Source organism: Streptomyces sp. SID486 (genome assembly GCF_009865385.1).
Lineage (GTDB): Bacteria > Actinomycetota > Actinomycetes > Streptomycetales > Streptomycetaceae > Streptomyces.
Map to the genome: position 1 here is coordinate 1 of NZ_WWJT01000214.1, position 43,458 is coordinate 43,458.

The window sequence follows — 43,458 nt, forward strand, 5'->3', positions numbered from 1 at the left end:
GCGGGCCGGGCGACGGCAGGGGCGCCGGACAGCACGACGGCGGGGCGGCGGGCCGGGCGACGGCCGGGGCGGAGGGCCGGGGAGCGGGGCCGGGAAGCAGGCCGGAAGGGGAGCCCGGAAGGGCCGGAGAAGGGGCGGGAAGAGGGCCGGGGAGGACGTTCCGGGATGGCCGGGGAGGACGTTCCGGGAGGGCCGGGGAGGACGTTCCGGGAGGGCCGGCCGGGTGGAAATCCGTTGGCGCGCGTCCCGTCGGCTCACTAGAATCCTCGCTCTTGCCCGCCTCCCCCTCGGAGCGCCGCCGCCCGGCCGGAACCGGACGGCACCGTCGTCGTCGCCACACAGCAGGCCCACCCGGAGGCACCCCCTTGTCCGCGCCCGCCCACGAACCGTCCGTAGCCCGGCCGGCCGACCCCCTCTCCCGAGAGCGTTCCCACCTCGCCGCGTCCCGTGCCGCCCTGCGTGCCATGCGCGCGGACGTGGAGGCCCTCGACATCAGCGACGTCACCGCGAACTGGGTCAACGCCGAGGTGCTCGCCCGGCAGATCGACGACCGCATCAAGGCGCTGGCCGACCTCAGCGGCACCCCGCTGTTCTTCGGCCGGCTCGACTACCTGCACGCGCCGGGGGCGGAGCGGGCCGGCGGCGCGGAGCAGCCGGAGGGGCGGGAGACGCCTTCCGCGCAGGAGCGGCGGTGGGAGGCCGACGGGCGGTTCTACATCGGACGTCGGCATGTGCACGACGCCGGCGGCGACCCCATGGTCATCGACTGGCGCGCCCCGGTCTCCCAGCCGTTCTACCGGGCCTCCAGGAAGAACCCCATGGACGTCGGGCTGCGCCGGCGGTTCGGCTACACCGGCGGCGACCTGACCGCGTACGAGGACGAGCACCTCTCCGAACCGGCCGATCCCACGGCGGCGGCCACCACCAGCAAGCTGCTCCAGCAGGAGATCGAACGGCCGCGCGTCGGCCCGATGCGGGACATCGTGGCCACCATCCAGCCGGAGCAGGACGAGATCGTGCGCTCCGGCCTGTCCGGCACGGTGTGCGTGCAGGGCGGCCCCGGCACCGGGAAGACCGCCGTCGGGCTGCACCGGGTCGCGTATCTGCTCTACGCCCACCGGGAGCGGCTCGCCCGCACCGGCACCCTGGTCATCGGGCCGAACCGGTCCTTCCTGCACTACATCGAGCAGGTGCTGCCCGCGCTCGGCGAGCTGACCGTCCGGCAGGCGACGGTGGACGACCTCGTCGCCCATGTCGAGGTGCGGGCCACGGACGACGCCGCCGCCGCGCTCGTGAAGGGCGACGCCCGGATGGCCGAGGTCCTCAGGCGCGCCCTGTACGCGCACGTGACCATGCCCGCCGAACCGGTCGTGGTCGTGCGCGGCTCACGGCGCTGGCGGGTGCCGGCGTACGAACTGGAGGAGATCGTCCGCGAGTTGCTGGCCCGGGACATCCGCTACGGCGCGGCCCGCGAGGCCCTTCCGCAGCGCATCGCGCACGCCGTGCTGGTGCAGATGGAGCGGGCCGGGGAGGCACCGGACGACCGGGTGCAGGACGCGGTCGCCCGCAACAGCGCGGTGAAGGCGGCCGTGAAGGCCGTCTGGCCGGCCGTGGACCCGGCGAAGCTGGTGCTGCGGCTGCTGTCGGACGCCGACTTCCTCGCCGAGCACGCCAAGGGCCTCCTGGACGAGGAGGAGCGGAAAACGATCCTGTGGCCCAGGCCGGTGCGCGGCGTGAAGTCGGCGAGGTGGTCGGCGGCGGACGCGGTGCTGATCGACGAGGCGGCCGACCTGGTCCAGCGCACCCACTCGCTCGGCCATGTCGTCCTGGACGAGGCGCAGGACCTGTCCCCGATGCAGTACCGGGCCGTCGGCCGCCGCTGCACCACCGGCAGCGCGACCGTCCTGGGCGACCTCGCCCAGGGCACGACCCCGTGGGCGACCCGCAGCTGGGCCGAGGCGCTGGGGCATCTGGGCAAGCCCGAGGGGGCGGTGGAGGAGCTGACGGCCGGTTTCCGCGTGCCGACGGACGTCATCGCGTACGCCTCCCGGCTGCTGCCGCACATCGCGCCCGGACTCGCCCCGGTCGCCTCCGTCCGGGAGAACCCGGGCCTCTTCGAGGTGCGTACGGCCTCCGGGACGGCCGAAGTCGTCGCCGCGTGCGAGGAGTTGCTGCGCAACGAGGGCTCGACCGGTCTGATCGCAGCCGACGCCCGGATCCCGGACCTCGCCGAGGCCCTGACGGCGGCCGGCATCCCCTATCTCGCGCCCGGTGAGGAGACCACGAGCGAGACCCGGCTCACCCTCGTCGCCGCCTCGCTCGCCAAGGGCCTGGAGTACGACTACGTGGTCCTGGACGAGCCGCGGGCGGTGGTGGACGGCGAGCCGGACGAGCGCACCGGGCTGCGGCGCCTGTACGTGGCGCTGACCCGCGCGGTGTCGGGCTTGGTCGTGACGCACTCGGCGCCGCTGCCCGCGCAGCTCGCCGGGTAGGGCGCCGTGCCGTCCCGGCGGGTCTAGGGCGCGTCCCCGTCCAGCGCCGTACGCCACTGCGCGACCGCGTCCGCCGAGACGGGTCCCCGCCAGCCGTCGGGGCGGGCCGCGCCGCCGATGTGGAACGCCTTGATCCGGGCGTCCCGGAGCCGCGGCACGTGGTCGAGCCGCAGTCCGCCGCCGACCAGGATCTGCTGCTCGTACCCTGGCTCGCCGTCGTGCGCCGCCTCGGCGAGCAGGGTGGGCAGGCCGTCGTCCACGCCGGCCGCCGAGCCGGCGGTGAGGTAGGTGTCCAGGCCGGGCAGGTCGGCGAGCTGCTTGCGCAGGGCGTCCCGGTCGGCGGCCCGGTCGATGGCCCGGTGGAAGGTCCAGCGGCAGCCGCCGAGCGCCTCGACGACCCGTTCCACGGCGCTCAGGTCGACGTCGCCGTCGGCGGCGAGGAAGCCGAGCACGAACTGGTCGGCGCCCGCCTGCCGCAGCTCGCCGGCCACGCCGACCAGCCGGTCCACGTCTCCGGCCGCGAAGCCGTCCGCGAGGCGGAGCATCACGCGCAGGTCGATGTCGACGGCGGCACGGATCGCGGCGACGGTGGCGGGCGAGGGGGTGAGCCCGTCGGCCGCCATCTCGGTGACCAGCTCCAGCCGGTCCGCGCCTCCGGCCTGGGCGGCGACCGCGTCCTCGACGTCGAGGGCGATCACCTCCAGGACTGCACGCTTGCTCATGGCACCCCATTCATCGGCATTCATCGGACGACTACAGGTCTAGTCCAATTTAAGAGTACGCGGGTGCCGGAGCGCCACGGTGCCGCCACTCACCCGAAGACGTTCAACTCCGCCTCACGCACCCCGGCCAGCTCATACGTCCCAGGCGTCACAGGGCGTCCCGCGCAGAGGCGTATCAGCGTGGCGGCGTCGCCGAGGTACCGGGCGGGCGGACCGCTCGCGGCCACCGCGCCGAGGTGCAGCGGCTCGTCCACGTCGTCGAGGTCGGCGTGCAGCGGCACGTGCTCCTTCTGCCGGGTGAACCGCGCCAGCAGGGCCAGCGCGTCCGGCAGCCCGGCCCCCGCGTAGGCGCCCGGCGCGCCCCACGCCTCCCGCACGTCACCGGCGTGCACCCACTCCCCGAGCGCGAGGACGTCCAGCCTCCCGTCCCCGCGGGCGAGCACCGGGCCGGCCTCGGTCATCCCGCGCTCCAGCTCGTCCACGACGCGCGCGTTCGTCCACCCGGCCCGCTCGGCGATGTCCCGGTCGTTCGACTCGGGCGAGAAGACGCCCTTCTCGAACCGGCCCTCCACCACGCGCATCAGCGCGGCGGAGCAGTGCGCCAGCACGTCCCGCACCGTCCACCCGGGGCACGCGGCCGCCGGCAGCGCGAAGTCCGTGTCCGGGCGGGACCGCAACAGCGGTACGAAGGCGTCCCGTTCCAGGGTCAGCAGCCGGCCGGGGAGTTCGGGATCGCGCACTTCCTGCATGTCCGTCATGGACAGCACGCTAGGCCCTGGGGCACCCACGGGCGGCCGTCAGGCGGGAAAACGACGGGCGGCCCACGGACACGCCACCGGCGGGCGACCCACAGGCGGGCAGCCCGGGGTGAGCCCCGCATCCGGCGGGCGACCCACGGGCGGGCAGCCCGGGGGTGAGCCCCGCACCGGAGGGTGACCCACGGGCGGGCAGCCGGGTGAGCCCCGCACCGGCCTACGCGGAACAATGGGGCCATGGCCGACCTCGACGCCCTGCGCCTGCGCTTCGCCCGCTCCCTGGAGGCGGTCCGCGCCCCCGCCGGCGGCCCCGACCCCGCCCCCTACGCCGACGCCCTGCTCGCCCGCTGGCAGGAGCCGCAGCGGCACTATCACACGGTGGCCCACCTCACCGCCGTACTCGACCACGTCGACGTGCTGCGGACCTACGCGGCCGATCCGGACGTCGTCCGCCTGGCCGCCTGGTTCCACGACGCCGTCTACCTGCCCGAGCGTTCCGAGAACGAGGAGCGGTCCGCACGGCTGGCCGAGCGCGCCCTGCCGGAGGCCGGCGTGCCGGACGGCACCACGGCCGAGGTGGCCCGGCTGGTCCGGCTCACCGTCACCCACGACCCGGCCGACGACGACCGTGACGGCCAGGTGCTGTGCGACGCGGACCTGGCCGTCCTGGCCGCGCCCCCGGCCGCGTACGCCGCCTACACCGCTGCGGTCCGCGAGGAGTACCACTTCGTGCCGAACGACGCCTTCCGCGCCGGGCGGGCCGCGGTCCTGCGCCAACTCCTCGCTCTCCCCCGGCTGTTCCGCACCCCCCACGGCCGGCGGGAGTGGGAGGCGACGGCCCGCTACAACCTCACCGGAGAGCTGGAAATGCTGTCGACCTGAGCGGCCCCGCCACCTACTGTGCGCACCATGCGTGCCATGGGCGGGGATCAGGTGGAAGAAGCGGTCGCGGGCTGCGTCGCGGTGCTGCGGCAGGCGGTGGACCGGGACTGGGCAGCGGTGAAGGCCGCCGGGCTGGAGTGGAGCTGCCACGAAACGGCGGTCCACGTCGCCGACGATCTCGTGGCGTACGCGGCCAACCTCGCGGGGCGCGCCCAGAACGCCTACGTCCCCTTCGAACTGAACCTGGACACCGGAACCGACAACGCCGGCCTGCTGCACGTCGTCGAGACGACCGGCGCCCTGCTCGCCGCGGCCGTGCGTACCGCCCCGCCCGGCGCGCGCGCCTTCCACCCCTATCCCTTCCGCAGCGCCGACCGGGTCGGCTTCGCCGCCATGGGGGTCGCCGAAGTCCTGCTGCACACCCATGACATGGCACGGGCGCTCGACCTCGCCTACGAGCCGCCCGCCGAGCTGGCCGAGTCGGTCCTGGCCTGGCTCTTCCCGCACGTCCAGCCCGGCCCCGCGCCCTGGCCGACGCTGCTGTGGGCGACCGGCCGCGGCGAGCTGCCGGGACGGGCCCCCGTCACCGAGTGGCGCTGGCGCAACAACCCGGTCATCACCGCCGAGCGCGTCACCCTGACCGGCATCCGCCCGGCCGCCGCCGACGATCTGCGGCTGGGCGGCACCGGCGGCTTCGACTGGATCGAGGGCGGCCCGTACGAGGGCACACGGGCAGCCTGCTCCCACATGATGAAGGCGTACGAAGCCGGCGTGCACCGGCCGGAGTTCGGGGTCTTCGCCCTCGTACGGCCCGAGGACGGCCGCGCGGTCGGCGGCGCCGGTTTCCACGGTGTCCCGGACGAGGAGGGGCGGGTGGAGATCGGTTACGACCTCGTCCCGGGCGCCCGCGGCAACGGCTACGCGACGGAGGCGGTACGCGCGCTGACCGGGTGGGCGCTGGCCCGGGAGGACGTCGACGTGGTCCTGCTGGCCATCGAGCACGACAACGCGCCCTCCCAGGCGGTGGCGACCCGCGCCGGCTTCACCCGGGCGACCGTGGAGGAGGAACGGACCGCCCGGGACGATCACGACATGGACGCCGGCCTCCGGCTGTACGTCCACCGCGGCTGACCGCCCACCGTCGTCACCGGGCGGCGGCGGGCCGCCGGCACGCGACGCCGGGCGACAGCGGGACCGCGGCCGGCGGTGCTGAGCGGTCGCCCCGTCCGGCCGCGGATCACGGCCCCGAAGATCCGGTCGGCCCCCTGAGGATCTCGAACGCCTGCTCCTCCGTGCACCGCGCGTTCAGACAGTGGTCGGCCCACTCCGCCGCCTGCTCGAAGGAGGAGGCGGCGGCGATGCGGGCCGTGGCGGAGGGAACGTCCAGGAGGGTGCGGCGCAGCCGGACGTCGGGGCCGAGCAGGGCCCAGTGGGCCCCGGGCCGTCCGTACGGCATGCCGACGCTGCCGGGGTTCACGACGAGGCGGCCGGCCGCGAGGCGGGTGAAGGGCATGTGGGTGTGACCGCAGACGACGGTGGTGACCTCGGGGCCGACGTCGGCGAACGCCCGCGCCCAGTGCCCGAGGGGGCTGTCGACCAGGAGGACCTCCTCGTCGTCGCGGGGTGTGGCATGGCAGAAGAGCACCGTGCCGAGCCCCTCGACGGGGAGGGTGAGCGATGTCGGCAGTCCCGCCAGGAGGTCGACCTGGTCCTCGCGCAGGTCACGGGCGGCCGAGGGGCCGATGGGGTCGGGGATGGAGTCCCTCAGCCCGCGCCGGTACTCGACCAGTTCCCGGTCGGCGTTGCCCCGGATCCAGGCGACCCGGTCGCCCAGACCGGTCAGCAGGTCCAGAACCGCGCTGGGCTGCGGTCCGCACGCGATGTCACCCGTGAGGACGATCAGGTCGGCGCGGACGACATCGGGTTCCGCGAGGACCGCCTCCAGCGCGGGCAGCACACCGTGGATGTCGGAGAGAACCGCCACACGCTTCGCCATGGGTCCAAGTATCCCCGCCGCAGGGCGGCTTGCCGACTTAGCATGGACGGGTCAGGTCAGCGGGGGCGCGGTCGAGGAGGGGTATGCCGGAGCTTGTCATCGAGGTCCTCTCGGACGCCGACGACGCCGTGGTCGGGGCGTTTCGGCGGCTGCTTCCGCAGCTCGGCAAACCGCTGCCGGAGTTGACCGCGGAACACGTCCGGAGCGTCGTCACGCATCCGGCGAACCTGGTGCTCGTGGCGCGCACCGGACAGGGCGTGGTCGGGCTGCTCACCCTGCTCGTTCTCGCGCTGCCGACCGGGACGACCGCCCGCTTCGAGGACGTGGTCGTCGACGAGTCGGCGCGCGGAGCGGGCGTCGGTCTCGCACTCGTACGGCGGGGGCTGGAGCTGGCTCGGTCACACGGGGCCCACCACGTCGACCTGACGTCCCGGCCGAGCCGTGCGGCCGCCCACCGCCTGTACGAGAGGGCGGGCTTCGAGACCCGGCGGACACAGGTGTTCCGCCATCACCTGGAGCGGACCACGGTCCCCTCCCGGTCCGCCGGGACGGTTCAGTCCGCCGCGGGAGTCAGCTCGAACAGGTAGCCGTGGGGCGGAACGGTGGTCGGCAGGACGGTCCGGCACTCCCAGCCGGACTCCCGGAACGCCTCCTGCCACTGGTCGAGGGTGGGGAGGTAGTCGCCCATCAGCGCGTGTACGGCCTCGAAGCCGAGGGTGAAGACGGTGGTGTCCGGGCCGGGCAGTTCGCTGGTCCGGACGACATCGCAGATGAACAGGCGGCGGGACGCCGGGAACGCCGTGCGCAGCCTGCGCAGGGTCCGCACGCAGCTGTCGTACGGCCAGAAGTCGTGCCCCATGAAGACGCAGGTGACCGTGTCGACGTCGGCGAACTCCGGGCGCGGTTCGAGCTCGAGGACGTCCCCCTGGAGCAGGGTGATGCGATCGGTGAGGCCGGCGGACTCGACGGACTCTCCGGCCAGCTGCACCGCCGCGGCGGAGATGTCGACGCCGACGCCGGTCGCGCCGGGGTGGTTGCCGAGGATCCGGATGAGCCGCTGCCCGGAACCGCAGCCGAGGTCGGCGACCTTCCCGACGGGCGGATCAGCCAGGATACGGTCGAAGAGCGGCTCGACCTCCTCGTCCCCGATCAGCCTGGAGCCGACGGCCACGGCCCGCATGTCGCGGTGGTAGAAGTCGCCGGTCCGGCGCTCCGTGAGAGCCACGTCCGGGGCGATGCTGAAGAGTTCGCCGCACCCCTTGACCAGCCAGTAGAAGTAGCCGCGAGCCGCGTACGCCTCGGCGAAGAGCGCGCCGGGGATCACCACCTCGTTGTCCTTGACCTCGACGACCCGGGCCCAGTGCAGGGTGCGGTGCACGGCGCGGACCACCGTGTCGGAGACGCTCTCGTCACCGCCGTTGCCGAAGGGCGCCTGGCCGTCCTCGGCGAGCCGGTCGAGGATGCCGAGCTGGTGTGCGGCGGACAGGGCCGCGGTGGCGACGTAGGACGAGAAGAGATCGGCGACCGGTCCGCGAACCCAGTCCGCGGGCGCCGGCGAGCTTTCCCTCGGTGCAGACATGCTGTTTCCCCCTCTTGTTCCGGGCAGTACTTCTTGTTCCGGGCAGTCCTTCTTGTGCTGGGCAGTCCTTCTTGTGCTGGGCAGTCCTTCGTTTCCGGTGTTTCCGGTGTTTCCGGCTCGTGCGCCGGGCGTGCTCAGTCGGCGGCGCTCAGCACGGGGACCATGTGCCGGCCCACTTGGTCGAGGCGCCGGATCACCTCGTCCTCGGAGTCGCCGCGTACGGACACGATCGCCACGGCGTCGTTGCAGTTCTCGGGTCGCTCCAGACGGTCACCGGGACGGGCGAGCACCTGGCACTCCAGCACCCAGGGCTCGTCCGGGGGCGTCAGGGGCCGCTGGAGCACGCCGGCGCCCGCGTAGATGACGGTGAACCCGGTGAGGTGGCCGGCGGGGGCGGCGGGCAGGGGTACGGTTCCCTCCACCTGCGCCTGGATGACGGCCTCGTCCAGGTTGACGCCGGTCCGGGAGAGGAAGCCGGCGATGACGCCGCCGCCGCCCGCCCGGGCGCCGATCTCGCAGAAGACGATGTCGCCGTCGCGTACGAACATCTCGTGGTGGGTGACGCCGGTGAAGCCCGGATGGGCCGCCAGGACGCGTTCGTTGAACTCCAGCAGAGCGTCGAGCTGCGGGCCCGGGCCCAGAGCCACGTCACGGCACGGGCGCAGTCGGGTGTAGGACGTGGTCTCGTCGATGTACCGGGCGGCGACGGCGGCGACCACCTTGGAGTCCTGGACGACGCTGTCGACGTGGAAGAGTTCGCCGTCGATGAACTCCTCGACCTCGAACTCGTCGAGACGAGAGGCGTGTCCGGCCGCGAAGGAGGCGATGTCGGCCGGCTCCCGCAGGACGAAGATGTCCCGCGCACCGCTGCCCAGCCGGGGCTTGGCGACCACGGCGCCGGTCCGGGACAGCAGTTCCAGGGCGGCTGCCTCGCTGAACGGGGCGAACTCCGGGACGCGGATGCCGTGCGCGCTCAGGTGCTCCTTCATGCGGACCTTGTCGCGGAAGAGCAGCGCCTCCCGCACGGTCTGGCCCGGCAGACCGAGTTCCTCGCGCAGTTCGGCGGCGCGCAGCAGGAGCCGTTCGGTGATGGCCACCAGGCGGTCCGCTCTGTGCCCCTTGAAGCCGGCCTGGTGGTGGACCGCCTCGGCAAGCGCACGGTTGTCGTAGACATCGACCGCCACCACGGATTCCAGTTCCTTTCCGGTGGCTTCGTCGACCTTGTCGAGGGAAGTGACCAGACGTACCGAACAGCGGTCTTCCGGCAGGAATCTACGTCCGTCTCTGTCCTGATAGAAGGAATAGCCGATCCGGTCGAGCAGAAGGACGGTGGTCTTGCGCCGCACATCGGTCATGTCTGTCACTGCCCCCGGTTTGAATGCGCATGCGGTCCAGTACGCCTGGCATGCCCTAAGCAGGAGATTTCGGCTGCCTCGCGAAGTCCGCTTCTGCACGGCGGGACCGTTGCCCGAAGTAGCGGATGGATAAGTGGAGAGGCATGACATCGAAACCGCGACCCACCGTAGGCAGGCCCCTCTTCCAGTGTCCAGCCCTGATTATTGAAGACTAAAAGTCGGTGGTTGATTCCTGGAACAGTGCGCTGTTTGTCCGCTTTCAGGTGCTGATACATGGCGGTTGACGATAGGAAAGCGCGCACTTTCAGTCAGATCACCGGCCAAGATCGTCAAACCTTGACGGCCGCTTACCTCCATGTTTTGATCGGTGAATCTCTGCTGGATACAAGGAAAACTGCCGGTTCGCCGGCGGCGCACGGTGCCTTGACCTGGCCCTTCCAGGCATGGCAGAGAAAGGGGGAAAAAGTGGTTCACGGGGGACATCTCTGGTCTGCCCTGGAGCAACCGCAGGCGAATGGTCCGGCAAGGTTTCCCGGCTGGTTTCCCGACGCGTACGAGACCTTCGCGAAAAAACTGCTCGACCAGGAACGCGCGCACCCCTGCTACTTCGGAGTCCAGGGGCAGCAGCGCGGAAACAACTGGTTCACATTATTCGACTCCTCTTTTCCGGAGGAGCACGGGGTGCACGCCCTGGCCGACAGCCTGGTGGCATTCCGTGAGCAGGCCCGGCGGGGCCCCAAGCGCCAGACACTGATCGTTTTCGCGGGCCCGCCCGAGCCGCACGCCGAGCTGGCCGATCACCAGGCGGCGTTCTGGACGCTGCTGAGAGACCTCAGCGCCGTCGACACCGATCCCTGGCCCGAGGGCTACCCGACCGACACCGCGTCCCCCGCCTGGCAGTGGTGCTTCGCGGGCGAGCCGTGGTTCACCTTCATGGCCAGTCCCGGCTACCACCACCGCGACAGCCGCAATCTGGGCCCCTGCCTGACGCTGGTGTTCCAGACCCGGCGCGTCTTCGACGGCCTCAGCGGCTCCACCGTGGCGGGACAGGCCGCCAAGCGGCGCATCCGGGCAGCCCTGGAGCACTACGACACCGTCCCGCCGCATCCCTATCTTGGTGACCCGATGTACTCCTCCGTCCACAAATGGCGCCAGTACGCGCTGCCGGACGACCAGTCGGTGGGCGAGCCCGAGAAGTGCCCCTTCGCCGGCTGACACCGTCCCGCACCCGGCCCACCTGGCCGCCCCCGCCCCGCTCGCACGCGTCATGAACCCATCCGTGTGCCGGCCCGGCAGCGCCGCTCCGCGCTGCGCGAGTGCTTCCCGAGTGCCCCTCTCCGATCCGACCGGTCGAAAGGTGACTCCGCCGTGCCCGACTCCGACTTCTGGTCCCGCCATGTCTTCGTGCTCTTCAGCTCCGACGCGCCCTACCGGGGCGTGCACACGGACATGGTCGAGCGGCTGCGCAAGGAGGGATTCCCACCCGTCGCCGCCCGCGCCCTGCGCGCCGACCCCGAGCTGATCGACGACCTGTACGCGGACCTCATCGCCGGCCAGTGGCAGACCTGGCGGTACCGGCTGGTGGACGCGGTCCTCGCGCTCGGCCCGGCCATGGCCCTGATCTGCCGGTACGAGGGGGACGCAGGGCCCGGTCCGGGTGGCGGCGCCCACGACGTCCTCGCCCTGCGCAAGGGCTACCAGCACCCCGAGCAGGCCGAACACGGCACCCTGCGGCGTGACTTCGGCGCGGTCAACAGCATCGTCGGGCTGATGCACAGCTCCGACGGGCCGGCGGAGTCAGAACGCGAGGCCGCCGTCTTCGGACTGACCGCGGCGGACGCCGCCGCCGATCCGCAGGCCGCGGCGGCCGAGATCGACTACCTGTGCCAGGTGATCACCCCGCACACACCCGAACACCGGGACTTCGACCAGGTGCTCGCCGCCGTCCGCACCCGGGTGGTCGCCGCTCTGTGGGAGGACCTTCCCGCGGCCGTCCGGCAGCGGGTGCGGGACCGGTTCCCGGAGACCGCCCGGCTGGGCGACGTGGGCGCCGGAGCCGAACTGTCGGCGCTGCTCGCCGGCCACGCCCCCGAACCACTGCTTCCCTTCCTCGCCTGCGAGTTCGAGCCCCCGGCAGCTGATGGCATGCGCATGTCGGTGGCGGAGCAGGCCCTGCGGACCGCGGGCGTGGTACTCGACGCCTGGGAGCGGGTGGTGCTGGAGTCCTCGCTGCACTTCCAGCCGCTGCGCGCGAGCCGGCAGGCCGTCCGATGACGGTCACCGGCGCCGAGGCACGGGTACAGATCACCGTCACGGACTCCCTCGCCTCGGTGGGCCGCGAGGACTGGAACGAGCTGGTGGCCGCCTGCGACGCCAGTGTCTTCCAGTCCTACGACTTCCTGCGCAGCGTCGAGTCCGACCCGCTGACGTACCCGTCGGCCGCGTCATACCTGCTTGCCCGCACCCCTGGGGGCGTCCTGGTCGCGGCCCTTCCCGTGTACCTCCAGCGGACCCGTGACCCCTTCGCGACCGGCCCCGGCGCCGACGCCGTACTGAACGCCCTGGTGGGACAGGTCTGGCACTGCTACGACACCCGCCTGCTGCACCGGGGAGAGCTGACGGCCTGGCTCGTCGAGCAGTTCTGGCAGGCGCTCGGGGACCTGGCGGCCGAGCACCGGGCGGAGATGTGGGGCCTGGTCAACGTGCCGCTGGAAGAGCCCCTGGCGAAGCAGCTCAAGGCCATCGGCGTGACCGTCGAGGAGACGGCGCCACGCTACCGGCTCCCCATCGCGGGCGGCCCGGCGACCCTCGACGAGCACCTGGCCGGCATCGGCCGGGCCTCACGCAGATCACTGCGGCAGTACGCGCGCCGCGCCGAGCGCTCCGGTGCGCGGATCACCCTGCGCACCGGCCGCGACGCCCTCGACCAGGACGTGCTCGATCTGTGCCTCGGCACGGCGGACAAGCACGCACCCGGTTACTACCCGCCCGACCGGCTCGGCGCGTTGATCGAGCGGCTGGGCGACGCCTGCCGGATCCTGCGCATCGATCTCGACGGCACGCTCCTGGCCACCTCCATCTGTCTGTACGACGCCACCCGCATGCACGCCTGGGCCGGCGGTTGCCTGTATCCGGCGGAACTCAACTGGAGTCCGCAGTACGCCCTGTTCGAGGCGGAACTCAGGGCGGGCTTCGGCTCCGGGCGTCCGGTCCTCGAATGCGGCCGCCGCAACGACGAGTTCAAGCTCCGCTACGGCCTCCGGGCCCACCCCCTCGGACGCGCGGTGCGGCGCGGCTGAGCACGGGCCCTCCTCGACGGCCCGGACCTCCCGTGTGGGTCCGGAGTTCCGTTCCTCACCCGACGATTTGGAATTCGGGGGACAGCACCATGTCAGCTCCAGTGGTAGAGGGATTCGACCGCAGGGCCGCCGCACTGCTGCGCGCCGCGGCCAACGACCTCAAACGCGACGACGACAACGCCGAGCGGGACCTCGGCCTGGAACCGGGCACCTTCGCCGAGTACACCTCCGGACGGCGGCCGGTGGACTGGGCCCTGCTGCGCCGGGCCGCCGAGGTCTGGCCGCTCAACGAGCGGGACCTGCTGCCCATCCACGACGACTGCCCGACCGGCCTCACCGTCCTGCGGGCCAAGGAGTCCGTGGCCAGCTCCCGGCTGCTGGCCCGGGGCGGCACGGACTACTACGAGTACCGCGACACCGCCATGGCCCGGATCGCCTCCTACCGGCCGGAGTGGATCCGGATGCTCCAGGTCGTCGAGGACGACCGGGCGGACAACCCGAAGGTGCAGTGGAACCGCGGGCACCTGCTCTACCAGTTCACCTACTTCGTCGGCCCCGTCAACTACTACTACCGCTGGGAGGGCCGCTCGTACTGCGTCCCGATGCGGACGGGGGACTCCGTGTGGGGCCTGCCCTTCGCCCCGCACTCCTTCACCGCCCGCACCGATGCCGAGCCGGCCTACATCCTCGCCCTGACCTACGGCGGCGGCCTGACCGGGGACGCCCAGCGGGAACTGGCGGTACTCGGCCGGCAGACGGCCCGCGACCTCGCACTGCCCGTCACGCCGGACGCCTCGTCCGCCGCGGGACCGGTCCGCTCCTTCATGGCGGCCGGCTGCGTCACACCCGCCGAGCTCGCCGCCCGCACCGGCCTCACGCCCGAGCGGATCAGGCAGCTGACCGGCAGCGGCCCGCAGGCCGTGCCCACGCCGGAGGAACTCACCGTCCTGGCGGACGGGCTGGGCGTCTCCGTACGCGATCTGCTGCCGCCGCGCAGCACCGCGCGGCACGGCGTGTCCATCCAGCACGCCCGGGACGCGCGCAGCTGGGTGTACCCCGACGACGCGCGGCCCGCCTACCGGCTCACCCGGCTCGCGGGTGACCCCCTGCACCCGCACACCTCGTCCCTGCAGCTCGACGTGCTCGCCACGGCGGACGCCGGCAGTGCGCCGCTGACCACCTACCAGCACCAGTACCTCTTCGTGCTCGGCGACGCGCCCGTGCGCATCAGCTGGGAGCGGGACGGCGAGCGCCGTACCGACGTGCTCGAACCGGGTGACTCCGCCTACACCGAACCTCTGGTCCCCGTCACGCTCTCCGCCGTCACCGGCACCGCCCCCCGGGTCCTGCTGCTGCGCATCGGCGGGCAGGTCACCCCCGAGGTACGCCATGCGCTGGGGGCCATGGCCGAGCAGGGCATCGACCGATACATCGCCGAAGACCGCCTGTGGTACAGCAAGGAAGGACACTGATCGCCGTGCCGGACACTCAGCCGATCCGGGCCCAGGGCTCCAAGGCCGCCCGCCTGCGCGCGTTGCTCTCCGGGACCTCCGTGGTCCGCGCTGTCGGTGCGCACGACGGTCTGACCGCCAAGCTGGTGCAGCGCGCCGGGTTCGAGGCCGTGTGGGCCTCCAGCTTCGAGATCTCCGCCAGCCACGGGCTGCCGGACGCGAGCCTGGTGACCATGACGCAGTACCTGGACGCCGCGATCGCGATGGACGCGGCCACCGACATCCCGGTCATCGCCGACTGCGACACCGGTTTCGGCGGCCCGATGAACGCCGCGTACGCGATGCAGCGCTACGAGCGGGCGGGTATCGCCGCGCTCTGCATCGAGGACAAGCTCTTCCCGAAGATCAACAGCTTCGCCGACGCGGCCCAGGACCTGCTGCCCGCCGAGGACTTCGCCCTGAAGCTCAAGAACGCCAAGGACGTGCAGTCCGACCCCGACACCGTGCTGATCGCCCGCACCGAGGCGCTGATCGCCGGGCAGCCGGTGGCGGAGGCCCTGGAACGCGCGCACGCCTACGTCGCCGCGGGCGCCGACGCGGTGCTCGTGCACAGCAAGAGCCGCCGCCCCGAGGAAGTCCTGGAGTTCGCCTCCCGCTGGCGGTCCCCGGTGCCGCTGGTCGCCGTACCGACCACCTACAACACCGTGACCGAGGGCGAGCTCTACGACGCCGGGTACCGCCTGGTGATCTACGCGAACCAGGGACTGCGGGCCGCGGTCAAGGGCATGCAGGAGGTGCTGCACGATCTCGGCGGGGCGGACCGGGCCGCCGAGATCGAGGAGCGGATCGCGCCGATGGCCGAGGTCTTCGCGCTCCAGGGCATGCCGTCGACATTCCGCACGAAGCCGTGACCGGCCGGACGGCCGGTGGATCGGATGCCTTGCTCGCGGGGCTGGAGGACATCGGGGTCTCGCTGGTGTCCGGGGTGCCCTGTTCGTACTTCAAGGAGCCGATCCGGCGCCTGGAGCGGCACCCCCGGATCCGCTACGTCCCCGCGGTGAACGAGGGCAGCGCGCTGGCGGTCGCCGCCGGTGCCCGGCTCACCGGGGAACCGACCGCGGTGATCGCGCAGAACTCCGGTTTCGGCAACCTGGTCAACCCGCTGACCTCGCTGGTACTGCCGTACCGCATCCCCGTGCTGGTCCTCGTCAGCATGCGCGGCTGGCCCACGGCCGACGCGGGCGAGCCGCAGCACCACTGGATGGGCAAGGTCGTACCCGCGTGGCTGGACTCGCTGGAGGTGCCGTACTGGTGGCTGACCGCCGACGGCCCCTCGCCCGATGCGGTCGTCGCACAGGCGGGCACCGCCCTGGACTCCGGACGCAGCGCGTTCGTCCTGGTGGGCAAGGGCGCACTCAGGGACACCGCGCCGGAGGCGGAGGGCACGGCCGGCGCCCAGGCCCCCGACCGTGACGACCTGGTGGCCGCGGTCCTCGCCGAGGTGGGCGAGGAACGGATCCTGTCCACCACCGGATACCTCTCCCGCACCCTGTACAACGGCGGCGACCGGCCCGGGAACTTCTACATGCAGGGCTCGATGGGGCACGTCGCGGCTCTCGGACTGGGCGCGGCGCTGGCCCGCCCCGAGGACCGGTTCGTGGTCCTGGACGGCGACGGCTCGGCTCTGATGCACCTGGGCTCCCTCGCCACCGTCGGCCACCACGCGCCCGCCAACCTGGTCCACGTCGTCTTCGACAACCAGGCGTACGACTCCACCGGCGGGCAGCCCACCACGTCCGGGACCACCGACTTCGCCGCCGTCGCCCGCGCCGTCGGCTACCGGCAGGCACGCCGGGTGGGTACCCGGGCCGGGCTGCGCCCTGCTCTGCGGGCGCTGCTGGACGCGCCGGGACCCAGCCTGCTGGCGGTGGACGGGAAGGTCGGCGGCGCCCCCGGCGAGCGCGCCTCCAGCAGCCTGTCCGTCACGGACATCGCGGCGCGCTTCACGGCCCTGCACGGTGCGGCCGTCACGCCCGGCACCGCCCGGGAGGAGACGTGAGCGGCACGACGCTGCGGGCGCTCCCCGACACCTGGCCCGGACTGACCCGGCTGCCCGGCCACCCGGCGGCCCACATGGGCGGCGGTGCCGCGGCCCGGCTGGGCGATGCGCTCGCCCTGCTCGGCGCCGACCGGGTGCTCGTGGTGCACGGCCGGACGTCCTACCTGCGGTCCGGCGCCGACCGGAGCGTCGCGGCCCTGTCGGAGCGGCACACGGTGGAGCACTTCGACGGAGTGCGTCCCAACCCCGGCATCGGGCAGATCCGGGCCGGTATCGACGCCGTACGGCGTTTCGCGCCCCACGCGGTCGTCGGCATCGGCGGCGGCAGCAGCCTGGACGTGGCCAAGGCCATCGCCGTCCTGGCCGCCCAGCGGCACGACGCCGAGGAGTGCCTGCGCCACCCGGAGGCCGTCACCGAACGCCGGGAGTGCGCGCTCGTCCTGCTGCCCACCACGGCCGGCTCCGGCAGCGAGATGACCCGGTTCGCCACCGTCTACATCGACGGACGCAAGCACTCGCTCGATCTCGACCAGGCCCGGGCCGACCTGGTCCTGGTCGACACCGGCCTGACCGCGTCGCTCCCGCTCGGCGACTCGGTGTCCAGCGGCCTGGACGCGCTGAGCCAGGCCATCGAGTCGTACTGGTCCGTCGCGGCCGGCGACACCTCCCGGGAACTGGCGCTCGCCGCCCTGGACCGGCTCGTGCCGGCCCTGGCCCGCGCGGCGGACACCGGCAGCTTCGCGGACCCGGCGATCCGCCTCGGCACCGCGCACGGCGCGTCGCTGGCGGGCGCGGCGATAGATCTGACCCGCACCACAGCGGCACACGCCCTGTCGTACGACCTGACGGCGCGGCTGGGCCTGGCCCACGGCACCGCCGTGGCCCTGCATCTGCCCTGGCTGCTGGAGCGGCACGCGGCGGTCGGCGTGGCCGACTGCCGCCATCCGCAGGGCGCCGCAGCGGTGCGGGACGCCGTGGCCGTCATCGAGGACACCACCCGGACCCTCGCCGGCCGGAGTGTGCGGCAGCTGGTGGAACAGCTGCTGACCCGCGCGGGACAGCCGGCCCGGATCGAGGACCTGGCGCTGACCGCTGAGCACTGGCGCGGCCCCATGACGGAGGCGCTCACCTCCGGCCGGGCCGCCAACAACCCGTGCGCGCTGACCGAGGCCGACGTGCTCCACCTGCTCGGCTGACACCGCACGACGAACCGCGACGAAGCACGACTGGCACACGACGAAAGGCGGACGACGATGGCCACTGGCCGCGTGCTGTACACCGACCCCGCGTGGCTCGTGGAGGACGGTACCTGGAGCCACGAACGGGCCACGGTGGAACGGGAGATTCTCGGACCGGACGTGGAGTTGCGCTTCGGCCCGTACGAGAACGGCCGCTACCTGGTCGACAGTCCCGCGATGCGTGCGGCGGCCGGGGGGTGCGAAGTGCTGGTGGTCTACCGCACCCAGGTCACCGAGGAACTGCTCGACGCGGCCGGGGACCGGCTGCGCGTGGTCGTGCGCCAGGGCGTCGGCGTGGACAACCTCAACGCCGATCTGCTCGCCGTCCGCGGCATCCCCGCCTACAACGTGCCCGACTACTGCGTGGACGAGGTCGCCGCGCACACCTCGGCGCTCGCCCTGGCGCTGGAGCGGCAGCTGATCCCCCAGCACCGGACGCTGACCGGGGGGACCTTCGACATCTACGCCGGCGGCGTCCCGCACCGTACCAACCGGCGCACCCTGGGCATCGTCGGCTTCGGCCGTATCGGCCGCGCCGTCGCCCGGCGCCTGGGAACCTTCTACGGCGAGGTCCGGGTCTACGACCCCTACCTCGGCCGCGACCTCGCCGAGGGTTACGGCGCCCGCGCCGCCGACACCCTGGAGGAACTGCTCGCCGAGTCGGATCTGGTGACGCTGCACTGCCCGTTGACTCCCGAGACCGAGCAGCTGATGGACGCCGACGCGCTGCGCGCCATGAAGCCGGGCGCCTTCCTGGTCAACGCGGCCCGCGGCAAGCTCGTGGACCCCGAGGCCCTGGGCAAGGCGCTGGAACAGGAGTGGATCGCGGGCGCCGCCCTCGACGTCTTCTTCCCGGAGAACCCGCACCACGATCCCCGGTGGGAACGAGTGCTCCGGCATCCCCGGACCGTGGTCACCAGCCATCGCGCCTTCCTGTCCGAGGAGGCCGAGGCCAGCAGCCGCCGCCGGGTGGCCGAGCTGGTGCGGGCAGCGCTGGACGGCCGCGTCGACGGCCACCCCGGCCGGGTTCCGGGACAGGGCCGGTGACCGCGCTCTCCCCGACGGCCGCCGGGGCTCACGGCCAGGACGTCGTCGTCCTGTCCACCGGCGATGTACGCGTCCCCGTGCACCCGGCCGCCTCCGCCCTGCGGGTACGGCGGGCCGACCAGCACTACCGGGCGCCCGCCGGCGACCCGGATCTCCGGTCGCTCATCGCCCGGTACGCCGGCCGGGAGGGAGCCCCGGCCGTCTCGGCCGAGCAGGTTCTCGTGGCGCCGGGAGCACGGCAGGCCCTGGTCGCGGTGCTGGGCGCGGTCCTGGGCGAACGCCGCGAGGTCCTCTTCGCGACACCGTACTGGGCCAGTTACCCGCACCTCGTGAAACTGGTCGGGGGCGTCCCCGTGCCGGTGCCGGGGCCGGTCGGCGACGGCACCCTCGACATGGACGCGTGGGAGGCGCGGCGCACGCCGGACACGGCCGCCGTCATCGTCAACTCGCCCCGCAACCCCGACGGTGCCGTCGCCCCCGAGGACTCGCTGCGGGCCCTGGTCGAGTGGGCCGGCCGGCACGGGCTGACCGTGATCTGTGACGAGGTGTACCGGGGGGTACCGCTCGGCGGCCGGGCGGCGCCTTCGGTGCGGGACCTGTTCCCCGAGCTGCCCGGGCACTGCGTGGTCGTCGACGGACTGTCCAAGAGCCACGCCCTGGCCGGGCTGCGGTTCGGCTGGGCCATCGCCCCGGCGGCCATCCACGCCCGCGCCGTCGCCGTCGCCTCGCATCTCGTCGGGAACACCAGCGGCCTCGTGCAGGACGCGGCGGCCGTCGTCCTGGCCGAGGGAGAGCCGGAGCGGCAGCGGGTCGGCATCGAACTCGCCGCGAACCTGGACCTGGCGATGAAGGTCCTCGACTCCGTCGAAGGGCTCGTCTGCCCCCGTCCGCGAGGGGGCATCTTCCTCTTCCCGGACGTCCGGACGCCGCTCGCCGGCCTCGGACGGCCCGGTGAGCCCGGGGACGAGGCACGCCGCGCACCGGCCGCCTGGCTGAAGGACCGGCACCGGGTAGCGGTCGTGGACGGCTCGGCGTTCGGTGCGCCCGGCCATCTGCGGCTGTCGTTCGCCCTCCCCGCCGAGCAGCTCGCCGCCGGACTGGAACGCCTGCGGCACGCGCTGGCCGCCTCGTGAACCGTGTCCCGCACACCGACTCCCCCGCCCCGCTGTGATCCGTTCCGGACACCGCGACCAGTTGTGACCCGTTGTGAGAGGAAGCCCTTTCGTGGATGTCTCCGTACTGGACCGGCTGCCCGCCCCGGTACAGGCCGAACTGGACCGGCGGCAGGCCGCCCTGCCGGCGATAGCGGCCCTGGTGGAGGCCGACGAGGACGAACCCGTGCTGCTCGCCGGCTCCTACGCCACCGGGGAGTGGAACCCCACCTCCGACCTCGACCTGCTGGTCCTCACCAAGCGTCACCGCCCGCGCCGGGCACCCGGCACCACCAACCACCCCTCGATCCTCGGGGACAGCTTCGACGGACTGGCGGGCGACCTTCCGGTCAACGTCGAGTACGTCTCCGCCGAGCGCCTGCACGACCTCGCCCGGGTGCTGGCGAACACCACCGGGGACGGCGGCACGGTCGACCTGCCGAACCTTCAGGCGCTGGAGATACGGCTGGTGCAGCGCGTGCACAAGGGCGTCGCGCTGAGCGGCACCGGGGAACTGGACCGGTACCGTGCGTGGCTCGACCTCGACGCGGTCCGCTCGGCGGCCACCGCCCTGGCCTTCGTCGGCACGCTCAGCCTGCTGGGGGACACGACGGTCCTGGCGAGCCCGACCCGTGAGCTGATGTGCCGGGGTGCCGCCGAGTCCCTGCTGATGTCGGCGGTGAACGCCTTCGGTCCGCTCACCCACGACGGCAAACACCTGCTCACCCGGGCGGCCTCGATCTCCCGGCTGTCCGATGTGCCGGAACTGTTCGGACGGATCGAACCCCTGCTGTTCGCGGAACGCCTGCCGCACGAGGAGGCGCTCGGCCTGGTCCTCGACCTGGCCGAGGACCTGTACCGGTCGTTCACCGATCCGCGCTGCCCCGCGCGCGTCCTCCCGATGCTCGCCCCGTTCGTCCCGGCCTGGTCGTGGACGGGACGAACATGGCCGGCGACGGAGCACGGCCTCGCGAAGACGGGGCGAGCCTTCGCGGGAGAGGGCGCGTGACGGGCGGCGGCACGGCCGGGCGGCAGGCCGGCGAGGCGTGGCGGCTGCTGGACCCCGACCCGCCGCTGTTCGCGTCCGAGGCGTGGCTGGAGTTCATGTCCGCCCGGATCGAGGGCAGCCACCGCCGCTTCGTCAGCGCAGCCGGAACGCCCGACGCCACCGGCTTCTTCGGCACCGTCATCGGCGACAGCGGGGTCTCCGAGAGCAAGAACCCCTGGCAGCTGTTGTTCGAACCCTGCGGCCTGCGGACCCTGACCCCCGAGGCCACGGAGGCCCAGGCCGCGGCCCGGGCCGGAGGGCCACCCCGCGAGGCGTGGTTCCCCTCGCTCGTGCTGATGTACCCGGGCCTCGAGTGCTTCCCGGCCGGTCCGGGCCGCCACCGCCCCGCCGCGCTCGACCGCGCGGTCGCGGACCTCGTCGGCCAGGCCCGTGACGAGGGGCTCAGGTCGGTGGCCTTCCTGTACGTGCAGCCGGAGGAGCGGGCGCTCGCGGAGGCACTGGGCCGGGCGGGATTCGCGGAGTTCCCGCTCGCCCTGCGCTGCAACCTGCGCCCGCCGGGAACCTCGTTCGCCGACTACCGGGCCACGCTGAGCCGCAGCGCGGTCCACAGCATGGACCGCATCCGGCGCCGCATGGCCGAACGGGGGGTGTCCTTTTGCCGGTTCCCACTGACCGAGCTGGACGACGCGGGTGTCGAACGGCTCGTCGAGCTGCGCCTGCAGCACCGCGCCAAGTACGGCCGGCGACCTGACGCCTCCGGGGAGCGAGACCAGCTGACCACTCTGCGCGGCACGTTCGGCGACCGGGCGGAGATCGTCGCCGCGCTGGCCGACGAGCGGATCATCGGGTTCTGCCTGTTCCTCGATGCCGGAGACGTACGGCACGCCTGGTCCAACGGCACGGACTACACCGACAGCCGGTCCAAGGACACCTATTTCGAGGTCTGTTACTACTGGCCGGTCGAGGACTCCTACCGCACCGGCCGCAAGGAGCTGTCCTTCAGCTACGGCGCGGAGAGCATCAAGATCGAGCGCGGCTGCCGCCTGGACGAGGTGAGCGGCTTCGTCCTCCCGCTCGACGACGGCGATCTGGAGTCGGCGCGCCGCGCGGCCCGGGCCCTCGCCGGGGGGCTCGCCCGTCCCGGCAGGACGACGCACAGGACGACGACGGAAAAGTGATGGACACCGACACCGACACCGACAACGCCCGCAAGAGGCTGGGCATCCTGCGGGAGCGGGACTTCCGTCACTACTGGACAGCCCGTGCCCTGTCCCTGGTCGGGGACTACGCCTTCCGTACCGCCTTCGCCACGCACATCATCAGTGTCAGCGGCTCGGCGTCCACGCTGGCCACGGCGACGGCCGTGCTGCTGGTCCCCTCACTGGTGTTCTACCTGGTGGGCGGCGCCGTCGGGGACCGTACGCGATCCCGGCGGGCGGTCATGGTCGGGGCCGACCTCACCCGTTTCGTGATCCTGCTGCTCATCACGGGAGTGACCTGGTGGACGTCCGATCTGGTGCTGATCGTCGCCCTCGCGGTACTGATCGGCGTGGCGGACGGCTTCTTCCAGCCCGTGTCCTTCGCGTACATGCTGGAGATCACGCCGAAGGAGAAGCTCGTCGCCGCCAACTCGGCGCTCTCCGTCGGCCAGCAGGTCGGACTCATCGGCGGCCCGCTCGTCGGCGGGTTCATGGTGAGCCTCGTGGGTGCCTCCGCGACGTTCGCGTTCGACGCCGTCACCTTCCTGCTCTCGGCGATCCTGCTGCTGCTCGTCCGCACGTCGCGGAAGACCGGTGAGGAGCGCCGGCCCGATACCGCGGAGCCGGACCCGGTGACCGAGGACGGTGCGGGCGGGGAACCGGTGACCGGTGCCCGCAGGCTCCGGCAGGTCGGCGCGGACGTCGCCCAGGCGGGCCGGTACGTGGTCGGCCTGCGCTGGCTGCTGGTCTCCCTGGTGGTCGGCGCCTGCACCAACGCCGTGTACGCGGGCGTCCTCGACGTCTCGGTGCCGTTGATCATGGCACCGGAGGGGACGTCCGAGGGCCGGTCACTGGGCACGTTCTACGCGCTCCAGGGCATCGGCGCGCTGGCCGGGGCGGTGGTGCTGGCCAAGCTGACGGTGCGCAGGATCGGGCCCGCCCTGTTCCTCGCGCTGGCCCTCATGGCACTGGCCCTCGCGGCGACGGGTGTGATCGGCGGCGGCGCGGGCGCGCTCGCGATGGCCTTCGTCTACGGGATGGGTCTGCACTTCTTCAACTCGATCTTCCCCAGCCTGCTGCAGGAACGGGTGCCGGAGTCCCTGCTCAGCCGCGTGGGCAGCCTGGCGTTTCTCGGCTTCAACGGTCTGATGCCCCTCGGCGCCCTGCTGATGGGCCCGCTGGTGACCGCACTCGACGCCCGTGGGGCGGCCGCCTGGGCGGGTCTCGCGGCCACCCTCGCGAGCCTCGCCGCCCTGATGTCCGCGGACGTGCGCCGCCTGACCGCGCAGAGCCCGGAGCCGGACACGGGTACGCGGCCGGACCCCGCCGACGGAGACGAGGACGCCGTCACCAGGCTCTAGGCGCGCCGTCAGTTGCCCCACCGACAAAGGACAGGAAGATCATGCACAGGACAGAAGTGACCCCGCTGTCCGGCCCGTTCGACGACGTCCGCTGGGACCGGCTGGGTCCGGGCGCCGCGGTTCAGGGGGGCCGCTGGCTGCGGTCGATGATCAGCCGGCTGCCGGGCGAGCCGGTGACGGTCCGGCACGACGGCCCGGACGGCGCGCTCGCCTTCACCGGTGCCGTGGTCCGGGACGGCGACGCGTACGAGGCGTACAACCCATGGGCGATCCTGCGCCGCCGGGACCCCGTCTTCCCCGAGGCGGAGTGCTCGGTTCGGCGCGTCCTGCCACGGCTCGGCGACGGACCCGAGGAGATCCTGCCGGGACTGCTGCTGGTGGCACCCGGCTACCTCGGCGATCCCGTGGGACCCGCCGCGGACCGGCCCGCGAGCGTGCGGCAGTGCCTCACCGACGTCTGCTCCTGGGCGAGAGGGGCGGGCCTGGCCACGGTGTCGGTGCTCTACACCACACCGGCCGCCTCGCGGGCCCTCGCAGCCGCCGTCGGCGCCCTGGGCGGCGAGAGCTTCGAACTGACCACGCGTTCGATGATGCCGGTGACGTGGGACGACGAGGAGAGCCTCGCGGCCGGCCGGTCCAAGCGGCGGCGGATCGAGGTGCAGCGGCAGCTGCGCCGCCTCGCGGAACACGGCTGCGTCGTCGGGACAGGAGACCCCGACGAACTGTTCGACGAGGTCGTCGAGGCCAGGTGCACACTGCTGCGCTGGTACGGGCAGCCCGCCGACGAGGCAGCCGAGCGGCGCCGGCTGCGCACGCTCATCGACTCTTTCGGCAAGGACCTGCTGCTCTGCACCGCCCACCTCGACAACCGGCTGATCGCCCATGCGCTGTTCGTGTCCGACATGAGGACGTTGCAGAACGTGTACGTCGGCACCACGGAGGCCGGCCGCAACGCCCCGTACGCACATCTGGCGGTGACCTACCACGAACCCATGCGGCGTACCGCGCGCGAGCGTCACGACTGGATCGACTACGGCGTCGGCCACGGGGACACCAAGCGGCTGCAGGGCTGTGACGCCGTACCGCTGACCGGCCATGTGATCCCGCTGTAGCGGCTTCGTCCGGCCCGCGGAGCCACGTCCCCCGCACGGCCGGCCCGGCCGTCGGACCGGGAAGCCCGGCGCCGGATCAGCACGCCCGGCGTCGGATGCGGGGCGGCGTGCCGTCGGTCAGGAGGGCCGGTGCCGTGGGCCAGGAGGGCCGGTGCCGTGGACCAAGAGGGCTGGCGCCCTGGGCTAGGAGGGCTGGTGCCGTGGGCCAGAGGGCCGGTGCTCTGGGCTAGGAGGGCTGGTGCCGGTGTCTTTTCGGTCGGCGCAGGCCCGACGCCCGTAGCAGTCGCACCACCTCGCGGCTGCTGACCTCCACCGCCCCCGCGGCCACCGCGTCCGCGTAGCGGTGGGACGGCAGGTCGTAGTGGTCGCGCTCGAAGGCCCGCCTGGGCACGCCCAACCCGGCCGCGAACGTGTGCAGTTCGTCGTACGAGGCGTCACTGACCAGGTGCGACCACATGCGGCCGTGGCCGGGCCAGGAGGGCGGGTCGATGTACAGGGTCACGACGAGGCCATCCCGCCGGTGGCCGGTCCCAGCGAGCCCACCGACGCGACCTTCACGCCCGCCTTGTGGCACACCCAGTGCGGGTCGGGGCCCAGTTCCGGCTCCACGTCCAGCGCGTGCGGGTCGCCGGAGCCGCACACCGGGCACAGCGGCCAGCGGCCGTAGCGGTCCAGCAGGGCGTCCTGCACGTCCTGGGCGACCAGCCCGGCGACGAAGGCCGCGCCCTGCGGCCACTGCTCGACCCACCAGCGACGCTGGGCGACGGCGTCCTCCACCAGGGAGACGACGTCCGCCTCGGCGACCTCGCCCGAGACCAGATCCGCGAGTACCAGGGCGCGGGCCGCGTGCAACGCCTGCTCCAGGGGGCTGATGGGGTCCATGCACCCCATTGTGCGCACTCTTGACCCCGACACCGAACCGAAAATATCTTTCAAGGGTGACCCAGGACATGAAGGAAAGTTTCGGCAGTCCGGGCGGCTCGCTCGCCGCCAAGGTGCGCACGCTCGCCCCCTCCATGACCCGGTCCATGCAGCGCGTCGCCGAGGCCGTCGCGAACGACCCGGCCGGCTGCGCCGCCCTCACGGTGACCGGTCTCGCCGAACTGACCGGCACCAGCGAGGCAACCGTCGTACGCACCGCCCGGCTGCTCGGCTATCCGGGTTACCGCGACCTGCGGCTCGCCCTGGCCGGCCTCGCCGCCCAGCAGCAGTCCGGCCGGGCCCCCGCGATCACCACCGACATCGCGGTGGACGACCCCATCGCCGACGTCGTCGCCAAGCTGGCCTACGAGGAGCAGCAGACCCTCGCCGACACGGCCGCCGGACTCGACACCGTGCAGCTGGGCGCGGCCGTCACCGCGCTGACCGGCGCCCGGCGCACCGACGTGTACGGCATCGGCGCGTCCGGGCTGGTCGCCCAGGACCTCACCCAGAAGCTCCTACGGATAGGGCTCATAGCCCACGCGCACAGCGATCCGCACCTCGCGGTGACCAACGCGGTGCAGCTCCGCTCGGGCGACGTGGCGATCGCCATCACCCACTCCGGGTCCACGGGAGACGTCATCGAGCCGCTCCGGGTGGCCTTCGAGCACGGGGCGACCACCGTCGCCATCACCGGCAGACCCGACTCGCCGGTCACCCAGTACGCCGACCTCGTGCTGACCACGTCGACCTCGCGGGAGACGGAGCTGCGGCCCGCCGCGATGTCCTCCCGGACGAGCCAGCTGCTGGTGGTGGACTGTCTGTTCGTGGGCGTGGCGCAGCAGACGTACGAGACGGCCGCCCCGGCGCTGGCCGCGTCGTACGAGGCGCTGGCCCACCGGCACCGGAGTGCCGCACGGCAGCGATAGCTGCGATGGACCGAAGGAGTGAGTGCCGTGGGTGCTCCCGGATGCGGTACGGCCGTCCGTGCCCCGGCGACGTCGCGATCCGGACCCGGCACCGCGCCTTCGGGTAGGTTCACCGCCCCCCGACCGGAACGTCACGGAGAGAGCCGCCCCAATGACCTCCTCTGACCTGCGCAGCCAGTTGGCTTCCCTGACCACCGAGGCCTTCCGGCCCGAGCTGGCCGACATCGACCGGCTGCCCACCCTCGACATCGCCCGGCTGATGAACGGCGAGGACGCGGGCGTACCCGGCGCCGTGGCCGCCCAGTTGCCGCGGATCGCCGCCGCCATCGACGCCGTGGCCGCGCGCATGGCCCGCGGCGGACGGCTCGTCTACGCCGGTGCCGGTACCGCCGGGCGGCTCGGTGTGCTGGACGCCTCCGAGTGCCCGCCCACCTTCAACACCGACCCCGAGCAGGTCGTCGGTCTGATCGCGGGCGGCCCCGCGGCCATGGTCACCTCCGTGGAGGGTGCGGAGGACTCCGGGGAGCTGGCCCGCCGGGACCTCGACGCGCTGAAGCTCACCGCCGACGACAGCGTCGTCGGCGTCTCCGCCTCCGGCCGCACCCCCTACGCCGTGGGCGCCGTGGCACACGCCCGTGCCCTGGGTGCCCTGACCGTCGGCCTGGCCTGCAACGAGGGCAGCGCGCTGGGCGCCGCCGCCGAGCACGCCATCGAGGTCGTCGTCGGCCCGGAACTGATCGCCGGTTCCACGCGGTTGAAGGCGGGTACGGCCCAGAAGCTGGTGCTGAACATGCTGTCGACGATCACGATGGTCCGGCTCGGGAAGACGTACGGGAACCTGATGGTCGACGTGCGTGCTTCCAACGACAAGCTCCGCGCCCGCTCGCACCGGATCGTCTCCCAGGCCACGGGCGCGGGCGACGCCGAGATCGACAAGGCCCTCACGGAGACCGGCGGCGAGGTGAAGCACGCGATCCTGACCCTGCTCGCGGGTGTCGACGGTCCGACGGCCGCCCGGCTCCTGGAGGAGTCCGACGGCCACCTGCGCACCGCCCTGGCCCGCGCCCCCCGCTGACCGGCACACCGCCCCGCCGCCCGGTGCCCTGTACCTCCCGGGCGGCCGGGGGCGTGACGCGGCCGGTGCCCTGTGCCTCCCGGGCGGCCGGGGGCGTGACGCGGCCGGTGACCCGTGCCTCCTGGTCGGCCGGGGGCGTGACGCGCGGGCCTGACCAGTCGTTTCCCCGGCATGATGACGAAGCTTCTGGCAACCGCCGCCCTGACGGTCTCGGCCGCCGCGCTCGCCGCCCCCGCCCACGCCGACGACCACTGGACCGCCACCGGCACCGCCATGTGCGCCGGTGCCATGGCCGCGGGTCCCGTCGTCAAGACGGTGTCCCCGCTGCCGCTGACCGGCGCCGCCCCCGCCTGCGGCAAGGGGAGCCTGCTGCATCACGGCCGCTGAGCCACCCCGACCACCCCCCACGACCCCCACGACCGCCGCGACCGCCGCGCCGGCCCGGCGACGAGGGCGGTGACGGTCCGGCTCCACGGGCGATGGCGGCCCGGCTCCGCGGGCGACGACGGCCCGGCGACCAGGGCGGTGGCGGTGGACTGCCGGGCGGGCAGGGCACCATGGAGGGGAGGAGGCGGTGGACTGCCGGGCGGGCAGGGCACCATGGAGGGGAGGAGGCGACCGACCGATATGAACCACGCCCAGCTCACCGCCCTCGGACGGGCTCTCCGGCTGCTCGGCGAGCACGGGGAGACCCTGACCGCCGACACGCCGGACGCCCGGCTGCACGAGATCAGGGACGACCTGCGGCGGGCCGTCGACCTGCTGGACGACAGCGTCAGCGCCGGGGCGCCCGCCACCCGCTGCCCCGAGCACCCGCAGGGGCCCGTGGACGACAGCGCCCCCGACCTGTGCCTGCTGTGCGAGACCCGGCGCCGGGCCGCGCGGCGGTCGGAGTTCCAGGGCGGCAGGCCCCGCCCCGGAGAGCCGGTCCCCACCGCGCCCTCCCGGTACGGCGTCCGCGGTGACCGGCCACAGCCCCAGCAGCGGTGGCTGCCGGAGCTGTGGAACGGCCAGGAGTGGCAGCTGTGCGGCACGCCCCGCCGCGACCGGCACGAGGCGGAGGCGTATCTCGCGGCCCAGCGCCGCGGTTCGCGGCCCGCCATGGCGTACCGGCTCGTCCACGAGTTCACCGACTACGAGGTGCTGCGGGTGTGGGGCACGCCGGTACGGGTCGACATCGAGCCCATGGGCAACCTCTAGGGCCCGCCCGTAAGGGCCCGCATCGAGCCCATGGGCAGCCTTCGGGTCAGCTCAGGCTCTTCAGGGCCGCCGCGTCGTACGGCTTCAGCTCGTCGAAGCGGTCGGAGAGGACCTTGGCCGCCCACTCGGGGTCCTGGAGCAGCGCCCGCCCGATGGCCACCATGTCGAACTCGTCGGCCTCCAGACGGTCCAGGAGGTCCTCGATCCCCTTGACCTCGGAGCCCTCGCCCTGGAATGCCTTGACGAAGTCGCCGTCGAGGCCGACGGAGCCGACGGTGATGACCTGCTTGCCGGTGAGCTTCTTCGTCCAGCCGGCCAGGTTCAGGTCGGAGCCCTCGAACTCGGGGAGCCAGTAGCGGCGGGTGGAGGCGTGGAAGACGTCGACGCCGGCCGCCGCGAGCGGGGTGAGGAGGGCCTCCAGCTCCTCGGGGGTCTCGGCGAGACGGGCGGTGTAGTCCTGCTGCTTCCACTGCGAGTAGCGGAAGATGACGGGGAAGCCGGGGGAGACGGCCGCGCGGACCGCGGCGACGATCTCCGCGGAGAACCGGGTGCGGGCCACCGGGTCGCCGCCGTAGGCGTCGGTACGGCGGTTGGTGCCCTCCCACAGGAACTGGTCGAGCAGATAGCCGTGGGCGCCGTGGATCTCCACGCCGTCGAAGCCGATGCGCTCGGCGTCGGCCGCGGCCTGGGCGAACGCGCCGATGACGGCGTCCAGGTCGGCCTGCGTCATGGCCTTGCCGGTCGGCTCGGCGCCCGCGGTGACCAGGCCGGAGGGACCGACGGCCGGGGCGTCGGCGAAGGGCGGCTCGCCCTGCTTGCGGACCATGCCGATGTGCCACAGCTGCGGCACGATCGTGCCCCCGGCCGCGTGCACGTCCGCGGCGACCTCCGCCCAGCCCGCCAGCTGCTCCTCACCGTGGAACCGCGGTACGCGGTCACTCTGACCGGCCGACTCGTGACCCACGTAGGTGCCCTCGGTGACGATCAGGCCGACGCCGGCGGCGGCCCGGCGCGCGTAGTACGAGCGGACGTCCTCGCCGGGGACGCCGCCCGGGGAGAACATGCGGGTCATCGGCGCCATCACGATCCGGTTCGGGACGGTCAGGCCGTTCAGGGCGATCGGGCGGGAGAGGACGCGGGCCGCCCGGGATGCGGGGGGCGTGGTGACGGTCATGGGGGCTCCTCGCGGATGACTGGGTTACCAGCTGGTATTTGCGTGCGCATTGTTGCAACTCCTTAAGTAATGTCGCCGGGCGGGCCCCCCATTCCCGCTCCGGGGCCCAGGAACGTGTGACGCGGGCCATACGGCGCGCCGGTCGGCAACCGGGTGAATCGGCCCGGCCCCCTGGCCGCGCCGCCGGGAAGTGCGGGCGACTACCCGTAAATAACACAGCGTGACTATTACGCAACACAACGCGAGCGACGGGATGGTCCGGGGCGCCGATGCCGGTGCCGCGGTCGCCCGGTGGACCGACCGCCTCTGCGGGGGCGGCGACGACGACGCCACGCCGCTGCTGGGCCTCACGGTCGCGGTCGTCGGCCTGGGCTACGTGGGCCTGCCCACGGCTCTCGGCCTGCTGGACGCCGGTGCCACCGTCCTCGGCGTGGACATCAGCGAGCAGCGGCTGACGGACATCCGCAACGGCGACGTGGATCTGCTCCCGGCCCAGCACGCCGCGCTGGCCTGCACCGAGAGCACCGGTGCCTTCCTGCTGACCAGTGACGTCGACACCCTGCCCGGCGCCGACGCGGTGATCATCTGCGTGCCGACGCCGGTCACGGAGGACCACCGGCCCGACCTGCGCGCCCTGCGGGCCGCCTGCGCCACGGTGGTCGAGCGGGCCGTGCCGGGCCAGCTCATCGTGCTGACCTCCACCAGCCACGTCGGCACGACCCGGGAACTGCTGCTGGCCCCGCTCGCCGAACGCGGCCTGACGGCCGAGCGGGACGTCCTCGTCGCCTTCGCCCCCGAACGCATCGACCCGGGCAACGAGCACCACACCCCGGAGAACACCCCGCGGATCGTCGGCGGTGCCGGCCCCGCCGCCACGCGGGCCGCCGCCTTCCTGCTGCGCGCCACCGCCTCGCGCATCCACGAGGTGAGCGACCCGGAGACGGCCGAGATGGCCAAGCTCTGGGAAAACATCTTCCGGGCGGTGAACATCGCCCTCGCCAACGAACTGTCCGAGGCGTGCGCCCACCTCGGCGTGGCCCCGGTCCAGGTGATCGAGGCCGCCGCCACCAAGCCGTACGGCTTCATGCCCTTCTACCCGGGCCCCGGGGCGGGCGGCCACTGCATCCCCTGCGACCCCTACTACCTGCTCCACCAGCTGCCGCCCGACGGGCCGGCCGCACCGGTGCTGAGCAGCGCCATGACCGCCCTGCGCGAGCGGCCCGCGCAGATTGCCGGGCGGGCCGAGGAGCTGCTGCGCGCCGACGGCACCGGTCTGCCCGGCGCCCGCGTCCTGGTCCTCGGGGCGGCCTACAAGCCGGGCGTGTCCGACATGCGGGAGAGCCCGGCGCTGCGGCTGCTCGGTCTGCTCGCGGACGGGGGCGCCGAGGCGCACTACACCGACAGCCACGTGCCCCTGCTCACCGTGGACGGCCGCGAACTGACGTCCGTGCCCGAACCGCACGAGGAGCACTGGGACCTGGTGATCGTGCACACCGTGCACCCCGGCGACGACCTGGGCTGGCTGGCGGCGGTGCCGCGGGTGCTGGACACCCGGCACCGCATCCGTTCCGCCCCCTGTGCCCCTCTCCGGTGAGCGCCGCCCTCGACACCCCGCCGGCGGCCCCCGCCGCGGCCGGTTCCGCCGTCCGCCGTCGGCTGCGGGCCCGGCTGGGCGGAACGCTGGAGACGATGGAGCCGCGTGAACGGGCCGCCCTCGTACGGCTCGTCGGGCTGATCGCGCTGCTGCCGGTGCTGCTGCTGATCGCCCGGCGCACGGTCCGGCTGCCGTACGAGTCGAGCCTGGTCACCTGGTACGGCCTGGCCGTGCTCACCGGCACCGCCGGCCTGCTCTACCTCGCCTACACCCAGTACGACGACCCGGCCGTACGCACGCTGCGGCGCCGGGCCCGCGGCCACGAGGCGTTCCCCGCCCTGCCGGAGCGGCCGAAGGTCAGCTTCCTGCTCGCGGTCAAGGACGAGGTCGGCAACGTCGAGGCGTGCGTCCGCTCGATGGCCGCCTCGGACTACCCCGACCTGCAGATCATCGTGGTCGACGACGGCTCCCGGGACGGCACCGGCGCGGTCCTCGACGGCCTCGCGGACGAACTCGGCGTCACCGTCGTCCGGCTGGACCGCAACATCGGCAAGAAGGCGGCCCTGGTCCGGGCCTGCGCGCTGGCCGACGGCGACGTCCTGGTGTTCACCGACTCCGACTGCGTCCTCGCCCCGGACGCGATCCGCCGTTGCGTACAGGCCATGGTCCGCCACCCGGAGCTGGGGGCGGTCAGCGGGCACTGCCGGGCCCTCAACCCGCACGCCAGCCCCCTGACCCGGATCCAGGACGTCTGGTACGAGGGCCAGTTCCGCATCTCGAAGGCGGCCGAGGCGGCGTTCGGCGCGGTCAGCTGCGTCTCCGGGCCGCTCGCCGCGTTCCGGCGCGAGGCCATCTACAACTACCTGCCCGCCTGGGCGGAGGACCGGTTCGCCGGTGCCCCGTTCCGCTTCGCCACCGACCGGCAGCTGACCGGGTACGTGCTGGGCCAGGCGTGGCGCGGGCGTGCGCTCAAGCGGCGGCACGCCGACTCGCCCTTCGTCGGCGGGCAGGACCACCCCGAGCGGCGCTGGCTGGTGGGGTACACCAGGTCCGCCCGCGTGTGGACGATCGTGCCCGCGCACTGGCGCCCCTTCCTGCACCAGCAGGTCCGCTGGAAGAAGAGCTTCATCCGCAACCTCTTCTTCACCGGCGGCTTCATGTGGCGCCGGGGCCCGGTCCCGGCCCTCCTCTACTACGGGCACGCCCTGTGGGTGCTGGCCGCCCCCGCCCTGGTCTTCCTGCACCTGGTGTGGGCGCCGCTGAACCTGGCGGCCGAACTCACCGCGCTCTACGTGGCCGGGATGCTGCTCAAGGGCAGCATCTGGGGGCTGGCCTTCCGGATCGACAACCCGGGCGACCGGCGCTGGCGCTACCGGCCCCTGATGAGCCTGCTGTCCTGCTGTGTCCTGGCTTGGCTGCTGCCCTACGCCGCCTTCACCCTCCGCCGCGGAATCTGGACGAGGACCGCCGCATGACCACCACGACCACCGCCTCACCCACGCCACCGGCATCCCGGCCCGGCCGGGTCAGAAAGGGCGTCGGCCACCTGTTCCGGCTGACCGTAGCCGTACTCTCCGCCGTCGCCGTGCTCGCCCTCTACTACGTCGTCCTCACCCGCGGAGGTTCCCTGTGACGCAAGCCGGCAGTTCCCCCACGACCGTCTCCCCCGCCGGCACCGGCTCCGACCCGGACCGGCCCGGCCGCCGCCGGCTGCGCGGGGGTGCGGTGCGCACCGCACTGGGATCGCTCGCCGCCGTCGTCGTCGCGACGCCGTTCCTCACCGCCTGGCACTACGACGCCGCGCAGCGCGCGATGTCCGGCCAGACGGTGCCACCCACCCCCACGTCGGACACCCGGCCCCTGGCGGCCGTGTCGCGCACGAGCGCACCGATCGTGCTCGCCTACCACGACATCAACCCGCACCCCACCAACGAGTACACCCTCACCCCGCAGCAGCTGGACACCCAGCTGACCAAGCTGGCCGCGGCGGGCTACCGCTCCCTGACCACCAAGGAGTTCACCCGCTACCTGGCCACGGGCAAGTCGCCGGCGGCGCACAGCGTCTACCTCACCTTCGACGACGGCACCCGCGGCCTGTGGACCTACGCCGACCAGATCCTGGCCAAGCACAAGATGCGCGCGGCGTCCTACCTGATCACCGGCATGGTCGGCACCCACCGCCCCTACTACCTGTCCTGGTCGGAGATCGACCGGATGGCCGGCTCCGGGCGCTGGGACTTCCAGGACCACACGCACCTCAGCCACTCACGGGCGGCCGTCGACCAGGCCGGGCACCAGGGCTCGGTGCTCGCCAACCGGCTCTGGCTGCCGGGCAAGCACCGGCTGGAGACCGAGAACGAGTACCGCACCCGCGTCCGCGCCGACCTCGACCGGTCGCTGAAGTCCTTCGCCGACCACCACCTGCCGGCCCCCAGACTGTTCGCCTACCCGTTCTCCGAGACGTCCGGACCGACGAACCTCGCCGCCCGGAACACCTCCGCGCTGGACCGGCTGCTGCGGGAGCGGTTCGCCGCCTCGCTGACCAACGTCTCCGCCCGCCCGCTGCCCGCGGGCCCGCGGGCGGCCGCCGCCCGGCAGGTGCAGCGCCTGGAGATCCTGGGGACGACGAGCACGGACACCTTCCGCGAGCGGCTCGCCGAATGGACGTCCCGCTCGCCGCGTGACGTGGCCGAGCCGCTGCGCCACCCCGATCAGTGGCGGTTCCCGGGCAGCCCGTCCGGCACCGGTCTGCCGGCGCTGACCGGCAAGGGCCTGACGAAGGGCACGTACGTGTCGGCCGTCCATCTGCCCATGGCCACCGCGGACTGGAACACCTACCGGGTGACCGCCACCGTCGACCGGCTGAAGGGGACGGCGACGAGCGCGTCGGTGGAGGTCGGGCACGGCAGCCTGGACCCCGTGGTCGTCACGGTCTCGGCGGCCGGACTGCGGGTGACGGAGCGGCCGGCCGGCGCGGATCCGCGCGTCACGGTCCGCAAGCTCAAGTCGGCGTCCTCGCACCGGCTGACCCTGGCCGTCACCTCACGCGGTGTCAGGATCACCGTGGACGGCACCACGCTGACGGCCCGCTCCACCACCAAGCCCGTGTCCGCGCGCACCAGCGGAGGCATCTCGCTGGCCGTACGCGACGAGGACGAGCACATCGCCTGGCCCCGCTTCACGGCCCTGCGCATCGCCCCCTGACCCACCGGTACCCGGAAGACACCGAGGGCGGCACCCCCTGTTCCACCGGGGGTGCCGCCCTTCCGTGTGCCTGTCGCCCGCCGAGCGGGGGCCGAGCCGATCTCGCCGCAGGGACGGCACTCGACCGCGCTCGCCACGGAGAAGCCGCACGGAGAAGCCGAAGGACCACGCCGGCCGGGCCCGCACACGCCCGAGGGCGGCACCCCCGGCACACAGGCCAGGGATGCCGCCCTCGGAAAAGGACAGGTGATCCGCGGAGGATCAGAAGTCCATGTCACCGCCCGGCATGCCGCCGCCGGCCGGCGCGGCGGCCTTCTCCGGCTTGTCGGCGATGACGGCCTCGGTGGTGAGGAACAGCGCGGCGATGGAGGCGGCGTTCTGCAGGGCAGAGCGGGTCACCTTCGCCGGGTCGATGATGCCCTCGGCGACCAGGTCGACGTACTCACCGGTCGCGGCGTTCAGGCCGTGGCCCGGGGTCAGGTTGCGCACCTTCTCCACCACGACACCGCCCTCGAGGCCGGCGTTGACGGCGATCTGCTTCAGCGGGGCCTCGAGCGCGATGCGCACGGCGTTGGCGCCGGTCGCCTCGTCACCCTCGAGCTCCAGCTTCTCGAAGACCTGGGAGGCCTGCAGCAGGGCCACGCCACCACCGGCGACGATGCCCTCCTCGACGGCGGCCTTCGCGTTGCGGACGGCGTCCTCGATGCGGTGCTTGCGCTCCTTGAGCTCCACCTCGGTGGCGGCACCGGCCTTGATGACCGCGACACCGCCGGCGAGCTTCGCCAGGCGCTCCTGCAGTTTCTCGCGGTCGTAGTCCGAGTCGCTGTTCTCGATCTCGGCGCGGATCTGGTTGACCCGGCCGCCGACCTGCTCCGAGGAGCCGGCACCGTCGACGATGGTGGTCTCGTCCTTGGTGATGACGACCTTGCGGGCGCGGCCCAGGAGGTCCAGGGTCGCGTTCTCCAGCTTGAGGCCGACCTCCTCGGAGATGACCTCGCCGCCCGTGAGGATGGCGATGTCGCCGAGCATGGCCTTGCGGCGGTCGCCGAAGCCCGGGGCCTTGACGGCGACGGACTTGAAGGTGCCGCGGATCTTGTTGACCACCAGGGTCGACAGGGCCTCGCCCTCGACGTCCTCGGCGATGATCAGCAGCGGCTTGCCCGACTGCATGACCTTCTCCAGCAGCGGGAGCAGGTCCTTGACGGAGCCGATCTTGGAGTTGGCGATGAGGATGTAGGGGTCCTCGAGCGACGCCTCCATGCGCTCCATGTCGGTGGCGAAGTAGGCGGAGATGTAGCCCTTGTCGAAGCGCATGCCCTCGGTGAGCTCGAGCTCCAGACCGAAGGTGTTGCTCTCCTCGACGGTGATGACGCCTTCCTTGCCGACCTTGTCCATGGCCTCGGCGATCAGCTCGCCGATCTGGGTGTCGGCGGCGGAGATGGACGCGGTGGAGGCGATCTGCTCCTTGGTCTCCACGTCCTTCGCCTGCTCCAGCAGGGCGGCGGAGACGGCCTCGACGGCCTTCTCGATACCGCGCTTCAGGGCCATCGGGTTGGCGCCGGCGGCGACGTTGCGCAGGCCCTCCTTGACCAGGGCCTGGGCGAGCACGGTCGCGGTGGTCGTACCGTCACCGGCGACGTCGTCCGTCTTCTTGGCGACTTCCTTGACCAGCTCGGCGCCGATCTTCTCGTACGGGTCCTCCAGCTCGATCTCCTTGGCGATGGACACACCATCGTTGGTGATCGTGGGGGCGCCCCACTTCTTCTCGAGGACGACGTTGCGGCCCTTGGGGCCGAGCGTCACCTTCACGGCGTCCGCGAGCTGGTTCATGCCGCGCTCGAGGCCGCGCCGCGCCTCCTCGTCGAACGCGATGATCTTGGCCATGTGAAGTGGTCCCTCCAGGACTGGGGGTGATTCCTTCGGACCGCGCCCGCGCCCGCGACGGACGGCACGCACACCGTGTGGTTCCTTGCCCCACGCGGCCTGCGGGCCTCACCGACCCGGTCCTTCGTTGTCACTCTCACCTTCAGAGTGCTAACGCAATGATTAGCACTCGGCATGCCCGAGTGCAAGGTGCGCTCGCGCAGCGAACGCGATGAGGGGCCGCGGTCGGGTGACGGGCGGGGCAGGCGCCCCACCCGGGACCGGGGCGCCGCCGTGCCGCCCGGCGGACACCGCGGGCGGCACGGCGAAGGGCCCGCACCCTCTGCGAGGTGCGGGCCCTTCGGACAAGAAACGTTCAGGCGCTGAGGCGAACCATGTCGGCCTGCGGGCCCTTCTGGCCCTGCGAGATCTCGAACTCCACCCGCTGGCCCTCTTCCAGGGTGCGGTAGCCGTCCATCTGAATGGCGCTGTAGTGGACGAATACGTCCGCACCACCGTCGACCGCGATGAAGCCGTACCCCTTCTCCGCGTTGAACCACTTGACGGTGCCCTGAGCCATGCCTAACTCCCCTATTACTGGCCCTTGCACAGATCCACACTTCGCGGACCCGGGTCAGACCTCACCCCCCATTGGGCGGGGGCGTGCGCCGGAACGCGTCGACCGCGGCTGAATGTATCTGTCCAACTGCCGTCTGCAACAGGTCAATCGGACGAGAATTCCGGACGCGAGCGATCCGGAATGTGGTGAGAATTCGCCAGACTTCGGGGCAAGTCGGGCCCCATAAAAGGCACAAAAGCCGCAGATAACCCGCACACTTTGGCTACTTCTTGTCGGGCGGGCGGCATGAATCAAGGGCCCGCGACCCGGGGGCCGCGGCCGTGTTCCCCAACTCTACCGCGCTCAATCACGCAGAATTGCCCCCTCCGCTTCTCTCACGGAGGGGGCAATTCGATGCACAGCCGGTAACCGAGGTTACCGAAGGTAATGGTCAGCCGCCGGCGACCGCGGGAATGATCGACACACCGGCGCCGTCCGGGGTCGCCGTCTCCAGGCCCTGCTCGAAACGGACGTCGTCGTCGTTGACGTACACGTTCACGAACCGGCGCAGCCTGCCCTGGTCGTCCAGGACACGGGCGGCGATCCCGGTGTGGTTCTTCTCCAGGTCCTCGATGACCTGCGCGAGAGTGGTGCCCTCGGCGGCGACCTCGGCCTCGCCGCCGGTGTAGGTGCGCAGGATGGTCGGGATGCGAACGGTCACGCTCATGCGAGGCCAGCCTCTCGGAAGGAGTCCAGGTTCGGGCGGATGGTGGCGGTCAGGCCGGTCCCGGCCACCGCGTCGAGGGTCTTCAGGCCGTCACCGGTGTTGAGGACGACCGTGGTCTTCGCCGGGTCCAGCACACCGCCCTCGATCAGCTTGCGGGTGACACCGACGGTCACCCCGCCCGCCGTCTCGGCGAAGATGCCCTCCGTGCGGGCCAGCAGCCTGATGGCGTCCACGACCTCCGCGTCCGTGACGTCCTCCACGGCACCGCCGGTGCGGCGCGCGATGTCCAGGACGTAGGGCCCGTCGGCCGGGTTGCCGATGGCCAGCGACTTGGCGATGGTGTCCGGCTTCTGCGGCCGGACCACGTCGTGCCCGGCCTTGAAGGCGGTGGACACCGGGGAGCAGCCCTCGGCCTGCGCACCGAAGATCTTGTACGGCCGGTCCTCGACCAGCCCCAGCCTGATCAGCTCCTGGAGCCCCTTGTCGATCTTCGTGAGCTGGGAGCCGGAGGCGATCGGGATCACGATCTGGTCGGGCAGCCGCCAGCCGAGCTGCTCGCAGATCTCGTACGCCAGGGTCTTGGAGCCCTCCGCGTAGTACGGCCGCAGGTTGACGTTGACGAAGCCCCAGCCCTCGCCGGCCGGGTCGCCGATCAGCTCCGAGCAGAAGCGGTTCACGTCGTCGTAGTTGCCCTCGATGCCGACCAGCTCACCGCCGTATACGGCGGCCATCACGACCTTGCCCTGCTCCAGGTCGTGCGGGATGAACACGCAGGAGCGGAAGCCGGCGCGGGCGGCGGCGGCGCCGACGGCACCGGCCAGGTTGCCCGTGGAGGAGCAGGAGAGCGTGGTGAAGCCGAAGGCGCGGGCGGCCTCCAGGGCCTGCGCGACCACGCGGTCCTTGAAGGAGTGCGTGGGGTTGCCGGAGTCGTCCTTCACGTACAGGCCGCCGGTCACGCCCAGCTCGGCCGCCAGGTTGTCGGCCTTGACGAGCTTGGTCCAGCCCGGGTTGATGTTGGGCTTGTCCGCGACGTCCGCCGGGACCGGCAGCAGGGGCGCGTACCGCCAGATGTTCGCGGGGCCGGCCTCGATGCGGCGGCGCAGCTGCTCGGTGTCGTAGGCGGAGAAGTCGTAGGCGATCTCCAGCGGGCCGAAACACTCCTCGCAGGCGAAGAGCGGGCCGAGCGGTACCCGGTGACCGCACTCACGACAGCTCAGGGCGGCGGCGGGACCGAGGTCTACGGTGGAGGTGCCGGTGGTGGCAACTGTCTGCACAGCCATGGAGGCGAGGCCCTTTCTCCTCATCTTCCTCACGACGCATCTCGCCGTGAGACGGATTTGGCACCTTCCCTAGCCGGGAGCCTCGCGTGGAAGACGAGTACCGGCTGGAGGGTTGCCGGGGCTTCATCGGGCCGTGTCCCTCTGCCCCTCTGGATGAGCGGTATTCGGTTGTGGACGCGCGCGACCCCCGACATGCGATGGTCATCGGCGTTGTTCAAGACTGTAACCGAAGGCCAGGACAGTTGAGATAGTCGTCCGAACCGCGAGACAACGTGAGGAGCCGCAGACCGTGCTGGAAGAAGTCGAGCGCTGGCTGGCCACCCGCTCCTGGTCCGTGGCCGACCGCCCGCTCCACCGGATCCTGGCCGCCAAGCAGCGCACCGGGCAGACGGTCAGTGTCGTGCTGCCCGCGCTCAACGAGGAGGAGACGGTCGGCGACATCGTCACCGCCGTCCGGCGCGACCTCGTCGAGCGGGCCCCGCTCGTCGACGAGATCGTGGTCGTCGACTCCGGCTCCACCGACCGCACCTCCGAGGTCGCCGCCCGCGCCGGCGCGCGGGTCGTGCACCGCGACGAGATCCTCCCCCGCCTCCCGGCCGTCCCCGGCAAGGGCGAGGTGCTGTGGCGCTCCCTGCTGGTGACCGGCGGGGACATCCTCTGTTTCGTCGACGCCGACCTGCGGGAGTTCTCCTCCGACTTCGTCCTCGGCATCGTCGGCCCGCTGCTCACCGAGCCGGACGTGGACCTGGTCAAGGCGATGTACGACCGTCCGCTCGCCGGCACCGCCGGGCAGGGCGGCCGGGTCACCGAGCTGATGGCCCGCCCGCTGCTGAACATGCACTGGCCGCAGCTGGCCGGCTTCGTGCAGCCGCTGGGCGGCGAGTACGCGGCCCGCCGCTCCCTGCTGGAGCAGCTGCCCTTCCCCGTCGGCTACGGCGTGGAGCTGGGCATGCTGGTGGACGCGCTGCACCTCGTCGGCCTGGACGCGCTGGCCCAGGTCGACGTGGGGGTGCGCAGGCACCGGCACCAGGACGGCCAGGCACTCGGCCGGATGGCCGCCGCGATCTACCGCACCGCCCAGCTCCGGCTGGCCCGCGGCCATCTGGTCCGGCCGGCGCTGACCCAGTTCGAGCGGGGCGAGGACGGCTTCGAGCCGCGCACCTACCCGGTGGACACCGAGGAACGGCCGCCGATGGTGGAGATCGCCGAGTACACCGACCGGAAGGTGGCGTGAACGGGCCGTGCCCCGCCGCGCTCCCCGCCTCCCGGGACGGAACGTACGTTTGAGCGTTTCCGGGCCGGGCTAGGTTGAGGCGTATGGCTTCCACGCACGATGCTGCCGACAAAGCTCAGGTGCTGGTCGCGTCGAATCGCGGCCCGGTCTCCTATCAGGTACGCGAGGACGGCTCGCTGCACGCCCGGCGGGGCGGTGGCGGACTGGTCTCGGGGCTGTCCGCGATCGGCTCGGACGCCGGCTCCGTATGGGTGTGCGCCGCGCTGGGCGACGGCGACCGGGCGGCCGTCCGGCGCGCGGAGGGCGGCCTGCTCCCGGCCGGGGACACGGGCGGGCAACGGGTACGCATGCTCGACATCGACGCGGCCGTGCACACCGAGGCGTACAACGGCATCGCCAACTCGGTGCTCTGGTTCGTCCACCACATGCTGTACCAGACCCCGCTCGAGCCGGTCTTCGACGCGGAGTTCCGGCGGCAGTGGGCGTCGTACGAGGCCTACAACCAGGCGTTCGCCGAGGCACTGGCCGAGGAGGCGGCCGAGGGCGCGGCGGTGCTGATCCAGGACTACCACCTGGCCCTGGCCCCCCGCATGCTCCGCCGGCTCCGCCCCGACCTGCGCATCGGGCACTTCTCGCACACCCCGTGGGCCCCGCCGGACTACTTCCGGCTGCTGCCCGACGACATCGCGGCCGAACTGCTCACCGGCATCCTGGGCGCGGACCGGGCGGCGTTCCTCACCGAACGGTGGGCGGACGCGTTCCGGGACTGCTGCCACGCGGTGCTCGGGCCCGGCATCCCCTCCGGCACCCGGATCGGGGTGCACGGGCTGGGCGCCGACGCGGACTTCCTGCGCGCGCGGGCGCACGAGGAGGACGTGGCCGAACGGATGGCGGCGCTGCGGGAGGAGATCGGGGCGGACCGCAGGACCATCGTCCGGGTGGACCGCACCGAGCTGTCGAAGAACATCGTGCGCGGGCTGCTGGCGTACCGGGAGCTGCTGGAGGACCACCCCGAGTGGCGGGAGCGGGTCGTCCACGTGGCGTTCGCCTACCCCTCCCGCCAGGACCTCGCCGTGTACCGCGACTACACCGCCGAGGTGCAGCGGGTCGCGGACGAGATCAACGAGCGGTACGGCACGCCGGGCTGGACGCCGGTGGTGCTGCACGTGAAGGACGACTTCGCGCGCTCCCTGGCCGCGTACCGGCTGGCCGACGTGGCGCTGGTGAACCCCATCCGGGACGGCATGAACCTGGTCGCCAAGGAGGTCCCGGTCGTCTCGGACGCGGGGTGCGCGCTGGTGCTGTCGCGGGAGGCGGGGGCGTACGAGGAGCTGGGCGCGGACGCGTTCACGGTGAACCCGTACGACATCAGCGGGACGGCGCGGGCGCTGCACGAGGCGCTGAGCCTGCCGGCGGAGGAGCGGGCGGCCCGCTCCAAGCGGCTGGCCGACGCCGCGACCGCGCTGCCGCCGGCCCGGTGGTTCCTGGACCAGCTGGACGCGCTGACCGGTCAGCCGAGCTGAGCCGCCAGCCGGCGCAGCAGGTCCACGACCCCCTCCGGGCCGTCCACCACCAGGTCGGCCCGTTCCGCCAGTTCGGTGACCTCGGTGCTGCCGCTGCAGATCAGCAGGCCGGGGGTGCCGTTCTTGCGGAGTTCGTCGACCGCGGTGAAGGCGGGCAGGTCGCCCAGGTCGTCACCGGCGTAGACGACGCAGCCGGCGCCGGTGGCACGGGCGTGGTCGAGCAGGGCCACGCCCTTGTCCATGCCCGGCGGGCGCAGTTCCAGGACCATGCGGCCGGGTTCGACGATCAGGCCGTGCCGGGCGGCGAGGTCGGCGAGGGGCGCGCGCAGGGCCTCGAACGTCGCCTGCGGGTCGGCCGCGCGACGGGTGTGGACCGCGACGGCCCGGCCCTTCTCCTCGATCCACGTGCCCGTGCCGGCGCCGGTGCGTTCCAGCAGGCCGGGCAGTTCCGCGCGGACGGCGGCGACGCCGGGGTGCGGGGCGGGGGCGGTGACGGTGCGGGTGGCCGCGTCCCAGCGTTCGGCTCCGTAGTGGCCGAGGACGGTCAGGTGCTCCAGGCCGGGGACGCCGTCGAAGCCGCCGTGACGGACCGCGACCTCGGCCGGGCGGCCGGTGATCACCGCGACGGAGGCGAGTTTCGGGGCGAGCGCGGCGAGCGCCGGTACGGCGTCGGGGTGGGCGCGGGCCTGCTCGGGGTCGGCGACGATGGGGGCCAGTGTGCCGTCGAAGTCGAGGCCGACCAGGGCGGTGCGGGGCTGCGCGAGCAGGGCGGCGAGGCCGGCTCGGCCGGGGTGGGTCTGCGGGGTGGGCAGAGGGTCCATACGGCGACACTATCCGGCTGGCGCCGGGATACGCCTGGGGCTGTGCCTCGGGTCCGGGGACACGCCCGGGGCTCCGCCCCGGACCCCGCCAGGGGCTCCGCCCCCGGACCCCGCCTCGCCCACCCACCACCCGACTCGGTAGGCCGAGAGGTCACCGTCCGACAGACACGGTCGGCCGGAGATGCCACCGTCCGACGGACGCGGGCGGCCGGAGAGGCCACCCGCCGATGGACACGGTCGGCCGAAATGGCCGCTCCGTCAGGTGCCGTCGGTCGAAGAGGCCGTCTTTCGGCCGGCTCGGGCGGAGCAGCCCCCGACCGGCTCGGGTCAGGAGGGCCGGGTGGGGGGCCGGGGTGGGGGTCAGCGTTCTTCGCGGCGGGATTGCCGGAGACGGCGCAGGCGGTTGACCGTGACCGGGTCGTGGGCCAGGGCCCGCTCGTCGTCCAGCAGGGCGTTGAGGAGCTGGTAGTAGCGGACGGGGGCCAGGCCCAGCTCCTCGCGGATCGCCCGTTCCTTCGCGCCGGCGCCGGGAAAGTGCCGCCGCTCCAGCGCGAGGACGGCCTTCTCACGGGTGCCCAGTTCCATGCGGGCCACGGTAGCGCCGGGCACCGACAGTCCCCTAGCCGGCGCTGCTGCTGCCCCCTAGC

At 72.8% G+C, this 43,458-nt stretch carries 41 protein-coding genes and 1 riboswitch; of the genes, 27 read left to right on the top strand and 14 right to left on the bottom strand.

Annotation, left to right across the window (positions count from 1 at the left end; genetic code table 11):
• The first annotated feature begins 464 nt into the window (after positions 1-464).
• The gene (locus GT045_RS10915) at positions 465-2,492 is read left to right on the top strand and encodes a UvrD-helicase domain-containing protein (protein ID WP_237538510.1); all 2,028 of its coding nucleotides are present in this window, start codon (positions 465-467) and stop codon (positions 2,490-2,492) included.
• A 23-nt stretch (positions 2,493-2,515) separates the two neighbouring features.
• On the opposite strand, the gene GT045_RS10920 is transcribed toward GT045_RS10915, so the two are convergent.
• Both GT045_RS10920 and GT045_RS10925 read right to left on the bottom strand, forming a co-directional pair.
• A complete protein-coding gene (locus tag GT045_RS10920; protein ID WP_161287687.1) occupies positions 2,516-3,214 on the bottom strand; it encodes a copper homeostasis protein CutC in 699 nt (232 codons plus the stop codon).
• Positions 3,215-3,303: 89 nt separating this feature from the next.
• Positions 3,304-3,963 carry a maleylpyruvate isomerase family mycothiol-dependent enzyme gene (locus tag GT045_RS10925; protein ID WP_202527766.1) on the bottom strand — a complete coding sequence of 220 codons (660 nt, stop codon included), beginning with the start codon at positions 3,961-3,963 and terminating at the stop codon, positions 3,304-3,306.
• A 243-nt stretch (positions 3,964-4,206) separates the two neighbouring features.
• Between GT045_RS10925 and GT045_RS10930 the strand changes: the two genes are divergently transcribed.
• Positions 4,207-4,851, top strand: a complete 645-nt coding sequence (locus GT045_RS10930; RefSeq protein WP_161334036.1) for a hypothetical protein — start codon at positions 4,207-4,209, stop codon at positions 4,849-4,851.
• Positions 4,852-4,887: 36 nt separating this feature from the next.
• Positions 4,888-5,982, top strand: coding sequence for a GNAT family N-acetyltransferase (locus GT045_RS10935; protein ID WP_202527746.1), 1,095 nt, complete (start codon positions 4,888-4,890; stop codon positions 5,980-5,982).
• Between the two features lie 106 nt (positions 5,983-6,088).
• Here the strand turns inward: GT045_RS10935 and GT045_RS10940 are convergent, their stop codons facing one another.
• A complete protein-coding gene (locus GT045_RS10940) occupies positions 6,089-6,847 on the bottom strand; it encodes a metallophosphoesterase family protein (protein WP_161334037.1) in 759 nt (252 codons plus the stop codon).
• A gap of 83 nt (positions 6,848-6,930) precedes the next feature.
• On the opposite strand from GT045_RS10940, the gene GT045_RS10945 reads away from it, so the two are divergent.
• Positions 6,931-7,434, top strand: coding sequence for a GNAT family N-acetyltransferase (locus GT045_RS10945; protein ID WP_161334038.1), 504 nt, complete (start codon positions 6,931-6,933; stop codon positions 7,432-7,434).
• On the opposite strand, the gene GT045_RS10950 is transcribed toward GT045_RS10945, so the two are convergent.
• Positions 7,401-8,426 carry a class I SAM-dependent methyltransferase gene (locus GT045_RS10950; RefSeq protein WP_161334039.1) on the bottom strand — a complete coding sequence of 342 codons (1,026 nt, stop codon included), beginning with the start codon at positions 8,424-8,426 and terminating at the stop codon, positions 7,401-7,403. The two genes, GT045_RS10945 and GT045_RS10950, sit on opposite strands and share 34 nt — an antisense overlap.
• Before the next feature lie 134 nt (positions 8,427-8,560).
• Entirely contained in the window at positions 8,561-9,781 is a 1,221-nt protein-coding gene (locus tag GT045_RS10955; RefSeq protein WP_161334040.1) for an ATP-grasp domain-containing protein, read from the bottom strand.
• Between the two features lie 465 nt (positions 9,782-10,246).
• On the opposite strand from GT045_RS10955, the gene GT045_RS10960 reads away from it, so the two are divergent.
• From GT045_RS10960 to GT045_RS11015, 13 genes are all read left to right on the top strand, one after another.
• Entirely contained in the window at positions 10,247-10,996 is a 750-nt protein-coding gene (locus GT045_RS10960; protein WP_202516201.1) for a YqcI/YcgG family protein, read from the top strand.
• Between the two features lie 153 nt (positions 10,997-11,149).
• Positions 11,150-12,055: a nucleoside-diphosphate kinase gene (locus GT045_RS10965; protein ID WP_161295574.1), complete on the top strand. Its 906-nt coding sequence runs from the start codon at positions 11,150-11,152 to the stop codon at positions 12,053-12,055.
• Positions 12,052-13,080, top strand: a complete 1,029-nt coding sequence (locus GT045_RS10970) for a GNAT family N-acetyltransferase (protein ID WP_161334041.1) — start codon at positions 12,052-12,054, stop codon at positions 13,078-13,080. Before GT045_RS10965 ends, GT045_RS10970 begins: the two co-directional genes overlap by 4 nt.
• Before the next feature lie 89 nt (positions 13,081-13,169).
• Positions 13,170-14,552 (top strand): helix-turn-helix transcriptional regulator, encoded by a 1,383-nt coding sequence (locus GT045_RS10975; protein ID WP_161334042.1) that lies wholly within the window; start codon positions 13,170-13,172, stop codon positions 14,550-14,552.
• A 5-nt stretch (positions 14,553-14,557) separates the two neighbouring features.
• The gene (locus GT045_RS38840) at positions 14,558-15,442 is read left to right on the top strand and encodes an isocitrate lyase/phosphoenolpyruvate mutase family protein (protein WP_345942608.1); all 885 of its coding nucleotides are present in this window, start codon (positions 14,558-14,560) and stop codon (positions 15,440-15,442) included.
• A gap of 29 nt (positions 15,443-15,471) precedes the next feature.
• Entirely contained in the window at positions 15,472-16,590 is a 1,119-nt protein-coding gene (aepY, locus tag GT045_RS38845; RefSeq protein ID WP_202527754.1) for a phosphonopyruvate decarboxylase, read from the top strand.
• Positions 16,587-17,786, top strand: coding sequence for a phosphonoacetaldehyde reductase (locus GT045_RS10985; RefSeq protein ID WP_202527762.1), 1,200 nt, complete (start codon positions 16,587-16,589; stop codon positions 17,784-17,786). The genes aepY and GT045_RS10985 overlap by 4 nt, the downstream gene beginning before the upstream one ends.
• Positions 17,787-17,843: 57 nt before the next feature.
• Positions 17,844-18,875, top strand: coding sequence for a C-terminal binding protein (locus GT045_RS10990; protein WP_202516203.1), 1,032 nt, complete (start codon positions 17,844-17,846; stop codon positions 18,873-18,875).
• Positions 18,872-20,008, top strand: a complete 1,137-nt coding sequence (locus GT045_RS10995; protein ID WP_161334043.1) for an aminotransferase class I/II-fold pyridoxal phosphate-dependent enzyme — start codon at positions 18,872-18,874, stop codon at positions 20,006-20,008. The genes GT045_RS10990 and GT045_RS10995 overlap by 4 nt, the downstream gene beginning before the upstream one ends.
• 91 nt (positions 20,009-20,099) lie before the next feature.
• Positions 20,100-21,035 (top strand): nucleotidyltransferase domain-containing protein, encoded by a 936-nt coding sequence (locus GT045_RS11000; RefSeq protein WP_161334044.1) that lies wholly within the window; start codon positions 20,100-20,102, stop codon positions 21,033-21,035.
• Positions 21,032-22,213: a GNAT family N-acetyltransferase gene (locus tag GT045_RS11005; RefSeq protein WP_161334045.1), complete on the top strand. Its 1,182-nt coding sequence runs from the start codon at positions 21,032-21,034 to the stop codon at positions 22,211-22,213. The genes GT045_RS11000 and GT045_RS11005 overlap by 4 nt, the downstream gene beginning before the upstream one ends.
• Positions 22,213-23,595, top strand: coding sequence for an MFS transporter (locus GT045_RS11010; RefSeq protein ID WP_161334046.1), 1,383 nt, complete (start codon positions 22,213-22,215; stop codon positions 23,593-23,595). Before GT045_RS11005 ends, GT045_RS11010 begins: the two co-directional genes overlap by 1 nt.
• 41 nt (positions 23,596-23,636) lie before the next feature.
• Positions 23,637-24,707, top strand: a complete 1,071-nt coding sequence (locus tag GT045_RS11015) for a GNAT family N-acetyltransferase (RefSeq protein WP_161334047.1) — start codon at positions 23,637-23,639, stop codon at positions 24,705-24,707.
• Between the two features lie 226 nt (positions 24,708-24,933).
• Here the strand turns inward: GT045_RS11015 and GT045_RS11020 are convergent, their stop codons facing one another.
• A complete protein-coding gene (locus tag GT045_RS11020; protein WP_161295591.1) occupies positions 24,934-25,209 on the bottom strand; it encodes a DUF4031 domain-containing protein in 276 nt (91 codons plus the stop codon).
• A complete protein-coding gene (locus tag GT045_RS11025; RefSeq protein WP_161295593.1) occupies positions 25,206-25,589 on the bottom strand; it encodes a hypothetical protein in 384 nt (127 codons plus the stop codon). The genes GT045_RS11020 and GT045_RS11025 overlap by 4 nt, the downstream gene beginning before the upstream one ends.
• A gap of 68 nt (positions 25,590-25,657) precedes the next feature.
• On the opposite strand from GT045_RS11025, the gene GT045_RS11030 reads away from it, so the two are divergent.
• The 4 genes from GT045_RS11030 (at position 25,658) to GT045_RS11045 (ending at position 28,832) form a co-directional block, all read left to right on the top strand.
• Entirely contained in the window at positions 25,658-26,557 is a 900-nt protein-coding gene (locus GT045_RS11030; RefSeq protein ID WP_202516206.1) for a MurR/RpiR family transcriptional regulator, read from the top strand.
• 151 nt (positions 26,558-26,708) lie between these two features.
• Complete coding sequence (gene murQ / locus GT045_RS11035; protein ID WP_161334048.1) at positions 26,709-27,632, top strand: N-acetylmuramic acid 6-phosphate etherase; 924 nt, start codon at positions 26,709-26,711, stop codon at positions 27,630-27,632.
• Positions 27,633-27,803: 171 nt separating this feature from the next.
• Complete coding sequence (locus tag GT045_RS11040) at positions 27,804-28,019, top strand: hypothetical protein (protein ID WP_161334049.1); 216 nt, start codon at positions 27,804-27,806, stop codon at positions 28,017-28,019.
• 240 nt (positions 28,020-28,259) lie between these two features.
• Positions 28,260-28,832, top strand: a complete 573-nt coding sequence (locus GT045_RS11045) for a hypothetical protein (protein WP_161298636.1) — start codon at positions 28,260-28,262, stop codon at positions 28,830-28,832.
• 46 nt (positions 28,833-28,878) lie between these two features.
• Here GT045_RS11045 and GT045_RS11050 read toward each other — a convergent pair whose 3' ends face one another.
• A complete protein-coding gene (locus GT045_RS11050; protein WP_161334050.1) occupies positions 28,879-30,006 on the bottom strand; it encodes an NADH:flavin oxidoreductase in 1,128 nt (375 codons plus the stop codon).
• A 220-nt stretch (positions 30,007-30,226) separates the two neighbouring features.
• Here GT045_RS11050 and GT045_RS11055 point away from each other — a divergent pair, with 220 nt between their 5' ends.
• The 4 genes from GT045_RS11055 to GT045_RS11070 all read left to right on the top strand — a co-directional run bounded on the left by GT045_RS11055 (position 30,227) and on the right by GT045_RS11070 (position 34,804).
• Positions 30,227-31,600: a nucleotide sugar dehydrogenase gene (locus GT045_RS11055; RefSeq protein WP_345942609.1), complete on the top strand. Its 1,374-nt coding sequence runs from the start codon at positions 30,227-30,229 to the stop codon at positions 31,598-31,600.
• A gap of 62 nt (positions 31,601-31,662) precedes the next feature.
• Positions 31,663-33,075, top strand: a complete 1,413-nt coding sequence (locus GT045_RS11060; RefSeq protein WP_237538517.1) for a glycosyltransferase — start codon at positions 31,663-31,665, stop codon at positions 33,073-33,075.
• Positions 33,072-33,233, top strand: a complete 162-nt coding sequence (locus tag GT045_RS11065) for a hypothetical protein (protein ID WP_161298638.1) — start codon at positions 33,072-33,074, stop codon at positions 33,231-33,233. Before GT045_RS11060 ends, GT045_RS11065 begins: the two co-directional genes overlap by 4 nt.
• A complete protein-coding gene (locus tag GT045_RS11070) occupies positions 33,230-34,804 on the top strand; it encodes a polysaccharide deacetylase family protein (RefSeq protein ID WP_161334051.1) in 1,575 nt (524 codons plus the stop codon). The genes GT045_RS11065 and GT045_RS11070 overlap by 4 nt, the downstream gene beginning before the upstream one ends.
• Positions 34,805-35,065: 261 nt before the next feature.
• Here the strand turns inward: GT045_RS11070 and groL are convergent, their stop codons facing one another.
• From groL to thrC, 4 genes are all read right to left on the bottom strand, one after another.
• The gene (gene groL / locus GT045_RS11075; protein ID WP_161298640.1) at positions 35,066-36,688 is read right to left on the bottom strand and encodes a chaperonin GroEL; all 1,623 of its coding nucleotides are present in this window, start codon (positions 36,686-36,688) and stop codon (positions 35,066-35,068) included.
• A 355-nt stretch (positions 36,689-37,043) separates the two neighbouring features.
• Positions 37,044-37,247 carry a cold-shock protein gene (locus tag GT045_RS11080; protein ID WP_004929928.1) on the bottom strand — a complete coding sequence of 68 codons (204 nt, stop codon included), beginning with the start codon at positions 37,245-37,247 and terminating at the stop codon, positions 37,044-37,046.
• A gap of 430 nt (positions 37,248-37,677) precedes the next feature.
• The gene (locus tag GT045_RS11085; RefSeq protein ID WP_161298641.1) at positions 37,678-37,953 is read right to left on the bottom strand and encodes a MoaD/ThiS family protein; all 276 of its coding nucleotides are present in this window, start codon (positions 37,951-37,953) and stop codon (positions 37,678-37,680) included.
• Complete coding sequence (gene thrC / locus GT045_RS11090) at positions 37,950-39,233, bottom strand: threonine synthase (protein WP_161334052.1); 1,284 nt, start codon at positions 39,231-39,233, stop codon at positions 37,950-37,952. The genes GT045_RS11085 and thrC overlap by 4 nt, the downstream gene beginning before the upstream one ends.
• A 17-nt stretch (positions 39,234-39,250) precedes the next feature.
• Positions 39,251-39,393, bottom strand: a riboswitch (SAM riboswitch).
• 129 nt (positions 39,394-39,522) lie between these two features.
• Here thrC and GT045_RS11095 point away from each other — a divergent pair.
• Positions 39,523-40,467 carry a glucosyl-3-phosphoglycerate synthase gene (locus tag GT045_RS11095; RefSeq protein WP_161298643.1) on the top strand — a complete coding sequence of 315 codons (945 nt, stop codon included), beginning with the start codon at positions 39,523-39,525 and terminating at the stop codon, positions 40,465-40,467.
• A gap of 83 nt (positions 40,468-40,550) precedes the next feature.
• Complete coding sequence (locus tag GT045_RS11100) at positions 40,551-41,990, top strand: trehalose-6-phosphate synthase (RefSeq protein WP_202527764.1); 1,440 nt, start codon at positions 40,551-40,553, stop codon at positions 41,988-41,990.
• Here the strand turns inward: GT045_RS11100 and otsB are convergent.
• Together otsB and GT045_RS11110 are read right to left on the bottom strand one after the other, a co-directional pair.
• Positions 41,978-42,811, bottom strand: coding sequence for a trehalose-phosphatase (gene otsB, locus GT045_RS11105; RefSeq protein WP_161334053.1), 834 nt, complete (start codon positions 42,809-42,811; stop codon positions 41,978-41,980). The two genes, GT045_RS11100 and otsB, sit on opposite strands and share 13 nt — an antisense overlap.
• Before the next feature lie 360 nt (positions 42,812-43,171).
• Positions 43,172-43,396: a DUF3263 domain-containing protein gene (locus GT045_RS11110; RefSeq protein WP_161298645.1), complete on the bottom strand. Its 225-nt coding sequence runs from the start codon at positions 43,394-43,396 to the stop codon at positions 43,172-43,174.
• Positions 43,397-43,458 lie beyond the last annotated feature (62 nt).

Bases quoted from the DNA above. Each gene is read 5' to 3' on its own strand.
- GT045_RS10970 (WP_161334041.1), top strand. From the start codon at position 12,052: ATGACGGTCACCGGCGCCGAGGCACGGGTACAGATCACCGTCACGGAC.
- GT045_RS10925 (WP_202527766.1), bottom strand. From the start codon at position 3,963: ATGCAGGAAGTGCGCGATCCCGAACTCCCCGGCCGGCTGCTGACCCTG.
- GT045_RS10990 (WP_202516203.1), top strand. From the start codon at position 17,844: ATGGCCACTGGCCGCGTGCTGTACACCGACCCCGCGTGGCTCGTGGAG.
- GT045_RS11085 (WP_161298641.1), bottom strand. From the start codon at position 37,953: ATGAGCGTGACCGTTCGCATCCCGACCATCCTGCGCACCTACACCGGC.
- GT045_RS10975 (WP_161334042.1), top strand. From the start codon at position 13,170: ATGTCAGCTCCAGTGGTAGAGGGATTCGACCGCAGGGCCGCCGCACTG.
- GT045_RS11065 (WP_161298638.1), top strand. From the start codon at position 33,072: ATGACCACCACGACCACCGCCTCACCCACGCCACCGGCATCCCGGCCC.
- GT045_RS11040 (WP_161334049.1), top strand. From the start codon at position 27,804: ATGATGACGAAGCTTCTGGCAACCGCCGCCCTGACGGTCTCGGCCGCC.
- GT045_RS10945 (WP_161334038.1), top strand. From the start codon at position 6,931: ATGCCGGAGCTTGTCATCGAGGTCCTCTCGGACGCCGACGACGCCGTG.
- GT045_RS11045 (WP_161298636.1), top strand. From the start codon at position 28,260: ATGAACCACGCCCAGCTCACCGCCCTCGGACGGGCTCTCCGGCTGCTC.
- GT045_RS11110 (WP_161298645.1), bottom strand. From the start codon at position 43,396: ATGGAACTGGGCACCCGTGAGAAGGCCGTCCTCGCGCTGGAGCGGCGG.
- GT045_RS11015 (WP_161334047.1), top strand. From the start codon at position 23,637: ATGCACAGGACAGAAGTGACCCCGCTGTCCGGCCCGTTCGACGACGTC.
- GT045_RS11030 (WP_202516206.1), top strand. From the start codon at position 25,658: ATGAAGGAAAGTTTCGGCAGTCCGGGCGGCTCGCTCGCCGCCAAGGTG.
- GT045_RS11080 (WP_004929928.1), bottom strand. From the start codon at position 37,247: ATGGCTCAGGGCACCGTCAAGTGGTTCAACGCGGAGAAGGGGTACGGC.
- GT045_RS10950 (WP_161334039.1), bottom strand. From the start codon at position 8,426: ATGTCTGCACCGAGGGAAAGCTCGCCGGCGCCCGCGGACTGGGTTCGC.
- GT045_RS10955 (WP_161334040.1), bottom strand. From the start codon at position 9,781: ATGACCGATGTGCGGCGCAAGACCACCGTCCTTCTGCTCGACCGGATC.
- otsB (WP_161334053.1), bottom strand. From the start codon at position 42,811: ATGGACCCTCTGCCCACCCCGCAGACCCACCCCGGCCGAGCCGGCCTC.
- GT045_RS10920 (WP_161287687.1), bottom strand. From the start codon at position 3,214: ATGAGCAAGCGTGCAGTCCTGGAGGTGATCGCCCTCGACGTCGAGGAC.
- GT045_RS11025 (WP_161295593.1), bottom strand. From the start codon at position 25,589: ATGGACCCCATCAGCCCCCTGGAGCAGGCGTTGCACGCGGCCCGCGCC.
- groL (WP_161298640.1), bottom strand. From the start codon at position 36,688: ATGGCCAAGATCATCGCGTTCGACGAGGAGGCGCGGCGCGGCCTCGAG.
- murQ (WP_161334048.1), top strand. From the start codon at position 26,709: ATGACCTCCTCTGACCTGCGCAGCCAGTTGGCTTCCCTGACCACCGAG.
- GT045_RS11100 (WP_202527764.1), top strand. From the start codon at position 40,551: ATGGCTTCCACGCACGATGCTGCCGACAAAGCTCAGGTGCTGGTCGCG.
- GT045_RS10930 (WP_161334036.1), top strand. From the start codon at position 4,207: ATGGCCGACCTCGACGCCCTGCGCCTGCGCTTCGCCCGCTCCCTGGAG.
- GT045_RS11010 (WP_161334046.1), top strand. From the start codon at position 22,213: ATGGACACCGACACCGACACCGACAACGCCCGCAAGAGGCTGGGCATC.
- GT045_RS11050 (WP_161334050.1), bottom strand. From the start codon at position 30,006: ATGACCGTCACCACGCCCCCCGCATCCCGGGCGGCCCGCGTCCTCTCC.
- GT045_RS10940 (WP_161334037.1), bottom strand. From the start codon at position 6,847: ATGGCGAAGCGTGTGGCGGTTCTCTCCGACATCCACGGTGTGCTGCCC.
- GT045_RS10935 (WP_202527746.1), top strand. From the start codon at position 4,888: ATGGGCGGGGATCAGGTGGAAGAAGCGGTCGCGGGCTGCGTCGCGGTG.
- thrC (WP_161334052.1), bottom strand. From the start codon at position 39,233: ATGGCTGTGCAGACAGTTGCCACCACCGGCACCTCCACCGTAGACCTC.
- GT045_RS10915 (WP_237538510.1), top strand. From the start codon at position 465: ATGCGCGCGGACGTGGAGGCCCTCGACATCAGCGACGTCACCGCGAAC.